General features: G+C 72.4%; 50 protein-coding genes (1 of these 50 cut by a window edge). 35 read left to right on the top strand and 15 right to left on the bottom strand.

The genetic code is table 11. The annotated features are described in order from the left end of the window. A protein-coding gene (locus FHU28_RS09765) for a CAP domain-containing protein (RefSeq protein ID WP_184682988.1) crosses the window boundary here: on the bottom strand, window positions 1-111 show its beginning. The gene continues 996 nt to the left of window position 1, outside the view; 111 of the gene's 1107 nt are visible here — the first part of the coding sequence; it begins with the start codon at window positions 109-111; the stop codon falls past the left edge of the window. Between the two features lie 372 nt (window positions 112-483). Here FHU28_RS09765 and FHU28_RS09770 point away from each other — a divergent pair, with 372 nt between their 5' ends. The 3 genes from FHU28_RS09770 (at window position 484) to FHU28_RS09780 (ending at window position 5207) form a co-directional block, all read left to right on the top strand. Then, entirely contained in the window at window positions 484-678 is a 195-nt protein-coding gene (locus tag FHU28_RS09770; protein ID WP_013284566.1) for a hypothetical protein, read from the top strand. A gap of 315 nt (window positions 679-993) precedes the next feature. Beyond that, window positions 994-4593, top strand: coding sequence for a chromosome segregation protein SMC (gene smc, locus FHU28_RS09775; RefSeq protein ID WP_184682998.1), 3600 nt, complete (start codon window positions 994-996; stop codon window positions 4591-4593). Beyond that, the gene (locus FHU28_RS09780) at window positions 4590-5207 is read left to right on the top strand and encodes an HAD family hydrolase (protein WP_184683000.1); all 618 of its coding nucleotides are present in this window, start codon (window positions 4590-4592) and stop codon (window positions 5205-5207) included. The genes smc and FHU28_RS09780 overlap by 4 nt, the downstream gene beginning before the upstream one ends. Before the next feature lie 6 nt (window positions 5208-5213). Here FHU28_RS09780 and FHU28_RS09785 read toward each other — a convergent pair whose 3' ends face one another. The 5 genes from FHU28_RS09785 to FHU28_RS09805 all read right to left on the bottom strand — a co-directional run bounded on the left by FHU28_RS09785 (window position 5214) and on the right by FHU28_RS09805 (window position 10155). Beyond that, complete coding sequence (locus FHU28_RS09785; protein ID WP_184683003.1) at window positions 5214-5741, bottom strand: DinB family protein; 528 nt, start codon at window positions 5739-5741, stop codon at window positions 5214-5216. Between the two features lie 65 nt (window positions 5742-5806). Beyond that, window positions 5807-6295: a universal stress protein gene (locus FHU28_RS09790; RefSeq protein WP_184683005.1), complete on the bottom strand. Its 489-nt coding sequence runs from the start codon at window positions 6293-6295 to the stop codon at window positions 5807-5809. Between the two features lie 2 nt (window positions 6296-6297). Beyond that, window positions 6298-7893 (bottom strand): MDR family MFS transporter, encoded by a 1596-nt coding sequence (locus FHU28_RS09795; protein ID WP_184683007.1) that lies wholly within the window; start codon window positions 7891-7893, stop codon window positions 6298-6300. Window positions 7894-8003: 110 nt separating this feature from the next. After that, a complete protein-coding gene (locus FHU28_RS09800) occupies window positions 8004-8429 on the bottom strand; it encodes a MarR family winged helix-turn-helix transcriptional regulator (protein ID WP_073830382.1) in 426 nt (141 codons plus the stop codon). Between the two features lie 13 nt (window positions 8430-8442). Beyond that, on the bottom strand, window positions 8443-10155 hold the full coding sequence (locus FHU28_RS09805) for an alkaline phosphatase D family protein (protein WP_184683009.1): 1713 nt from the start codon (window positions 10153-10155) through the stop codon (window positions 8443-8445). Window positions 10156-10301: 146 nt separating this feature from the next. Here FHU28_RS09805 and ftsY point away from each other — a divergent pair, with 146 nt between their 5' ends. The 12 genes from ftsY to FHU28_RS09865 all read left to right on the top strand — a co-directional run bounded on the left by ftsY (window position 10302) and on the right by FHU28_RS09865 (window position 23606). Further along, on the top strand, window positions 10302-11483 hold the full coding sequence (ftsY, locus tag FHU28_RS09810) for a signal recognition particle-docking protein FtsY (protein ID WP_184683011.1): 1182 nt from the start codon (window positions 10302-10304) through the stop codon (window positions 11481-11483). Window positions 11484-11491: 8 nt separating this feature from the next. Further along, window positions 11492-12355, top strand: coding sequence for an aminoglycoside phosphotransferase family protein (locus FHU28_RS09815; RefSeq protein ID WP_174537508.1), 864 nt, complete (start codon window positions 11492-11494; stop codon window positions 12353-12355). A gap of 166 nt (window positions 12356-12521) precedes the next feature. Then, window positions 12522-13877, top strand: a complete 1356-nt coding sequence (locus tag FHU28_RS09820) for an ammonium transporter (protein WP_184683013.1) — start codon at window positions 12522-12524, stop codon at window positions 13875-13877. Window positions 13878-13902: 25 nt separating this feature from the next. Further along, window positions 13903-14241, top strand: coding sequence for a P-II family nitrogen regulator (locus FHU28_RS09825; RefSeq protein ID WP_174537509.1), 339 nt, complete (start codon window positions 13903-13905; stop codon window positions 14239-14241). Window positions 14242-14258: 17 nt separating this feature from the next. Then, window positions 14259-16523, top strand: coding sequence for a [protein-PII] uridylyltransferase (locus FHU28_RS09830; protein WP_184683015.1), 2265 nt, complete (start codon window positions 14259-14261; stop codon window positions 16521-16523). Window positions 16524-16653: 130 nt separating this feature from the next. Next, the gene (locus tag FHU28_RS09835; RefSeq protein WP_184683017.1) at window positions 16654-17556 is read left to right on the top strand and encodes an ABC transporter ATP-binding protein; all 903 of its coding nucleotides are present in this window, start codon (window positions 16654-16656) and stop codon (window positions 17554-17556) included. Then, a complete protein-coding gene (locus tag FHU28_RS09840) occupies window positions 17546-18367 on the top strand; it encodes an ABC transporter permease (RefSeq protein ID WP_184683019.1) in 822 nt (273 codons plus the stop codon). The genes FHU28_RS09835 and FHU28_RS09840 overlap by 11 nt, the downstream gene beginning before the upstream one ends. A 20-nt stretch (window positions 18368-18387) precedes the next feature. Next, window positions 18388-19506 (top strand): sensor histidine kinase, encoded by a 1119-nt coding sequence (locus tag FHU28_RS09845; RefSeq protein WP_184683021.1) that lies wholly within the window; start codon window positions 18388-18390, stop codon window positions 19504-19506. After that, entirely contained in the window at window positions 19503-20159 is a 657-nt protein-coding gene (locus tag FHU28_RS09850) for a response regulator transcription factor (RefSeq protein ID WP_184683023.1), read from the top strand. Before FHU28_RS09845 ends, FHU28_RS09850 begins: the two co-directional genes overlap by 4 nt. 147 nt (window positions 20160-20306) lie before the next feature. Next, complete coding sequence (gene ffh, locus FHU28_RS09855) at window positions 20307-21860, top strand: signal recognition particle protein (RefSeq protein ID WP_184683024.1); 1554 nt, start codon at window positions 20307-20309, stop codon at window positions 21858-21860. A 66-nt stretch (window positions 21861-21926) separates the two neighbouring features. Then, window positions 21927-22508 carry a Uma2 family endonuclease gene (locus FHU28_RS09860; protein WP_184683026.1) on the top strand — a complete coding sequence of 194 codons (582 nt, stop codon included), beginning with the start codon at window positions 21927-21929 and terminating at the stop codon, window positions 22506-22508. An 18-nt stretch (window positions 22509-22526) separates the two neighbouring features. After that, the gene (locus FHU28_RS09865; RefSeq protein WP_184683028.1) at window positions 22527-23606 is read left to right on the top strand and encodes an amidohydrolase family protein; all 1080 of its coding nucleotides are present in this window, start codon (window positions 22527-22529) and stop codon (window positions 23604-23606) included. A 25-nt stretch (window positions 23607-23631) separates the two neighbouring features. Here FHU28_RS09865 and FHU28_RS09870 read toward each other — a convergent pair whose 3' ends face one another. Continuing rightward, on the bottom strand, window positions 23632-24207 hold the full coding sequence (locus FHU28_RS09870; RefSeq protein WP_184683029.1) for a TetR family transcriptional regulator: 576 nt from the start codon (window positions 24205-24207) through the stop codon (window positions 23632-23634). A gap of 92 nt (window positions 24208-24299) precedes the next feature. Here FHU28_RS09870 and proS point away from each other — a divergent pair, with 92 nt between their 5' ends. The 12 genes from proS to FHU28_RS09930 all read left to right on the top strand — a co-directional run bounded on the left by proS (window position 24300) and on the right by FHU28_RS09930 (window position 32661). Next, entirely contained in the window at window positions 24300-25715 is a 1416-nt protein-coding gene (gene proS / locus FHU28_RS09875) for a proline--tRNA ligase (RefSeq protein ID WP_184683031.1), read from the top strand. A 75-nt stretch (window positions 25716-25790) separates the two neighbouring features. Then, window positions 25791-26438, top strand: a complete 648-nt coding sequence (locus tag FHU28_RS09880) for a ribonuclease FAU-1 family protein (protein WP_184689380.1) — start codon at window positions 25791-25793, stop codon at window positions 26436-26438. A 242-nt stretch (window positions 26439-26680) separates the two neighbouring features. Further along, window positions 26681-27139: a 30S ribosomal protein S16 gene (rpsP, locus tag FHU28_RS09885; RefSeq protein WP_073830372.1), complete on the top strand. Its 459-nt coding sequence runs from the start codon at window positions 26681-26683 to the stop codon at window positions 27137-27139. After that, entirely contained in the window at window positions 27114-27374 is a 261-nt protein-coding gene (locus FHU28_RS09890; protein ID WP_172836435.1) for an RNA-binding protein, read from the top strand. The genes rpsP and FHU28_RS09890 overlap by 26 nt, the downstream gene beginning before the upstream one ends. After that, the gene (rimM, locus tag FHU28_RS09895) at window positions 27374-27913 is read left to right on the top strand and encodes a ribosome maturation factor RimM (protein ID WP_184683033.1); all 540 of its coding nucleotides are present in this window, start codon (window positions 27374-27376) and stop codon (window positions 27911-27913) included. Before FHU28_RS09890 ends, rimM begins: the two co-directional genes overlap by 1 nt. 27 nt (window positions 27914-27940) lie before the next feature. Beyond that, window positions 27941-28729, top strand: coding sequence for a tRNA (guanosine(37)-N1)-methyltransferase TrmD (trmD, locus tag FHU28_RS09900; protein ID WP_184683035.1), 789 nt, complete (start codon window positions 27941-27943; stop codon window positions 28727-28729). A gap of 143 nt (window positions 28730-28872) precedes the next feature. Beyond that, window positions 28873-29232 (top strand): 50S ribosomal protein L19, encoded by a 360-nt coding sequence (gene rplS / locus FHU28_RS09905; RefSeq protein ID WP_073830369.1) that lies wholly within the window; start codon window positions 28873-28875, stop codon window positions 29230-29232. Between the two features lie 168 nt (window positions 29233-29400). After that, window positions 29401-30285 carry a signal peptidase I gene (gene lepB, locus FHU28_RS09910; protein ID WP_184683037.1) on the top strand — a complete coding sequence of 295 codons (885 nt, stop codon included), beginning with the start codon at window positions 29401-29403 and terminating at the stop codon, window positions 30283-30285. Then, entirely contained in the window at window positions 30282-30914 is a 633-nt protein-coding gene (lepB, locus tag FHU28_RS09915; protein ID WP_184683039.1) for a signal peptidase I, read from the top strand. The genes lepB (FHU28_RS09910) and lepB (FHU28_RS09915) overlap by 4 nt, the downstream gene beginning before the upstream one ends. A gap of 90 nt (window positions 30915-31004) precedes the next feature. Then, window positions 31005-31472, top strand: a complete 468-nt coding sequence (locus FHU28_RS09920; protein WP_184683041.1) for an NUDIX hydrolase — start codon at window positions 31005-31007, stop codon at window positions 31470-31472. After that, window positions 31466-32341, top strand: a complete 876-nt coding sequence (locus tag FHU28_RS09925) for a ribonuclease HII (protein WP_184683043.1) — start codon at window positions 31466-31468, stop codon at window positions 32339-32341. Before FHU28_RS09920 ends, FHU28_RS09925 begins: the two co-directional genes overlap by 7 nt. Beyond that, entirely contained in the window at window positions 32338-32661 is a 324-nt protein-coding gene (locus tag FHU28_RS09930; protein WP_011905215.1) for a DUF2469 domain-containing protein, read from the top strand. Before FHU28_RS09925 ends, FHU28_RS09930 begins: the two co-directional genes overlap by 4 nt. Before the next feature lie 24 nt (window positions 32662-32685). Here the strand turns inward: FHU28_RS09930 and FHU28_RS09935 are convergent, their stop codons facing one another. After that, window positions 32686-33783 carry a sulfite oxidase gene (locus tag FHU28_RS09935; RefSeq protein WP_311773555.1) on the bottom strand — a complete coding sequence of 366 codons (1098 nt, stop codon included), beginning with the start codon at window positions 33781-33783 and terminating at the stop codon, window positions 32686-32688. Window positions 33784-33788: 5 nt separating this feature from the next. Then, window positions 33789-34448, bottom strand: a complete 660-nt coding sequence (locus FHU28_RS09940) for a methyltransferase domain-containing protein (RefSeq protein ID WP_184683045.1) — start codon at window positions 34446-34448, stop codon at window positions 33789-33791. A gap of 167 nt (window positions 34449-34615) precedes the next feature. Between FHU28_RS09940 and FHU28_RS09945 the strand changes: the two genes are divergently transcribed. Next, window positions 34616-35200, top strand: a complete 585-nt coding sequence (locus tag FHU28_RS09945) for a murein hydrolase activator EnvC family protein (protein ID WP_376700862.1) — start codon at window positions 34616-34618, stop codon at window positions 35198-35200. Between the two features lie 69 nt (window positions 35201-35269). On the opposite strand, the gene FHU28_RS09950 is transcribed toward FHU28_RS09945, so the two are convergent. Together FHU28_RS09950 and FHU28_RS09955 are read right to left on the bottom strand one after the other, a co-directional pair. Continuing rightward, a complete protein-coding gene (locus tag FHU28_RS09950) occupies window positions 35270-36451 on the bottom strand; it encodes an aminotransferase class V-fold PLP-dependent enzyme (protein WP_184683048.1) in 1182 nt (393 codons plus the stop codon). 49 nt (window positions 36452-36500) lie between these two features. Beyond that, window positions 36501-37427, bottom strand: a complete 927-nt coding sequence (locus FHU28_RS09955) for a tyrosine recombinase XerC (protein ID WP_184689389.1) — start codon at window positions 37425-37427, stop codon at window positions 36501-36503. Between the two features lie 425 nt (window positions 37428-37852). On the opposite strand from FHU28_RS09955, the gene FHU28_RS09960 reads away from it, so the two are divergent. Beyond that, a complete protein-coding gene (locus FHU28_RS09960) occupies window positions 37853-38194 on the top strand; it encodes a hypothetical protein (RefSeq protein ID WP_184683050.1) in 342 nt (113 codons plus the stop codon). A 46-nt stretch (window positions 38195-38240) separates the two neighbouring features. On the opposite strand, the gene FHU28_RS09965 is transcribed toward FHU28_RS09960, so the two are convergent. The 4 genes from FHU28_RS09965 to FHU28_RS09980 form a co-directional block, all read right to left on the bottom strand. After that, window positions 38241-38627 (bottom strand): hypothetical protein, encoded by a 387-nt coding sequence (locus tag FHU28_RS09965; RefSeq protein ID WP_184683053.1) that lies wholly within the window; start codon window positions 38625-38627, stop codon window positions 38241-38243. 261 nt (window positions 38628-38888) lie between these two features. After that, entirely contained in the window at window positions 38889-40154 is a 1266-nt protein-coding gene (locus tag FHU28_RS09970; RefSeq protein ID WP_376700863.1) for a DNA-processing protein DprA, read from the bottom strand. Continuing rightward, window positions 40064-41584, bottom strand: a complete 1521-nt coding sequence (locus FHU28_RS09975) for a YifB family Mg chelatase-like AAA ATPase (RefSeq protein ID WP_184683057.1) — start codon at window positions 41582-41584, stop codon at window positions 40064-40066. Before FHU28_RS09975 ends, FHU28_RS09970 begins: the two co-directional genes overlap by 91 nt. Window position 41585: 1 nt before the next feature. Further along, window positions 41586-41945 carry a YraN family protein gene (locus FHU28_RS09980; protein WP_184683060.1) on the bottom strand — a complete coding sequence of 120 codons (360 nt, stop codon included), beginning with the start codon at window positions 41943-41945 and terminating at the stop codon, window positions 41586-41588. Window positions 41946-42329: 384 nt separating this feature from the next. Here FHU28_RS09980 and FHU28_RS09985 point away from each other — a divergent pair, with 384 nt between their 5' ends. The 6 genes from FHU28_RS09985 to tsf all read left to right on the top strand — a co-directional run bounded on the left by FHU28_RS09985 (window position 42330) and on the right by tsf (window position 57604). Continuing rightward, window positions 42330-42689, top strand: coding sequence for a hypothetical protein (locus tag FHU28_RS09985; protein WP_184683062.1), 360 nt, complete (start codon window positions 42330-42332; stop codon window positions 42687-42689). Between the two features lie 133 nt (window positions 42690-42822). Further along, window positions 42823-53637: a LamG-like jellyroll fold domain-containing protein gene (locus FHU28_RS09990; protein WP_184683064.1), complete on the top strand. Its 10815-nt coding sequence runs from the start codon at window positions 42823-42825 to the stop codon at window positions 53635-53637. After that, entirely contained in the window at window positions 53634-54185 is a 552-nt protein-coding gene (locus tag FHU28_RS09995) for a hypothetical protein (protein ID WP_184683067.1), read from the top strand. Before FHU28_RS09990 ends, FHU28_RS09995 begins: the two co-directional genes overlap by 4 nt. 128 nt (window positions 54186-54313) lie before the next feature. Further along, window positions 54314-55393 (top strand): hypothetical protein, encoded by a 1080-nt coding sequence (locus FHU28_RS10000; RefSeq protein ID WP_184683069.1) that lies wholly within the window; start codon window positions 54314-54316, stop codon window positions 55391-55393. 353 nt (window positions 55394-55746) lie between these two features. Then, window positions 55747-56649, top strand: coding sequence for a 30S ribosomal protein S2 (gene rpsB / locus FHU28_RS10005; RefSeq protein WP_184683071.1), 903 nt, complete (start codon window positions 55747-55749; stop codon window positions 56647-56649). 127 nt (window positions 56650-56776) lie between these two features. Beyond that, window positions 56777-57604 (top strand): translation elongation factor Ts, encoded by an 828-nt coding sequence (gene tsf, locus FHU28_RS10010; RefSeq protein WP_184683073.1) that lies wholly within the window; start codon window positions 56777-56779, stop codon window positions 57602-57604. Window positions 57605-57671: the final 67 nt, after the last annotated feature.

Here is a 57671-nt window from a genome sequence, read left to right on the forward strand (position 1 = left end):
CGACGACCGCGGCTCGGGCCGGTCGGTGAGCCACGCCGGACCCTCGTCGGTCGGCTGCTCGGGGCGCCGGGGGGTGCCCTCCGGGTCGATCGGGTCGTTCCAGCGGTACACGCCTGTCCCCTCCACGGGTTGGTTACGGGCCGGGGTGACGCTACGGGCGCGCTCGGAGCTGCGGCAACGTGGCTAAGGAAGAGTTAAGGCCAAGCAGCCGCCGGGGGTGAGGCGTTCACACATTTCCGGCGTACAGTAAAGGTGTCCGGACAGAGCGTGTCCGCGCCTTGTGGCAGCCCCCCGGCGAGTGGCCCGGCCGACGTGGAGATGATCTACGGCCTTGGTCAACTTGACGAAGCAGGGGTTTCGGCTCAATATAGTGGTGTCGCCAGTCGCGCCCAGCCATGCCCCGATGCAGTGGGAATGGTAGCCGCGAACATCATGGGCGCGCGTTGGCCGGCCTTTCCGGCAGCGCACATCAAGGAGTTCAGCATGGCGAAGGCCCTCTACGGCCACGTAAGTGCAGCGCCCGACCGGCGCCTGCTCGACGAGGTCACCCGTCTGCGTGCCAGGGTTCAGGCACTGGAGTTCGAGATCACGCGTCTGCGTGCCGACAACGATCGGCTTGCGGCGGCAGCGGCGGAGGCAGACGACCTCCTCCGTCTGGCCGAGCCCGCGCTGACCTGATCTCCAGTCGCCGGAAAACTGAATCGCACCACACCGAAAAGCGCGCCGACACTCAAGTGCCGGCGCGCAGCCATGTGCGTACCCCTTTTGGTGGTTCCCGCCGTAATTCTCGATCTTGCGAAACCGCCCCGAATTGCGCCCGGTAATTGTGATCATGCATTTCCGTTCGCTCCGCGACGGCCGGGCGGAAAACGGACACCGCGGGCGTCGGGTGGGTCGCGTCGCGGCGGCGTCGCGGTCCCGGGTTAGTCTGCGGGTTCACCAGGTCCGCGCAGCCGGCGACGGTGCGGCGGCCACCGGACGAGGATCGAGAAGGTGCATCTCAAGAGCCTGACGGTGAAGGGCTTCAAGTCCTTCGCCTCCGCCACGACGTTGAAGCTGGAGCCCGGGATCACCTGTGTGGTGGGCCCGAACGGCTCCGGCAAGTCCAACGTCGTCGACGCCATCGCCTGGGTACTCGGCGAGCAGGGCGCCAAGGCGCTGCGCGGCGGCAAGATGGAGGACGTCATCTTCGCCGGCACCGCCGGACGCGCGCCGCTGGGCCGGGCCGAGGTCACCCTCACCATCGACAACACCGACGGCGCGCTGCCGATCGAGTACACCGAGGTCTCCATCACCCGCCGGATGTTCCGCTCCGGCGAGAGCGAGTACGAGATCAACGGCGACTCCTGCCGCCTGCTCGACATCCAGGAACTGCTCTCCGACTCGGGCATCGGCCGCGAGATGCACATCATCGTCGGGCAGGGCCGGCTCGACGGCATGCTGCACGCGAAGCCGGAGGACCGGCGGGCGTTCATCGAGGAGGCGGCCGGCGTCCTCAAGCACCGCAAGCGCAAGGAAAAGGCGCTGCGGAAGCTCGACGCGATGCAGACCAACCTCAACCGCCTGACCGACCTCACCGCTGAGCTGCGCCGCCAGCTCAAGCCGCTGGGCCGGCAGGCCGAGGTGGCCCGCCGCGCCGCCGCCATCCAGGCCAACCTGCGCGACGCCCGGCTGCGGCTGCTCGCCGACGACCTGCACACGCTGCGGACCACACTGGACAAGGAGATCGCCGACGAGACGGCGCTGCGGGAGCGGCGTGAGCTGATCGAGGCCGAGCACGGCGAGGTGCAGGGCCGCCTCGGCGAGCTGGAGGCGGCGCTGGCCGAGGACGCGCCGCTGCTGGCGGCGGCGCAGGACACCTGGTACCGCCTCTCCGCCCTCCAGGAGCGGTTCCGCTCGATCGAGCAACTGGCCCGGGAGCGGCTGCGTCACCTCAGCGCCGCCGGCGACGACGAGCGCCCCGGCCGCGACCCGGAGCAGCTGGAGGCGGAGTCGCGGCGGGTCCGCGAGCAGGAGGAGGAGCTGCGGGCCGCGCTCACCGAGGACCAGATCCGGCTGGCCGAGGCGGTCGAGCACCGGCAGGAGCTGGAACGGCAGCTCGCCGCCGCCGAGCGGGAACTGGTCGCCGCCGCCAAGGCGATCGCCGACCGGCGCGAAGGGCTGGCCCGCCTGACCGGACAGGTGAACTCCGCCCGGGCGCGGACCACCAGCGCCGGTGAGGAGATCGAACGGCTCGCCGCCGCGCACGCCGACGCGATGGGCCGGGCCGAGAAGGCGCAGGCCGACCTGGACGCGGTCGCCGAGCAGTCGACCGAGGCCGACCGGGACAACGCCGACCTGGACGCCCGGCACGACGAGGCGGTGGCCGTACACGAGCGGGCCCAGGCGGCGGTGCGCAGCCTGACCGACGGGGAGCGCACCGCGGAGAAGGACGCCGCCACCTGGAAGGCCCGCGAGGAGGCGCTCGCGATGGGCCTGCGCCGCAAGGACGGCGCCGGTGAGCTGCTGGCCCGCGCCGACCAGGTGCCCGGCCTGCTCGGCAGCCTCGCCGGGCTGCTCACCGTCGCCCCCGGCGACGAGGCGGCGCTCGCCGCCGCGCTGGGTGGGCTCGCCGACGCGGTGGCCGTCACCGGCGTGGACGAGGCGGTCGAGGCGATGCGGCTGCTCAAGATCTCCGACGCCGGCCGGGCCGGGCTGCTGGTCGGCAGCCCTGCCGGGCCGGGCATGGACGGCTCCGCGGACGCCCTGCGCCCGAAGCTGCCCGAGGGCGCGCGCTGGGCGCCCGACCTGGTGGAGTGCTCGGCCGCGATCCGGCCGGCCGTGCACCGGGCGCTGCGCGACGTCGCGCTCGTCGACGACCTGGCCGCCGCGTCCGCGCTCGTCGCCGCGAACCCGGAGCTGCGCGCGGTCACCCCCGACGGCGACGTGGTCGGTGCCTACGCGGCGGCGGGCGGGTCGGCCAAGGCCCCCAGCTTCATCGAGGTGCAGGCCGCCGTCGAGGAGGCGCGGGCGAACCGCGCCACCGCCGAGCGGACCGCCGCCGAGCTGCGGGAACAGCTTGCCGAGGCGCGCGCCGAGGTGGCTGCCGCCAAGGAGGCCGTGCAGCACGCCGCCGCCGCCAAGCGGGAGGCGGAGAGCCACCGCAACGCCGCCGCGCGCCGCCTCGCCGAACTGGGCGCGGCCGCCCGGTCGGCGAAGGCGGAGACCGACCGGCTCGGCGAGTCCCGGGCACGCGCCGAGGCGGCCCGGGAACGGGATCTCGCGGCGCTGGCCGAGCTGGAGGAACGGCTGCGGCTGGCCGAGGTCACCCCGCTCGACGCCGAACCGTCCACCGAGGAACGGGACCAGCTCGCCGCCATGGTGCCGCAGGCACGGCAGAACGAGATGGAGGTCCGGCTCGCGGTGCGTACCGCCGAGGAGCGGGTGGCCTCGATCGCCGGACGGGCCGACTCGCTGGCCCGGCAGGCCACCGCCGAACGCGCGGCGCGGGAGCGCGCCGCCGCCCGGCGCGCGGCCCGCGCCCGCGGCGCCCAGATCGCCCGCGCCGTGGTCGGCGGCGCCCGGGAGGCGCTCACCCGGCTCACCGACTCGATCGCCCGGGCCGAGGAGCACCGCGACGCCGTCGCCCGCGAGCGCGCCGCCCGCGAGGCCGAGTTGTCCGAGGTACGCGGCGCGGCCAAGCGCCTCGCCGCCGAGCTGGAACGGCTCACCAGCCAGGTGCACCGCGACGAGGTGGCCCGCGCGGAGCAGCGGATGCGCATCGAGCAGCTGGAGGCCAAGGCCGCCGAGGACTTCGGCCTGGACGTGGCCACGCTCGTCGCCGAGTACGGCCCCGACCGGCTCGTCCCGCCCACCGACGCGGACGTGGCGCTGGCCGAGAAGGACGGCCGTCCGGTGCCGGACCCGGTGCGCTACGAGCGGCCGGTGCAGGAGAAGCGGGCCGCCAAGGCGGAACGGGAACTGGCCCTGCTGGGCAAGGTGAACCCGCTCGCGCTGGAGGAGTTCGCCGCGCTGGAGGAGCGCTTCAAGTTCCTCTCCGAGCAGCTGGAGGATCTCAAGGCCACCCGGCGCGATCTGCTCACCGTGGTCAAGGACGTGGACGACCGGATCCTGGAGGTCTTCGCCAGCGCGTTCGAAGACACCGCCCGGGAGTTCGAGCAGGTCTTCACGGTGCTGTTCCCCGGCGGCGAGGGCCGGCTGATTCTCACCGACCCGGAGGACATGCTCACCACCGGTGTCGAGGTCGAGGCCCGGCCGCCGGGGAAGAAGATCAAGCGGCTCTCGCTGCTCTCCGGCGGGGAGCGGTCGCTGACCGCCGTGGCGATGCTCGTGGCGATCTTCCGCGCCCGGCCCAGCCCGTTCTACATCATGGACGAGGTGGAGGCGGCGCTCGACGACGTGAACCTGGGCCGCCTGATCACGCTGCTGGCACAGTTGCGGGAGAAGAGCCAGCTGATCGTGATCACGCACCAGAAGCGGACCATGGAGATCGCCGACGCGCTGTACGGGGTGACAATGCGGGCCGGCGTGACCCAGGTGATCAGCCAGCGGCTCAACCGGGCCGACGACGAGGAACAGGTGACGAGCGAGTGAGTCGGGAACGCGCCACGGCGCTCCTGGTGGACTTCGACGGCGTGCTGCGCCGCTGGGATCCGGCGGTGGCCGCCGGCGTCGAGCGGGAGTACGGGCTGACCGAGGGTGTCCTCGGTGAGATCGCGATGTCCTGGGGACTGCTCCAGCCGGTGCTGACCGGCCAGGTCAGCCACGCCCAGTGGATGGTGAGCGTGGCCGACGCGTTGACCCCCGCGGTCGGCGCGGACCGGGCCCGTGCTGCGGTTCAGGAGTGGCAGAGCTACCGCGGCGAGGTGGACCCGCACGTGCTGGCGTTCATCCGCGAGGTGCGGGCGGGCGGCATCCGGGTCGGGCTGGGCACGAACGCCACCGACCTGCTCGACGCCGACCTGGCCGCGCTGGGCCTGACCGAGGAACTGGACGTGATCGTCAACTCCTCTGTCGTCGGAGTGCACAAGCCGGCGAAGGAGTACTTCCAGGCCGCCTGCGAGGCGCTGGGGACGCCCCCGGCCCGGGTGCTGTTCGTCGACGACGAGGACCGCGCGGTGGCCGGCGCCCGGGTGGCCGGGCTGTCCGCCCACCGCTGGAGCGGCCCGGCCGACCTGCGCTACCTGCGGGCGGCGCTGGCGTACTGAGCCGGCTCAGGTGCCGGTGACGCCGTCGATGCGTTCCCGGATCAGATCGGCGTGGCCGTTGTGCCGGGCGTACTCCTCGATCATGTGGACGTACACCCAGCGGAGGCTGATCTCGTTCGTGGCCTCGCCCCGGCGGTGCACGAACGTGTGCTCCAGCGGCAGTTCGGCGACGGCCCGGTCGGCTGCCTCGATCTCGGCCCGCAGGGTGGCGAACGCCTCGGCCGGGTCGGCGTCGGCGATGCCGTTGAGGTCCGCGTCCGGGTCGGTGCTGTAGTCGTAGAGGTCGGGCAACTCCAGGGCGGCGGCGCGGTGGCGGAACCACCACCGCTCCACGTCGGCCATGTGCCGGACCAGGCCGAGCAGGGTCAGCCCGGAGGGCTCCACGCTGGGCGTGCGCAGCTGCTCGGCGGTCAGCCCGGCGCACTTGTGCACCAGGGTGTCGCGGTGCAGGTCGAGCCAGCCCTGCAACATGGTGCGCTCGTCGGCGACGAAAGGCTCGTGGCGGCGGTCGATCTCAGGTGCTCTCCAGGTCATCCGGAGGATGTTAGGCGGGCGCCCCGCCATCTCGCGAGGCGTTAACCGGGGCCCCGCCTGACCGCTCAGGGCACCACGGCGACCGGCCACCGGCCGGTACGGACCAGCCGGGTGGCGACCGAGCCGACCAGCTTGTGCCCGGCCTGCTCGGAGGAGCCGACCACGACCATGTCGGCCCGGTGCTCGTCGGCGGCCCGGCACAGCTCGGTGTAGGCGTCGCCACGCCGGCACAGGAACGTCACCGGCAGGTCCAGTTCCTCGGCTCCACGCCGGCACTCGTCGCGCAGTTCGTCGGCCAGCTCGTCGTGGGTCTGCTGGACCGCGCCGGCCACCACGCCGGAGAGCATCGCGCTGTACGTGGCCGCCGCGCTGACGAACACGGCCACCAGCGCGGCGCCCTGGCGGCGGGCCAGCCCGGCGGCGTAGGCGGCGGCGCGCATCGAGGTGCGGCTGCCGTCCACGCCGACGAGCACCACCCGCGGCCCGTCCGTACCCCGCTCGTAGGGCGACGGCCGGGTCCGCGGGCCGTACCGCTCACGTTCCGGGGCGTTCATCGTCAGCCCCGCCCTGCGGTGTGGACCACGGCTGTCGTCTCCGGCCCGGTCGGGTCGGGGACCGGCTCGGCGTTGGAGCGGCGCAGCGGCACCTCCCGGATGAGGACCACAGCGACCAGGGCGAGCAGCCCGAACGGGGCGGCGGCCAGGAAGATGTCGCCGGCGGCGTGTCCGTACGCGGACTCGACGACGGTCCGGATCGGGCCGGGCAGCGTGTGCACGTCCGGCAGTCCACCGCCGCCGGAGCCGGTGGCGGGAATGCCCAGCCGGCTCAGGCCGTCGGCCATGTAGCCGGTGACCCGGTGACCGAGCACCGCGCCGAGCGCGCTGACGCCGATCGCGCCGCCGAGGCTGCGGAAGAAGGACACCACCGAGCTTGCCGCGCCGAGTTCGTCCGGGCGGACCGTGTTCTGCACGGCGAGCACCAGGTTCTGCATGGACATGCCGACGCCGAGACCGATGAGCGCCATGAAGACGGCGAGGTGCCAGTACGGCGTGTCCGCCCGCATGGTGCCCATCAGCGCGAAGCCGGCGGTGAGCAGCACCGAGCCGATGACCAGCCAGCTCTTCCAGCGGCCGGTGGCGGTGATGATCCGGCCGACCACCGTCGAGGAGACCAGCAGGCCGCCGATCATGGGAAGCGTCATCAGGCCGGACATGGTGGGGCTGGCGCCGCGGCTGATCTGGAAGTACTGCCCGAGGAACACCGAGGCGCCGAACATGCCGACGCCGACCGCGATGCTGGCGATGACGGCGAGCGTGATGGTGCGGTTGCGGAAGAGGTGCGGCGGGATCATCGGGTCGGCGGCACGCTTCTCGACCCGGACGGCGAGCGCGCCGAGCAGCGCGGCGCCGGTCACCATCGCACCGCTGGTCCAGGAGATCCAGTCGTACTTGTCACCGGCCAGGGTGATCCAGACCAGCAGCAGCGACACGGCGGCGGTGATGAGCGTGGCGCCCCACCAGTCGATCTTCACGTCGCGCTTGACCACCGGCAGCCGAAGCGTCCGCTGGAGCACGATCAGGGCGAGCACGGCGAACGGCACGCCGACGTAGAAGCACCAGCGCCAGCCGAGCCAGGAGGTGTCCACGATCACGCCGCCGATCAGCGGGCCGCCGATCGTGCCGACGGCCATCACGGCGCCGAGGTAGCCGCTGTACCGGCCGCGCTCACGCGGGGCGATCATCGTCGCCATGATCACCTGGGCGAGGGCGGTGAGGCCGCCCGCGCCGACGCCCTGCACCACCCGGCAGGCGATCAGCTCGCTGGTGGTCTGCGCCTGCCCGGCGAGCACCGAGCCCAGCACGAAGACCACCAGGGAGATCTGGACCAGCAGCTTCTTGCTGAACAGGTCGGAGAGCTTGCCCCAGATGGGCGTGGTCGCTGTGGTCGCCAGCAGCGTCGAGGTGACCACCCAGGTGTACGCGGACTGGCCGCCGCGCAGGTCCGTGATGATTCGCGGCAGCGCGTTGGAGACGACCGTGGAGGAGAGGATCGCGACGAACATGCCCAGCAGCAGGCCGGAGAGCGCCTCCAGGATCTGCCGGTGGGACATGTCGACGGCGGTCGCCCGGGCGGGCGCAGTCGCCTGAGTCATCGTGGATTGCCTCCGGAACGGGGGAGAAACGTTGCCTAGGGCAACCGTAGGGTGTGGTTGCCTAAAGCAACAACTTGTGGCGGGGCGGCTTTGTTCCGGAGCGGGCCCCGTCAGAACGACTCGTTGAAGCGGTGCATCAGCCGGGCGAGGTCCGCCACATCCTCTTTCGGCCAGCTCTCCAGCGAACGCCTTATTTGTCCGAGTCGGGCCGCGCGAGCCGCGTCGAACCGCCGCGTGCCCTCCTCGGTGAGGCTGAGCTGGGCCGCCCGCCGATCGGTGGGGTCCGGGTCCCGGCGTACCAGGCCCAGCGCCTCCAGCCCGCCGATCTGCCGGCTCAGCGTGCCCTTGCCGATGCCCAGCTTGACGGCCAGGTCGGTGAGCCGGGTCGACCCCGACCGCCGCAGCCAGAGCAGCAGGCCGTACGCGTTGGGCTCCAGGTTCGGATGGACCTCGCGGGCGATCTCCCAGGACAGCGCCCGGCCGCGGCGCAGCAGCGCGGTCAACTCGTGCTCCACGGCGCGCAGCGTCTCGTCCACGCTCAGAGGGTACTCAGTCGCCCTCGCTGAGTTGCTGTTGCGCCACCGGTCGCAGGTCGCCGTCGCTGGTCGTGCCCTCGATCACCACGGCGGCCTTACGGCCCTGGTGGGTGAGCGTGGCCACGGCGTTGCCGAAATAGGGCCCGGCGAGCTTCCGCCAGCGCACCGGCGGGCGGCGTACCCCGGCCGAACGCGCCAGCGCCCGGGTCGCCCCGGCCGGCCCCGGATTCCAGCCCAGCGTCATCAGCGGGCGCATGCCGGCCGGCACCTGGTTGTGGATCGGCGAACAGGTGAGCTGGTGCACCGGCGTGCGGACGTCACGGTCGGCGAACCGGGCCCGCGCCACGTACGAGTGGTGCACGTCGCCGGAGAGCACGCTGATCGACGCCGGTCGCGCGTACGCCGGCCCGGCGCCCACCCGCGCCCCGGTACGCGGCGCGGTGCCGCTGCCCAGCCGCGCGAACAGCTCGCCCAGCGCCTCGAACGAGCGCCGGAACGCCGCCCAGTGCTCCAGGTCCAGGGCCCGGCGGATCTGCTCGGAGATCCGGGCCGCCCAGGGCCGGCTGGAGTCGGCCAGGCGCTCGTTCCACGCCTCGACGTGGTGGATGCCGGGCGGCAGCAGCCACGGCAGCGAGCTGCCCACCACCAGGTGGTCGTACTCGCCGTGCGCCTGGTCGAGGAACCACGACCACTCGCCCGGCGGCAGCATCGCCCGGCTGCCGGGCAGGAGCACCCGGCTGGAGCGGTTGTCCAGCATCACCAGACGGGTGCGGCCGAGGTCCAGCGCGTAGCTCCACTGGTACTGCACGGCCCGCCAGCGCTCGGTGTCGTGCGCCAGGTCGGCTTCCTTGTCGACCCGCTCGCCGAACTCGTGCAGCACGCCCGTGGCGTCCTCGGCGGCCATCACCTTCGCGTACACCGGGTCGGCGGCGATCTCGTCCGGGCTCAGGTTTCCCAGGTGCTGGTAGACCCAGTAGGAGGCGAGGCCGCTGCGGATCCGCTCGGCCCACCACGGCTGCTCGCGCATGTCCGCCCGCCACGACTGCGAGGTGTTCCAGTCGTCGATCACCTCGTGGTCGTCGAAGATCATCACGCTCGGCACGGTGGCGAGCAGCCAGCGGATCTCCGGGTCGCGCCACGATTCCAGATAGAGCTTCGTGTACTCGTCGAAGCTGACCACCTGCGTCGCCGGGGCGTCCTTCGGCCGCTTGCGGCGACGCTTGAGCAGCCGCCGCACGGTCGGCGAGGTCTCGTCCGCGTACACCTGGTCGCCGAGCAGCACCAGCAGGTCGGGCAGCGCGGCCTGCTCGGGCGCGGCCATCACCCGCCGGGCGTACGCGTCCAGCGCGTCCGGCGGCAGCTTGCGCGCGGTGGAGTGCTGGGTGGTCTCCCGGCAGGAGCCGAACAGCAGCCGCACCGGCTGGTCGGCGTCGTCGAGCGCGCGGGTGCGGATCACGCTGGGCGGGAAGGACGAGTCCGGCAGCGGCCACGCCACCTCGTCGTCGATCAGCACCTCGTACGTCGTGGCGCTGTCGGGGGTGAGCCCGGTCACCACGACGATCGCGTAGTGGTGGTCGTACGCGGAGAAGGTGGGCGCGCTGCCGGTGGCGCCGTCGGCGGTGCGGACGGTGACCACGGCGGGCGAGCTTGTCTCCACCCAGACGGTCGCCCGCGTGTCGACGACCCGGCGCAGCAGCGGGCCGATGAGCAGGCGGGAACCGGGCAAGACGCACCTCCGTCAAGATCGTTTCGGCTGTTCCCTACCCGGCCGGCGGTTGCGGTACGCCTTCCGGTGCGAGCGTACCCGCAGGTTGTTCGCGTGCCGAGGCGGTGAGTGGGACGTCGTCGCCGGCATCTGACAGGATTTCGGGCATGACGGAATACCTTCTCGTCGCTCTCGCCCTGCTCGGCGTGCTGATCATCGGCGGCCTGAGCCTCGTGGTGCCCCGGCTGCGCCGGCGCCCGGAGCCTCCGCTGCCGCGCACGGAGGTCGACACCCGGGCCGAGGAGGATCTGGCCGGCCCGCCGGTGGAGGCCCCGGAGGCGGATCTCACCACCGGCGTGGTGGTCGAGGTTCCACCGGTGGAGGCCCCCCCGGTCGAGGTGCCGGAGCCGACCGCCGGGCGGCTGGTCCGGCTGCGTTCCCGGCTGTCCCGCTCGCAGAACGCCCTCGGCAAGGGCCTGCTCGGCCTGCTCAGCCGCGACCGGCTGGACGAGGACACCTGGGAGGAGATCGAGGACAGCCTGATCACCGCGGACGTCGGCATCGACTCCACCCGGGAGATCGTCGACCGGCTGCGGGAGCGGACCCGGGTGCTCGGCACCCGCACCGGTGAGGAGCTGCGCGCGCTGCTCGCCGCCGAGCTGGTGAACGCGCTCGACCCGAGCCTGGACCGCTCGCTGCGGACCGCGCCGAAGGAGGGCGTCCCGGCGATCGTTCTGGTGGTCGGCGTCAACGGCGCCGGCAAGACCACCACCTGCGGCAAGATCGCCCGGGTGCTGGTCGCGGACGGCCGCAGCGTGCTGCTCGGCGCGGCCGACACGTTCCGGGCCGCCGCCGCCGACCAGCTGGAGACCTGGGGCGGCCGGGTGGGCGCCGAGACGGTCCGCGGGCCCGAGGCCGCCGACCCGGCCAGCGTCGCGTTCGACGCGGTCAAGCGGGGTATCGACACCGGCGTGGACACCGTGCTCATCGACACCGCCGGCCGGCTGCAGAACAAGATCGGCCTGATGGACGAGCTGGGCAAGGTCAAGCGCGTCGTGGAGAAGCACGGCCCGATCGACGAGACGCTGCTGATCCTCGACGCCACCACCGGCCAGAACGGGCTGGAGCAGGCGCGGGTCTTCACCGAGGTGGTCAACGTGACCGGGGTCGTGCTGACCAAGCTCGACGGGACGGCCAAGGGCGGCATCGTGATCGCCGTGCAGCGCAAGCTCGGCATCCCGGTCAAGCTGGTCGGCCTCGGCGAGGGCAAGGACGACCTGGCCCCGTTCGACCCGGCGCAGTTCGTCGACGCGCTGCTCGGCACCGAGCCGCTCGCCCGGGACGCGTAGCCTCTCCCGTGACGACTGACGATCGCGCCTACGCGGGGTGGCGCGACCCCAGCCACCCGTCGCCACGCCTCGGGAGACCGTACGTGACTTCGCAGGAGATTCCGCTGCACGGCGGGAACGTGAGCACAGTGGTCCGTGTGGGAGACACGGTCCGGCGCAACGCCGGCCCGTGGACGCCCTCCGTGCACGCGCTGCTGCGTCACCTGGAGTACGTCGGCTTCACCGGCGCGCCCCGCGCGCTCGGCATGGACGAGCGCAACCGGGAGGTCCTGTCGTACCTGGAGGGGGAGTGCGGGGAGTACCCGCTGGCCCCGCACTGGGTCACCGACGAGGCACTGGTCACGGTGGCCACCATGCTGCGGATGTTCCACGACGCCCAGTACGGCTTCACCCCGCCGCCCGGCGCGGTCTGGCGCTCGTTCGGGCCGCCCCCGCCGGACACCGAGGTGATCTGCCACCACGACGCCGCGCCGCACAACGTGATCTGGCGGCCGGACGGCACGCTCGGGCTGATCGACTTCGACCTCGCCTCGCCCGGCGCCCGCATCTACGACGTGGCGTACGCGGCCTGGACCTGGGTGCCGATCTTCTCCGACCGTGACTCGGTGACGCTCGGCTGGAAGCGCCCCGACCGGCCGCGCCGGCTGCGCCTGTTCGCCGACGCGTACGGGCTGATCCCGCGCGACCGGCACCGGCTCATCCGGACCATCCGCAAGCGCATCGTCGACCACGTCGAGGGCATCCGGCGGATGGCCGCCGCCGGTGAGCCGGCGTTCGTCCGGATCGTCCACAAGGGCCACCTGCGTCGCCCTATGCGTGACCTGCGGCTGCTCGACTACGAGCGGCACCAGCTGGAGTACGCGCTGCGCTGACCAAGATCGGCGTTCTTCACACGCCGGAAACAACCCGTCACGCGTCGGAAATCGCGCGGTGTCGCTGAAGGAAACAGCCGGCGACAAAGCTTCCGCGCAACCGGCTGACGGGCGATGCTGCCAGGACTCAGTCGGAGGGAGGAATACGACAACGAGAGGAGGCAGCGTGGAGATCGACACCGGGAACACTGCCTGGTTGCTTGTCTCGACTGCCCTCGTGCTGCTCATGACCCCCGGTCTCGCGCTGTTCTACGGCGGCCTGAACCGGTCCAAGGGCGTTCTGAACATGATGATGATGAGCTTCTCGTCCATCGGGCTCGTCAGCATCCTGTGGCTTTTCTACGGCTTCACCGTCGCCTTCGGCGAGGGCGGCAAGTTCTGGGGTGACCTGGGCCAGTACCTGGGCACCAAGACCTTCGTCGGCGAGAACGACCTGTGGGGCGAGACGGGTATCCCGATCTACGTCTTCATCGCCTTCCAGATGATGTTCGCGGTCATCACCGTGGCGCTGATCAGCGGTGCGCTCTCCGACCGGGTGAAGTTCGCCGGCTGGCTGCTGTTCGCGTTCGGCTGGGCCACCCTGGTCTACTTCCCGGTCGCCCACATGGTCTGGGGCGGCGGGCTGATCGGCGGCGACATCGGCGCGCTGGACTTCGCCGGTGGTACCGCTGTGCACATCAACGCCGGCGCCGCGGCGCTCGCGCTGGTGCTCGTGCTCGGCAAGCGGGTCGGCTGGCCGCGCGAGAGCATGAAGCCGCACAACGTCCCGATGGTCGCCCTCGGCGCCGCGCTGCTGTGGTTCGGCTGGTTCGGCTTCAACGCCGGCTCCGAGCTGACCGCCGACGGGGTCACCGCGCTGGCGTTCATCAACACCCAGGTCGCCACCGCCGCGGCGCTGCTCGGCTGGATCGTGGTGGAGTGGGTGCGCGACGGCAAGCCGACCCTGGTCGGCGCCTCGTCCGGCGCCATCGCCGGTCTGGTCGCCATCACCCCGGCCTGTGCGTTCATCACCCCGGCCGCAGCGGTGCTGCTGGGCGTGGTGGCCGGTGCGGTCTGCGCCCTCGCGGTCGGCCTGAAGTACCGGCTCGGCTACGACGACTCCCTCGACGTGGTCGGCGTGCACTTCGTCGGCGGCTGGATCGGCTGCCTCTGGATCGGCCTGTTCGGCACCGCCTCGGTGAGCTCGCTGGTGGAGACCGACGGCCTGTTCGTCGGCGGCGACGCCACGCTGCTCGGCAAGCAGGCGATCAGCGCGCTGATCGTCAGCGTCTACTCCTTCGTCGTCGCCTTCGCCCTGGGCTTCGTGATCGACAAGACGATCGGCCTCCGGGTCTCCGCCGAGGCCGAGGTCGACGGCATCGACATCGCCGAGCACGCGGAGAGCGGCTACGACCTGTCGCCCACCACGGGCAGCAGCGGTGGCGCGTTCGCGATGGCCGGGATCGGCGCCGGCAAGTCCGGCTCGGAGCCCGCCGTCGAGCCGGACGAGTCCGCGCCGGTCAGCGAGAAGGTCGCCGGTTAACGTTCCTGGGATGGAGGGGTTGGACATGAAGCTGGTGACCGCGGTCATCAAGCCGTACCAGCTGGACGCGGTGAAGGAGGCTCTGCACGCCCTCGGCGTGGCCGGGCTGACGGTCAGCGAGGTCCAGGGCTACGGCCGGCAGAAGGGGCACACCGAGGTCTACCGGGGTGCCGAGTACACGGTCGAGTTCCTGCCCAAGATCCGGGTCGAGGTGCTCACCGACGAGATCGACGTCGACAAGATCGTGGACGCGATCGTCGGCGCCGCCCGGACCGGCAAGATCGGCGACGGCAAGGTCTGGGTGACCGGCGTCGAAGAGGTCGTCCGGGTGCGTACCGGCGAGCGCGGGCTCGACGCCCTCTGACGGCCGAACCCGCTGACATGACCTCGTTGACCACGGCCGCCGCCCCCACCGGGGACGGCGTGCCCGTGGTCAACGAGGTCGTCGGCGTACCTGGAGGCATCGGTGAGCCGGCCCGGATCGCGCGGGCCGAGGCGCTCGAGGCCTGGCTTCGCCGGACCTTCCCGGCCCGGGACGGGGTCGCGCTGGTGGCGGTGGGCGGGCTGGGCCGCCGGCAGTGCGCCCCCTACGGCGACCTCGACCTGGTGCTGCTGCACGCCGGGGTACCCGGCATCGACGAGCTGGCCGCGTCGCTCTGGTATCCGATCTGGGACGCCGGGCTGCGGCTGGACCACTCGGTGCGTACCGTCGCCGAGGCGCTGTCGGTGGCCCAGGACGACGTCAAGGTCGCCCTCGGCCTGCTCGACGCCCGGCACGTGGCCGGCGACCCGGCCCTGACCGACCAGCTCGCCCGGACCGCCACCGACCACTGGCGGCGGACCGCGATCCGCCAGCTCCCCGGCCTGCGCGAGATCACCGCCGCCCGGTGGGAGGCGCACGGCGAGCTGGCGTTCCTGCTCGAAGGTGACCTCAAGGAGGCGGCCGGCGGGCTGCGGGACGTGGGCATCCTGCGGGCCATCGCCACCGCCGGGGTCACCGACGCGCTCCGCCCGGCCGTGTACGCCGCGCACCGGCGGCTGCTGGACACCCGCGACGCGCTGCACCAGCAGGTGGGCCGTCGGGTCGACCGCCTGGTAGCGCAGGAACGCGACGGCGTGGCGCGGCTGCTCGGCGCCGAGGACGGCGACGCGCTCCTGCGGCTGGTGGCCGGCGACGCCCGCACCGTCAGCCACGCCCTGGACGACGCCTGGCGCGCCGCCGACCGGCTCCGTTCCGGCCGGCACCGCGCCGCCCCGGGCCGCCCGCTGCGCCGCCCGGTCGCCCGGGACGTGGTGGAGCAGGACGGCGAACTGGTGCTCGCCCGCACCGCCATCGGGGCCCGCCCCGACCCGAGCCTGTCACTGCGGGTGGCCGCCGCTGCCGCCACCACCCGGCTGCCCATCGCGCGCGCCACCTGCGAGTGGCTGGCCGCGTACTGCCCACCGCTGCCCGCGCCGTGGCCACCGGCGGCCCGGGCCGCGCTGATCACCCTGCTCGGGGCCGGTCCCGGCCTGGTGCCCGCCTGGGAGACCTGCGACCGGTACGGGCTGATCGACCGCTGGCTGCCCGAGTGGACCCGGATGCGCAGCCTGCCCCAGCACAACCCGGTGCACCGGTTCACGCTCGACCGGCACCTCGTGCAGACCGCGTACGAGGCGAGCCGGCACACCCGCGACGTGGAACGCCCCGACCTGCTGCTGCTCGGCGCGTTCCTGCACGACATCGGCAAAGGGCTGGACGGGGACCACTCGACTGTCGGCGCGCCGCTGGCCGAGGCGGTGGCCACCCGGATCGGGCTGTCGCCGGCCGAGGCGGACCTGATCGGCACGTTGGTCCGGCTGCATCTGCTGCTGCCCGACGTGGCGACCCGCCGGGACCTGTCCGACCCGAAGACCGTCGCCGGTGTCGCCGAGCGGGTCGGCGACACCGCCACGCTGGAACTGCTGCACGCCCTGGTCCGCGCCGACGCCGCCGCCACCGGCCCGGCCGCCTGGTCCGCCTGGAAGGGCCGGCTGATCGCCGAGCTGGTGGCCCGGGTGCGGACCACGCTGGACACCGGCGAGGTGCCCGCTCCGCCGGCCCCCGACCCGGCGCTGGTCGCCGGGCCGCTGCCGGTCGTACACCTGGGGGAGGACCGGGTGTCGGTGGCCGCCGCCGACCGGCGGGGGCTGCTCGCCACTGTGGCCGGTTGCCTGGCCCTGCACCGCCTGGAGGTGATCTCCGCGGACGCCGCCACCGTCGACGGCCGCGCCCTGGTGCAGTGCCGGGTGCAGCCGCGCTACGGGCTGGCCCCGAACCCGATCGCGCTCAGCGCCGACCTGCGCCGCGCGGTCAGCGGCGACGTCTCGGTGATCCAGCGGCTGCGTGGCCGGGCGCTCGCCGCCCGGAGCCAGGGCGCCGCGCCCCGGGTCGTCTGGCACCGGGAGGCGGCCACCGACGCGGTGCTGCTGGAACTGCGCGCCGCCGACGCGGCCGGGCTGCTGTACCGGGTCACCTGCGCGCTCGACGACGCGGGCGCCCAGGTGCGGGCGGCCCGGATCTCCACGCTCGGCGGTGACGTGGTGGACGCGTTCTACCTGGTCGGCGGCTGGCCGCCGGACGAGGAACGGGCCCGGATCGAGGCCGCCGTGCTCGCCGCCGTGTAAGGAAGGGCCCCTTCTTAACGCCTCCGGTAGAGCAGGGGCCCCTTGTTAACAGGGCTACGTCCGCTGACGTACGCCGGGAGCCGCCGACGGGCCGACGCGCCGCGCGGTCGTCGGCGCGACGCTCGACGGCATGAACCTGCCAGTGCAGACCCAAGGGCTCAGCAAACGGTACGGCGGCCTGACCGCCGTACGCGATCTCGACCTGACCGTCCGGGCCGGCGAGGTGTACGGCTTCCTCGGCCCCAACGGCGCGGGCAAGACCACGACGCTGCGCATGCTGCTCGGCCTGGTCCGGCCCAGCGCGGGGACGGTGCGGCTGCTCGGCCGCACCCCCGGCGCCGGTCGGCTCACCGGCGTGGGCGCGCTGATCGAGGGGCCGGCCTTCTACCCGTACCTGTCGGGCCGGGACAACCTGCGTGTGCTGGCCCGCTACGCCGGGGTCGGCGCGGACCGGATCGCGACGGTCCTCGACCTGGTCGACCTGACCAGCCGCGCGGGTGACCGGTACACCGGCTACTCGTTGGGCATGAAGCAGCGGCTCGGGGTGGCCGCCGCGCTGCTGAAGGACCCGCGCCTGCTGATCCTGGACGAGCCGACGAACGGCCTCGACCCGGCCGGCATTGCCGACATGCGGGCCCTGATCCGGCGCCTCGGCGCGGCAGGCTGCACGGTCCTGGTCTCCAGTCACCTGCTCGGCGAGGTCGAGCAGATCTGCGACCGGATCGGCGTGATCGTCGGCGGCCGGATGGTGGCCGAGGGCAGCGTCGCCGAGCTGTGCGGCTCGGCCGGCCTGCGGGTGCTCGCGGACCCGCTCGACCAGGCGGTGACCCGGGCCCGGGAGCTGGTCGGCGCCGACCGGGTCCGCGTCGTCAACGGCGGGCTGGACCTGTCGGTGGAGCCGGACCGGGCGGCCTGGCTGAACGCCGAGCTGGTCGGCGCCGGGCTGGCGGTACGCGAGCTGCGGCACCGGGACCGGGATCTGGAACAGGTCTTCTTCGAGCTGGTGGAGAGGGGTACGGCCGATGTCGCGTAGCTTCTCCGCCGAACTGGTCAAGCTGGTCCGGCGCCCGGCCACCTGGCTGCTGCTGGGCATCACGCTGGCGCTGTCGTTGATCTTCACCTACGTCTTCCCGTACGCCGGGGTGGCCGGCGGCACGGACGGCCCGAACACGGACCGGACCCTGCCTGCCATGCTCCCCGACCACCTGGTCGGCAACTCGCTGGGCGGCCTGCCGGTGTTCCTCGGCGCGATCCTGCTGATCCTCGGCGTGCTCACGGTCGGCGGCGAGTACGCCTGGGGGACCTGGAAGACGGTGCTCACCCAGGGACCCACCCGGCTCCAGGTGTACGCGGGCAAGCTGCTCGTCCTCGCGGTCGCCGCGCTCGCCGTGGTGCTGGCGGTGTTCGCGGTCGGTGCGGTGGCGTCGGTGCTCGTCGCGTCCGCCGAGGCGCAGCCGGTGCGCTGGCCGTCGGCCGGCGACCTGCTCACCGGCGTCGGCGCGGGGTGGCTCATCGCCACGATGTGGGCCATGCTCGGTGCCGTGCTCGCGGTCGCGTTGCGCGCGGTGGCGCTGCCGGTCGGGTTGGGGCTGGTGTGGATGCTCGCCGTGCAGAACCTGCTCGCCGCGATCGCCGCCCCGCTGGTCGACTGGGTGGCGACCGCACAGGAAGGGTTGCCCGGCCCGAACGCCGGGTCGCTGGCCGCCGCGCTCGGTGCGCCCGGGGACACGCCCGGTGTCGCCGCAGTCGTCGGAGGCGGACGGGCGGCCCTGGTGGTGGCCGTTTACCTGGTGGTCTTCGCGTCGGCCGGCGCGGCGCTGCTGCGTCGGCGGGACATCGGCTGAGCCGGGACGGGGGAGGGGACATGGACCGGGAACGGCGGTGGCCCGACGCCTTGCTCACCGTGGCCCTGCTGGCGATCGGTCTGGTCGGCACCGCGCCGGCCGGCGTGAACCAGGGGGTGGACGCGGGCCCCGGCGCCTACCCGCTGGTGGTGGTCGCCGCGCTCGCGGTGGCGGTGCGCCGGCGCCGGCCGCTGGTCACGCTCGCCGTGGTCACCGTGGCGACCACGGCGTACCTGGTGCTCGGCTACCCGTACGGCCCGATCCTGCTCTCGTTCTTCGTCGCGGTCTACACGGTGGCCGCGTACCGGCCGGTGCGCGACGCGGCGGTGGCCGGCGCGGGCGCGCTGGCGGCGCTGCTGGCCTACGTCCTGTTCGGCGCGCGCTCGCCCGGCCTGGTCGGGCTGATGCCGGTGGCCGCGTGGGTGGTGGTGCCGTTCGCGGCCGGGGTCACCGCGCGGCTGAGCCGGGAGGCCGTCGCCCGGAACCGGACCGACGAGGCCCGCCGGCTGGCCGACGCGGAACGGCTGCGGGTGGCCCGCGAGGTGCACGACGTGGTGGGCCACGGGCTCGCCGCGATCCACCTCCAGGCCGAGATCGCCCTGCACCTGCTGGACCGCAGGCCCGAACAGGCCGAGGCGGCGCTCACCGCGATCAGCCGGACCAGCAAGGAGGCACTGGACGAGCTGCGGGTCACGCTGACCGTGGTCCGGCGCGAGGAGGTCGCCGACGAACGCGCGCCGGCGCCGGGGCTGGACCAGCTCCCGCACCTGCGCGAGCGGCTGGCCGGCGCCGGGGTCCCGGTCACCGTCGAGGTGACCGGCGCGCCGCTCGCCCTGCCGGTGGCGGTGGACCTGGCCGCGTACCGGGTGGTGCAGGAGGCGCTGACGAACGTCCTACGGCACGCCGGCCCGGCCACCGCCGCGGTCCGCGTCGGGTACGCCCCGGGCGAGGTGACGGTGGAGGTGACAGACACCGGCCGGGGCCGGAGCCGGGACGCCGCGCCGGAGCCGTCCGGCGGGTCCGGTCTTGCCGGGATGCGTGAGCGGGTCACCGCGCTCGGCGGTACGTTCAGCGCCGGGCCGGCTGCGCCCGGTGGCTTCCGGGTGCACGCCACGCTGCCGCTGCGGGAGGCCGCATGATCCGCGTACTGCTCGCCGACGACCAGGACCTGGTCCGGATCGGCCTGCGCGCCCTGGTGGACAGTGAGGACGACCTGTCGGTGGTCGGTGAGGCCGCCGACGGGCTCGCCGCGGTGGAGACGGCCCGCCGGGAACGCCCCGACGTGGTGCTCATGGACGTGCGGATGCCCGGCGTCGACGGCATCGAGGCCACCCGCCGGATCATCGGCGACCCGGCGCTGGCCGGCACCCGGGTGGTGGTGCTGACCACGTTTGAGCTGGACGAGTACGTCTTCGACGCGCTCCGGCACGGCGCCAGCGGCTTCCTCACCAAGGACACCCGTCCGGCCGACCTGCTGCGGGCGATCCGCCTGGTCGCCGAGGGGGAGGCGCTGCTGTCCCCGTCGGTGACCCGCCGGGTGGTCCGGGAGTTCGCGACCCGGCCGGCCCGGGTGCCGCGCCCGCATCCCCGGCTCGGGTCGCTCACTGACCGGGAACGCGAGGTGGTCGCGCTGGTGGGCGAGGGCTTGAGCAACGCCGAGATCGCCGGGCGGCTGGTGGTCAGCCCGGCGACGGCGCGTACCCACGTGAGCCGGGCCATGGTCAAGCTCGGCGCGCGGGACCGGGCCCAGCTGGTGGTCTTCGCGTACCAGTCGGGCCTGGTCGTGTCCTGACCCCGGCCGGGCCCGCCCTCGGACGGGAGCGGGCGCGTGGGCGGCCGGGCCGGAGCGGGGGTGCGGGCGGCGGGCTACCCTAACGGTGGGCTGGACCACCGGCCCGACCAGCATGTGCCCGCCGAAAACGACAAACGGGATGTTCGCGTGTTTGACACCTTGAGTGACCGCCTGTCCGGCATCTTCACCAAGCTCCGCGGCAAGGGCCGGCTCACCGACGCCGACGTCGACGCCACCGCGCGCGAGATCCGGATGGCGTTGCTGGAGGCCGACGTCGCCCTGCCGGTGGTCAAGGGCTTCATCGCGAACGTCAAGGAGCGGGCGCGCGGCGCCGAGGTCTCCCAGGCGCTGAACCCGGCCCAGCAGATCATCAAGATCGTCAACGAGGAGCTGATCAACATCCTCGGCGGCGAGGGGCGGCGGCTCCAGTTCGCCAAGCAACCGCCGACCGTGATCATGCTGGCCGGTCTCCAGGGCTCCGGCAAGACGACGCTCGCCGGCAAGCTGGCCCGCTGGCTCAAGAGCCAGGGCCACCAGCCGCTGCTCGTCGCCGCCGACCTCCAGCGCCCGAACGCCGTCGGGCAGCTCCAGGTGCTCGGTGGCCGGGCCGGCGTCGAGGTGTACGCCCCGGCGCCCGGCAACGGCGTCGGCGACCCGGTGCAGGTGGCCCGCGAATCGATCGAGCACGCCCGCCGCGCCGCCCGGGACATCGTGATCGTCGACACCGCAGGCCGGCTCGGTGTCGACGCCGAGATGATGCAGCAGGCCGCGAACATCCGCGACGCGGTCCAGCCCGACGAGGTCATCTTCGTCATCGACGCGATGGTCGGCCAGGACGCGGTCCGCACCGCCGAGGCGTTCCGCGACGGCGTGGGCATCACCGGCGTGGTCCTGTCCAAGCTCGACGGCGACGCGCGCGGCGGTGCCGCGCTCTCCGTCCGCGAGGTCACCGGCCAGCCGATCCTGTTCGCCTCCACCGGCGAGAAGCTGGAGGACTTCGACGTCTTCCACCCCGACCGGATGGCCAGCCGGATCCTCGGCATGGGCGACGTCCTCACTCTGATCGAGCAGGCCGAGGCGGCCTTCGACTCCGATCAGAAGGACAAGATGACCGCCAAGCTGATGGGCGGGGAGACCTTCACGCTGGAGGACTTCCTCGATCAGCTCATCGCGGTCCGGCGGATGGGCCCGATCGCCAACGTGCTGGCCATGATGCCGGGCATGGGGCAGATGAAGGACCAGCTCGCCGAGCTGGACGACAAGCACTTCGACCGGGTGACCGCGATCATCAGGTCGATGACCCCGGCCGAGCGCACCAACCCGAAGATCATCAACGGCTCCCGCCGGGCCCGGATCGCCAGCGGCTCCGGCGTCACCGTCATGGACGTCAACCAGCTGCTCAACCGCTTCACCGACGCGCAGAAGATGATGAAGCAGATGGGCGGCATGATGGGCCTGCCCGGCGGTGGCCGGCGCAAGGCGACCAAGTCGCCGAAGAACAAGCGCAAGGGCACCAAGGGCGGCGGGCGGCCGCGTACCGGCGCCGGTATGCCGGGTGGCTTCCCGGGCGGGATGCCGCAGCTCCCGCCGGGCCTGGACCCGGGTGACCTGGCCGGTGGGCAGGGCCTTCCGCCGGGCTTCAAGCTTCCGAAGATCGACTTCAACAAGCTGGGCAAGGGCGGCGACAAGGGCCCCCGCTAGCGTGTCGGTGACGGTGGGCGATGTGATCATCACCTAGGGTCGGTTCGCCCTCTGGAAGGAGATGTCATGACCGCGGCGCCGATCCTGCCCGAGCGGCACGAATGGACGGTCGACGACCTGGGCGACCTGCCCAAGGACCTTCCGTACGAACTGATCAACGGAAGGTTGATCGTGCCGTCGCCCACCGCCCTGCACCAGGAGATCTGCGTCGAGCTGCTGCTCGCGATGCGCATCAACTGCCCGCCGGAGTTCCTGGTGAGCATCGACCTGTCCATGCGGGTCGACCGCCGCAACGAGCCGCGCCCGGACGTGGTGGTGATCCGGCGCAAGCACGCCGGCCGGTCTCCGGTCCCGGTCGAGGACGCGTTGCTCGCGGTCGAGGTCGTCTCGCCGACGTCGCACTTCCGCGACCTGTACGACAAGGCGAAGGTCTACGCCCGCTCCGGGGTCCGCTCCTACTGGGTGGTGGACCCGCAGCACGAGCGGATCGCGCTGACCGAGTACACGCTCGACGGCGCCGCCCGCGAGTACGAGCAACTGGCACACACCGAGGATCTGTTCGTCACCGAGCGGCCCTGGAAGGTCTCTGTCGATCTGCCGGCCCTGACCGCGCGCCGCAACGACCTGCTCGCCGTCGAGGAGGACTGATCGGGTAGGACTGTGCACATGGCTCTGCACGTGCGCGGTGTGTTCCTTCCCGACGACGAGGTCCGGGACGTCTGGCTGGTCGGTGACCGGGTCACCTTCGAACCGGTGCCCGGCGCCGAGACGGTGGCCGACGGCGGCTTCGTGCTGCCCGGCCTGACCGACGCGCACTGCCACATCGGCATCGCCCGCGGCGGCAGCCCGATCACCTCCCTCGACCAGGCGCGGGACCTGGCCCGGATCGACCGGGACGCCGGTGTGCTGGCGATCCGGGACGCCGGCTCGCCGTACCCGTACCCCGAACTGGAGGACGAGCCGGACCTGCCGCGACTGGCCCGCGCGGGCCGGCACGTCGCGCCGCCCAAGCGCTACCTGCGCGATGTCGGCGTGGAGGTTGGCGCGGCGGAGGTGGCCGAGACGGTGGCCGCGCAGGCCGCGGCCGGCAACGGCTGGGTCAAGCTGGTCGGCGACTGGATCGATCGCGGGGTGGGCGACCTGGCACCGGCCTGGGACGCGGACACCATGACCGCGGCGGTCGCCGGCGCGCACGCCGCCGGGGTACGCGCGGCGGTGCACACGTTCTCCGAGTCGGCGGTGGAGATCATGGTGCGGGCCGGGGTGGACTCGGTGGAGCACGGCACCGGGCTGAGCCTCGACCTGATCGACCTGATGGCCCGGCAGGGCACCGCGCTGGTTCCCACGATGATCAACATCCGGACGTTCGGCCACATCGCGGAGCAGGCCCGGCCCAAGTTTCCCGGGTACGCCGACCACATGCTCGCGTTGCGCGACCGCTTCCCCGAGGTGGTGCGCGCCGCGCACGAGGCGGGCGTGCCGATCTACGTCGGGACCGACGCCGGTGGCGGCATCGACCACGGGCTCGCGGCCGAGGAGATGCTCCTGCTGCACGAGCAGGCCGGCATGTCCGCGCCGGACGTGCTCGCCGCCGCCTCCTGGCGGGCCCGGGAGTGGCTCGGCTTCCCCGGGCTGGTCGAGGGCGGCCTCGCCGACCTGGTGGTCTACCCCGAGGACCCGCGCCGCGACCTGCGGGTGGTCCGGACGCCGAGCCGCATCGTCCTGCGCGGCCGGGTCGTCCGCTGACCGGCCGCCGCCCTCGCGGGCGGTCCTAGCGGGCCGTCGCCGCCATCAGGAACAGGCGTACGGCCAGGTCGGCCAGCCGGTCGGCGGTCTCGTCGACCGGGCCGCCGGGCAGCACGATGTGGCTCACCACCAGGCGTACGACGCTGTCCGCCGCGAACGCGAGGGCCGTCGGATCGGCGTCGGGCAGGCGTTTCCCCGTCCACTCCAGCAGCGCCGCCGCGGCCTCGGCGAGCACCAGCTCCGAGCGTGTGGTCAGGTACGGCAGCAACTCCTCCGAGCCGCCCCGGGTGCTGGTCAGCACGGCCCGTACCAGCGGGTTCTCGGCGGCCGAGGCGAGCGTGCGGTGGATCGCCGCGTACGCGGCCGCCCGCACGTCGGTGTCGTGCTCGCCGAGCGCGGCCCGGACCTCGCCAACGAAGCGGTCCACCTCGTGCCGGGCGAGCGCCTCGCCCAGGCCCGCCTTGGTGCCGAACTCGTTGTAGACCGTCTGCCGGCTGACGCCGGCGGCGGCGGCCACCGCGCCCATCCGGACGCGGTCCCACCCGAGGGCCACGGTCTGCGCCCGGGCGGCCTCCACGATCGCGTCCCGTGTCTCACCCATCGCCGTCGAAGTCTACGGCCGCGCCGCACGACACGGCGCGGCCCGGCTCCCCGGCGCAACCCCGCCCCGCACGGCGCATAGGATGTGCGGTCATGGCACGCGTGCTCACTCCCCGTGCGGAGGACTTTCCCCGCTGGTACCAGGACCTGATCGCCAAGGCGAAGCTGGCCGACAACGGCCCGGTCCGGGGGACCATGGTGATCCGACCGGCCGGCTACGCCATCTGGGAGCGGATGCAGGCCGAGATGGACGGCCGCATCAAGGCGGCCGGCGCGGAGAACGCGTACTTCCCGCTGTTCATCCCGGAGAGCTACCTCAAGCGGGAGGCCGAGCACGTCGAGGGCTTCTCGCCGGAGCTGGCAGTCGTCACGCACGGTGGCGGCAAGCAGCTCGCCGAGCCGGTGGTGGTGCGCCCCACGAGCGAGACGGTCATCGGCGAGTTCATGGCCAAGTGGATCGACTCGTACCGCGACCTGCCGCTGCTGCTCAACCAGTGGGCCAACGTGGTCCGCTGGGAGCTGCGCCCGCGGATCTTCCTGCGCACCAGCGAGTTCCTCTGGCAGGAGGGGCACACCGCGCACGCGACGCGTGAGGACGCCCGCGCCTACGCGCGGCGGATCCTGCACGAGGCGTACGAGGACCTGATGGTCAACGTGCTCGGTATCCCGGTGGTCGTCGGCCTGAAGACCGCCCGGGAGCGCTTCGCCGGCGCCACCGCCACGTACACGTGCGAGGGCATGATGGGCGACGGCAAGGCGCTCCAGCTCGGCACCAGCCACGAGCTGGGCCAGAACTTCGCCAAGGCGTTCGACATCAACTACTCCTCGGCCGAGGGCGGCCGGGAGCACGCGTGGACCACCTCCTGGGGCACGTCCACCCGGATGCTCGGTGGCCTGATCATGTGCCACGGCGACGACAACGGGCTGCGGGTGCCGCCGAAGCTGGCGCCGATCCAGGCGTACGTGATGATCGTCAAGGACGGCGAGGGCCCTGGCGGCCCTGCCGAGGCGGCACAAAAGCTTTGTGACGCGCTGCGCGACGCCGGGGTGCGGGTGGCGCTGGACGACCGGACCGACACCGCGTTCGGCCGCCGCGCCGTCGACGCCGAGCTGCGCGGTTACCCGGTCCGCGTCGAGGTCGGCCCGCGTGACCTGGCCGCCGGCAACGCGGTGGTGGTCCGGCGTACTGACGGTTCGAAGGCCCCGACGCCGGTGGCCGACGTGGTCGGCGCGGTCCTGGCCGCGCTGGAGGCCGACCAGCGGGCGCTGCACGACCAGGCGCTGGAGTTCCGCCGGTCCCGCACCGTCGAGGTGTCGACGCTCGCCGAGGCGATCGAGGCGTCCGCCACCGGCTGGGCGCGGGTGCCGTGGTCGGCGGTCGGCGTCGAGGGCGAGGCCGAGGCGAACGGCCAGGGCGTGACGGTCCGCTGCCTGGTACGCGCCGACGGCTCGGTGCCGGACTCGGAGGACGAGCCCGACCTAGTGGCGATCCTCGCCCGCGCCTACTGAGGTGTAAGGAAGGGCCCCCTCTTAACGCATTCCGCATAGGCGGGGGCCCTTGTTAACACGACGGTGGGGGTGAGCGTGCGGTTCGAGCCGGGGCGGATGATCATGCACCGGAACGTGCGGCACGGCCGGATCGGCTGGGTCCGGTCGGCCCGCGTGGTCTCCGACGACGAGCGCGGCCTGCTGCTCTGGGTGGCGCGGACAGCGCCCGTCGCGCACGAGGTGACAGCGGCCGGCCTGGGCATGCGGGCCGTGCCGTTCGCCGAGTGGGTGACGTCGTCCTACCGGCTCGCGCAAGGGCTGTGGAACGGGCCGCCGGTGCTGAAGTTCCTGCCCACCGGCGCGGCCCACTCGGTCTGGTGGTTCCGCGACGCGGCGGGCCGCTTCCAGAACTGGTACGTCAACCTGGAGGAGCCCGGCGTCCGCTGGGACGACGGCGCGGTGGCCGGCGTCGACATGGTCGACCAGGACCTCGACGTCGTGGTCCACCCGGACCTGAGCTGGGAGTGGAAGGACGAGGACGAGTTCGCCGAGCGGCTGGCGTTCCCGGAGCACTACTGGGTGACCGACGAGAAGGCGGTTCGCGCCGAGGGCGAGCGGGTGATCCGGATCGCCGAGGCGGGCGAGTTCCCGTTCGACGGCACCTGGTGCGACTTCACCCCGCCCGCCGAATGGGACGTACCGGACGAACTTCCATCTGGGTGGGACCGCCCGCCGGTGCGTTGAGCGAGTGTCGTCCGTCACGGCCCGGCCCGCCCCGGGCGTGGTGTCCGGGTCCGGTGTGAGAGTTCCGGGCCGGATCTGGCAGAATGGTCGGCTGGTATCCGGCACGCGTCCGGCGCCCTCTAACCCGGGCGCGTCGCCAGTTCACCGAGCAGTCTCCGGCCCAAACCCCACTGTGCCGGTCGGCGCTCACCCGCCACACCGCCCGTACGGGCCGGTGAGATCGCAACAGGAGCGAAACAACTGTGGCCGTAAAGATCCGGCTCCTGCGGATGGGCAAGATCCGCAACCCGCAGTACCGCATCGTCGTCGCCGACTCGCGCACCAAGCGTGACGGTCGCGCGATCGAGTTCGTCGGTGTGTACCAGCCGAAGGAAGACCCTTCGGTGATCGAGGTCAAGTCGGAGCGGGTCCAGTACTGGCTGTCGGTCGGCGCTCAGCCGAGCGAGGCCGTGCAGCGCCTGCTGGAGCTGACCGGTGACTGGCAGAAGTTCAAGGGCCTGCCGGCCCCGCCGCCGCTGAAGGTCGCCCCCGAGCGGGCCGACCGCAAGGCGGCGTACGAGGCCGAGGCGAAGGCCGCCGCCGGCGTGGCGGACACCCCGGCCAAGCCGGCCAAGAAGGCCGCCGCCAAGGCGGAGGAGCCGAAGGCTGCCGAGCCGAAGGCCGAGGAGCAGACCGGTGCCGAGTCCGGCGAGCAGGCCTGACATGGCGCTGCGTCCCGCCCTGGAGCACCTGGTCAAGGGGATCGTCGACCACCCGGACGACGTCCGGGTGCGATTGGTCGACTCGCGTCGGGGCAAGCGCCTCGAAGTCCGCGTGCACCCCGAGGACCTCGGCACGGTGATCGGGCGGTCCGGCCGGACCGCCAAGGCGCTGCGCCAGGTGATCGGCTCCATCGGCGGGCGTGGGGTACGCGTCGACATCGTCGACTCGTACTGATGCTTCTCGTCGTCGGCCGCATCGGCAAGCCGCACGGCATCCGCGGTGAGGTCACCGTGGAAGTGCGCACCGATGAGCCCGAAGCACGGTTCGCCCCCGGTTCGGTGTTGACCACCGAGCCGGGGGTGGTCCCGTCGGAGCCCGGCGCCTGGCGGGTGCCGCCGACGCTCACCGTCGAGTCGGCCCGCTGGCACCAGGGGCGCCTGCTCGTCGTCTTCGAGGGCGTGCTGGGCCGGGACGTCGCCGAGGCGCTGCGCAACACGCTGCTCGGCGTGGACAGCGCCGACGTCGCCCCGCCGGAGGACCCGGAGGAGTTCCACGACCACCAGCTGGTCGGGCTCACCGTGGTCACCCGGGACGGGGAGCACGTGGGCGAGGTCACCCGCATCGACCACGCGCCCGCGTCCGACATGCTGGTGCTGCGGCGTCCCGAGGGGCGTACCGCGCTGGTCCCGTTCGTCAAGGCGATAGTGCCCGAGGTGGATCTGGCCGGCGGTCGCGTCGTCGTCGACCTGCCCGGCGGCCTGCTCGACCTCTAGCTCTCGACCTCCGGCTGGAGCCACCGCATGCGCGTCGACATCGTGTCGATCTTCCCCGAGTACTTCGCCCCGCTGGATCTGTCGCTGATCGGCAAGGCCCGCGCGAACGGCACGCTGCGGCTGGCCGTACACGATCTGCGGACCTGGACCCACGACGTGCACCGCACCGTCGACGACACGCCCTACGGCGGCGGCCCTGGCATGGTCATGCGGCCGGAGCCGTGGGGGGAGGCGCTGGACGCGCTGGCCCCGGGCGAGCTGAGCCCGGACGGGCACACGCTGCCCCGGCTGATCGTCCCGTCCCCGGCCGGCGTGCCGTTCACCCAGGCCATGGCGCACGAGCTGGCCGCCGAGTCGCACCTGCTCTTCGCCTGCGGCCGGTACGAGGGCATCGACCAGCGTGTTCTGGACCACGCCGCGACCCGGATGCCGGTGACCGAGGTCTCCCTCGGCGACTACGTGCTCTTCGGCGGCGAGGTGGCCGTGCTGGTGATCCTGGAGGCGGTCACCCGGCTGCTGCCCGGCGTGCTGGGCAACGCCGGCTCGCTGGACGAGGAGTCGCACGCGCACGGGCTGCTGGAAGCCCCGCTCTACACCAAGCCGGCGACCTGGCGCGGGCTCGACGTGCCGGAGGTGCTGCGCTCCGGCGACCACGGCCGGATCGCCCGCTGGCGCCGGGACGAGGCGCTGCTGCGCACGGCGGCCCGCCGGCCCGACATGATCGGCGCGCTGCCTCCGGAGACGCTCGACAAGCGGGACGGGGCGGCGCTGGACCGGGGTGGATTTTCCCCGCCACCGGGGCATGTGGCAAAGTAGAGGGGTTGCCGCATCCGCCCACGCCGTGAGCGGCTGCGAGGACCCTCGACCGGGGCCGGCGAAGCCGGTCACCACCCGGGGGTCAGAATCACCCGTTCGCGCATCGACTGACGATGCGCAGTGAGCCTCACGAGGACGCAGCGATGAACATCCTGGACGCCCTTGACGCCCAGTCGAAGCGTACCGACCTGCCCGACTTCCGTGCCGGTGACACCGTCAAGGTGCACGCGCGAGTCGTCGAGGGCGCCCGGTCCCGGGTCCAGATCTTCCAGGGCGTCGTCATCCGCCGCCAGGGTGACGGTCTGCGCGAGACCTTCTCGGTCCGCAAGGTCAGCTTCGGCGTCGGCGTGGAGCGGACCTACCCGCTCAACGGCCCCGGCATCGACCGGATCGAGATCGTGACCCGCGGTGACGTGCGCCGGGCCAAGCTCTACTACCTGCGCGAGCTGCGGGGCAAGAAGGCCAAGATCAAGGAGCTGCGGGAGAAGCAGCCGGCGAACTGACTTTCGTTCGCCACGCCGCCCGAGCTGCGCGGATGTCGTATCGACCAGACCGCATTACCCTGGTCGGTACGGGCGCAGCCGGACGGCGCGAAGCGGTCCACTGCCGCCCGTGGGGTCTCCGAGGAGACTCCCGGGCGGTAGTGTCGTTTCCGCGGACCGGAGAGTGGCATGGTGCAAATGGTTGACGAGGACGGCGCCGCCGATCCCTGGCGCCGGCGAGCCCGGCGCGGGCGTCGCCAGATGCCGCTCTGGCAGGAGCTGCCGCTGCTGCTCATCGTGGCGTTCTGCCTCGCGGTGCTGATCCGTTCGTTCCTGCTCCAGGCGTTCTTCATCCCCTCCGGGTCGATGGAGAACACGCTGCTCGTCGGCGACCGGGTGCTCGTCAACAAGGTCGTCTACGACGTCCGGGACCCGGTCCGCGGCGAGGTGGTGGTGTTCCGCGGCACCGACCGCTGGGTCGCCCAGGAGGCGCCCGCGCCGCCGACCAACTTCGCCGGCCAGGTCAGCCGCACGCTCGGTGACCTGGTGGGCGTCAGCCGCCCCGGTGAGAAGGACTTCATCAAGCGGGTCATCGGCGTGCCGGGCGACAAGATCTGGTGCTGCGACGACGGCCGGGTGGTGGTCAACGGGACCCCGCTGGACGAGCAGGCGTACGTCTCCGAGGACTCGCCCGCCGAGCTGCCGCCCAACCCGAAGGAGTGCCGGTCCCGGCAGTTCACCGAGGTGGTGGTGCCGCCGGGGCAGATCTTCGTGATGGGTGACCACCGGCTGGTCTCGCAGGACGCCCGATGTCAGGGGCCGGTGCCGATCGAGAACGTGATCGGCCGGGCCTTCATGATCGTCTGGCCGTCGCAGCGTTGGACCACCCTGCCCGTACCGGAGACGTTCACGAACGTGCCGCGCGCGGACGCCGCCGCGGCCGCCGGTCCGGTCCTGGTGGACCCCGACCCGGTGGGCGGGGTCGTCCTGATTGTGCCGGTCGCGGCGACGCTCGCCGTTCTCGCGGGTTCGGGGCGACTGCGCCGCACCCGGGGACGTAGGCTCCTCCCGTGATCGACGAGCAGACCGAGAAGCCACGCAACTCCTTCTGGAAGGAGCTGCCCATCCTCCTGGGTGTGGCGATCCTGGTCGCAGTGCTGGTTCGCGCCTTCGTGCTGCAGACCTTCTTCATCCCGTCGCCGTCCATGGAGAACACCCTCAAGATCGACGATCGGGTGCTGGTCAACAAGCTGGTCTACGACTTCCGCTCGCCGCACCGGGGCGAGGTGATCGTCTTCAAGGCGCCCACCGAGTGGAGCGGAAACCCCGACGGCGAGGACTTCATCAAGCGGGTGATCGGCGTCGGCGGCGATCACGTGGTCTGCTGCGACCGTACCGGTGGGCAGGACCGGCTGGTCATCAACGGCAAGCCGGTCGACGAGCCGTTCATCTTCCCCGGCAACAAGCCCGCCGACCAGGACTTCGACATCACAGTGCCGAAGGGCCGGCTGTGGGTCATGGGCGACCACCGGGAGGCCTCCGGCGACTCGCTGGAGCACTGGCAGCAGTCCGGCGAGGACATCAGCGTCGCCACCATCCCGGAGGGCGAGGTCGTCGGGCGGGCCTTCACCATCTTCTGGCCGGTCAGCCGCGCCACCTGGCTCAGCGTCCCGAAGCAGTTCGAGGGGATCCCCAATCCCTGACCCGACGGCTTCCGCGCGCACCCACGCCCACCCCCGGCCGCCGGCGGGAGGGCGTGGTCGTTCGTCGCAGCCGTCTGGCAGGCTGGTGCGGTGACCGTCTACACTCCTCGTCGCGCGGCCCGGGTGCTGCTGGTCGACGCGTCCGACCGGGTGCTGCTCTTCGAGGGTAGCGATCCGGCCCGGCCGGGTCACCGCTACTGGTTCACCCCCGGCGGTGGGCTGGACGCGGGGGAGTCCTCGGCCGACGGCGCGGCCCGTGAGCTGGCCGAGGAGACCGGCCTGCGGCTGGCCCCGGCAGAGCTGGGCGCGCCGGTCTGGTCGGAGACTGTCGAGTTCCCGTTCGACGGCGTCTGGTACCGCCAGGAGCAGCAGTTCTACCTGGTCCGGGTGGCGGGCTGGGAGGTCGACACCACCGGCTTCAACGACGTCGAGCGCGTGAGCGTGCACGGGCACCGCTGGTGGACGGTGACCGACCTGGCCGCCTCCGCCGAGCGCTACTACCCGCCGGACCTGCCCGGCCGGCTCGGCGCCGTGCTGGCGGGAGCCGGCGCATGCTGACCCCGCCGCGCACTGTGGTGCGCCGCGACGGCGGCCTCTACGCCCTGGAGCGGGCCCTGCAACGGCGGGGCTTCCGGTACGTGGCGGGCGCCGACGAGGCGGGCCGCGGAGCCTGCGCCGGGCCGCTGGTCGCCGCCGCCGCTGTGCTGCCCGAGGGGCGCCGCGGCGAGATCGACGAGCTGGCCGACTCCAAGCTGCTCACCCCGGCCGCCCGGGAGCGCGTCTACGACGAGGTGGTGGCGCGGGCGCTCGCGTACGCCGTGGTGGTCATCCCGGCCGAGGAGGTGGACGCCCGCGGGCTGCACGTGTGCAACCTCGCCGCGATGCGCCGGGCGCTCGCCTCGCTGACCACCCGCCCGGAGTACGTGCTGACCGACGGCTTCGGCGTCGACGGGCTCGACGTGCCGGGGCTGGCGGTCTGGAAGGGTGACCGGGTGGCCGCGTGCGTGGCGGCGGCGAGCGTGCTCGCCAAGGTCACCCGGGACCGGATCATGGTGGAGCTGGACGAGCGGTTCCCCGGCTACGGCTTCGCCGAGCACAAGGGCTACATCACCGCCGAGCACAGCGCCGCGCTGCGCGCGCTCGGGCCCTGCCGGGAGCACCGCTTCTCGTACGTGAACGTGGCCGCCGTCTCCGGACGGGACGGACGGCCTCCCCGCGCCCGCCGCCCGGCGGGCGCGGACGCGGCGCCACCCGAGCCCGCGGCCGGGCTGCCGGGACTCGGGCCCAGTGCGTTCGCCGGGCGCCCGGACGAGCCGGTGGGGCGCACCGGCGCGCCAGGGGGTACCGTCGGCGTGGCGTTGGGCGAGCAGCCGCGACCTCCGGCGTCGGTGGGGGAAGATGTGGTTATGGAAGGCGGAGTGCGATGAGCGCGGAAGATCTCGAGAAGTACGAGACCGAGATGGAGCTGCAGCTCTACCGGGAGTACCGCGACATTGTCCGCCAGTTCTCCTACGTGGTGGAGACCGAGCGCCGTTTCTATCTGGCGAACCAGGTCGACCTGCACGTCCGCAACTCGGACGGTGAGGTCTACTTCGAGGTCGAGATGCACGACGCCTGGGTGTGGGACATGTACCGCCCTGCCCGTTTCGTCAAGAACGTCCGAGTAATGACGTTCAAGGACGTCAATGTGGAAGAGCTCGAAAAGCCCGACATCTCGCTTCCCGCAGATTCCGGATTCGGGAGCTGAGCCCGGGCGGCCCGCCGCCCCGGATCACCGCTCCGGCACGACCACTTCGACCCGCTGCACCAGGTTGTTCGCGAACCCGCCCCGGTTCCACGGCTGCTCCACCGGCTGGGTCCGCCCCGAGGCATCGGTCGCCCGGGCGCCCAGCACGTACCGCCCCGGGGTCGCCGTCCAGCTCACCGACCACCGGCGCCACGCCCACTCGCCCCCGGCCGGCTCGTCCAGGACCGCCGGCGTCCACGTCCCGCCACCGTCCATCGTCACCTCGACGGACGTCACCGGCGCGTGCCCGGACCAGGCCCGGCCGTCCACCGTGCACCGCCCTGGCCGGACCACCCGGGTGCGGGACATGAAGTCCGGGAACCCGGGCGGGCGCACCAGGGCGCGCGGCTCGATCCGGGTCACCGGCACGCCGGGATCGTCCGCGTCGCGCCGCAACCGGTACGCCACCGCGTTCTGGTAGCCGTCGAACGGCTCGGTCGTCACCGCGATGTCGCGCAGCCACTTCACGTGCGCCATGCCGTACCAGCCGGGCACGATCAGGCGCAGCGGCGCGCCGTGCTGCGGCAGCAGGGGAGCACCGTTCATCTCGTACGCCAGCAGCACCTCCTCGCGCAGCGCGTCGGCCACCGGCAGCGCCCGCTGGTAGTCCTGCTCGACGCCGCGCTCCACGCCGTGGTCCGCGCCGGTGAACACCACGTCCACCGCGTCGCCGGACAGACCCGCCTCGCGCAGCAGCGGCGCCAGCGGCGTACCGGTCCACTCGGCGTTGCCCACCGCCTCGACCAGCCAGGGCTGGCTGACCGGCCGGGGATGCAGCAGCGCGCGGCCGTTGCCGGCGCACTCCAGCGTGACCCGGTGGGTCACCCGGGGCCGGTCGCGCAGCGCCGCCAGGTCCAGCCGCAGTGGACGCTCGACCGCGCCGGACACGCTCAGCGCGTATGCGGCCGGGTCGACGTCCGGGATGTCGTAGTGGATGAGCAGGTAGTGCAGGCCCGCCGGGGTCACGTCGTAGCGCAGCGCCTCCAGCGGAATGCCATGGTTGCGGGCGGCGAGCTGAAGCTCCTCGGCGCTGATCGCCTCGTCCGGCCCGGCCACCCGGGAGGGCCGGCTGGCATCGTCCACAGTGGTCAGTGCTGTTCCGTCCGCTCCAGCACGTCGTAGCCCACGAACTCGAACATCCGCTCGCCTCGCGTCAGCGGGCGGGGAGTGCCGGTGAAGCGGTGCGCGCCGACGCCCACACCGTCGGCCGGGCTGCCCACCGCGACCGGCTCGAAGCCCTCCTCGGCGAACCACTCGCAGATGACGGGCACCAGATCCGGCTCGCGCCGGTGCCGCGTCCACAGCACCGTGCCGCCGGTGGCGCAGAGCGAGGCGCAGTGGCGCACAGTGGCCCGGATGTCGTCGTCGGTGATGTTGCCGAAGATGCCGCAGACCAGCACCAGATCGGCCGGGGTCAGGTCGGCGTAGCTGTCGGTCAGCGCGGCGTCGCCGGTCACCACCTCGACGCCGGTGAGCCCCGCGTCGGCGGCGGCGCGGCGGGCCAGGTCGGCGTTGCGCGGGTCCAGCTCGACCAGGCGGGCGGTCACGTCGCCGCCGCGGGGGTGGGCGGCCAGCACCGGGATGAGGTCGCGGCCCTGGCCGGCGCAGAGACTGAGCGCGCGCAGCGGACCGGGCGGCGCGGCATCGAGTGCCTCGGCGACGCGCTGCCGTACCTCGGCGAGCCGCCGGGCCAGTGCGGATTCGGGCTGGTCGTAGTCGCGGTGCCAGGCGTACCAGTCCTTCGTCACCCGGCCAGCATAGGCGTCCCGGCCGTAGCAGATCCGCCCCGATTTCGGTGCTCGTCCACAGTAGGGGCGTCGTCCACAGGACTGCCGCGTGGTGCGCGCGGGGCAGCGCGCGGCAGGTCAGGGTACGCGGTGTGCGTACCTCGATCGGTCGGGCCGGCAAGTGCCTGCTGCTGGTGCTCGTGCTCGCCTTCTGGTTGCCGGGCGGCTCCGCGGCGGCCCTTGACGGGCCGGTGGCGGCGGGCCGTTCGGCGGCGGCCCTTGACGGGCCGGGCGTCTCGGCGACGGGGTACCAGGGCGTGCCCGGCGGGCCGGCGACCGCCGGACGGTTCCGCTGGCCGTTGCCCGGTCCACCCCGCGTGGCACGCCGGTTCGACCCGCCGCCGCAGCCGTGGATGTCCGGGCACCGGGGCGTGGACCTGGCCGCCGCGCCGGGCGCGCAGGTCCGCTCGGCCGGCGCCGGGACCGTCCTGTTCGCCGGCTCGGTCGCCGGCCGGCCGGTGCTCACCGTCGGCCACCACGACGGGCTGCGCACCACCTACGAGCCGGTCCGGTCCCGGGTCACCGCCGGCACCCGGGTGGACGCCGGTACCCCGATCGGTGACCTGCTCGCCGGGCATCCCGGCTGCGCCGACGCGGCCTGCCTGCACTGGGGGCTGCGACGCGGCGCGGAGTACCTGGACCCGCTTGCGCTGCTCGGGCTCGGCCGCGTCCGGCTGCTGCCGCTCGACCCGAACGCCGACGGCCCTCCGTGAGTGGCGCCGCTGCCGGCTCGGGTCCGGGCGACGTCGCCTGGACCGGCCCGTCCCCGCCGGACGCGCCACTCAGCGCTGAGCGAGCAGCGTGGGCAGCCGCACGGCCAGCCGGTCGTACTCGTCGGGGGTGTTGTAGACCTGGCCGCACAACCGCAGGTAGCCGCGCCCGTTCCAGCCGGCCACCGACACCTCGGCGGAGAGCCGGTCGGCGATCCGGGCCCGTAGCTCCCGGGCCGCGTCCAGGGTCGTCGCGACGCCCGGCGGCAGCGGCACGAGACGCATGGCGACCGCCGGCCCGCCGGGCTTCGGCAACCGCTCGGGCGCCACACCCAGCGCGTCCCCGACGACCCGTTGCCCGTACGCGGCCAGCGCCGCGTTGTGCGCCCGTACCCGGTCCACCCCGAGGCTGCGCAGCGTGAACAGGCCCACCGGGGCGGCCAGCCAGCCGGTGTAGTCGAGCGTCGCCTGCCATTCCACCCGGGTCGGGAAGCCGCTGTCCTGCTCCCACGAGACGACGAGCGGCTGGATCTTCTCCCGCCACTGCGGCGCCACCACGAGCGCGGCGGTGCCGCGCGGCGCGTACGCCCACTTGTGCAGGTTGCCCACCCAGAAGTCGGCGCCGATCGACGCGACGGTGGCCGGCAGCATGCCCGGCGCGTGCGCGGCGTCCACCAGCACCGGCACGCCCTGCTCCCGGGCCACGGCGACGAGCGCCGCGGTCGGGAACAGCCGGGCGGTCGGCGAGGTCAGCTGGTCGACGATGAGCAGCCGGGTCCGCCCGGGGCGCAACCCGGTGCGGACGATCTCGACCACCTCCTCGTCGGTGGCGGTCAACGGCACCGACAGGGTGCGGGGCACCGCCCCCGTGCGGGCGCACTCCCGCGCGATCGAGAGGGCCACTGCCCCGTACCCGTGGTCGGTGGTCAGGACCTCGTCGCCGGGGCGCAGTGCCAGCGACTGCAACACGACCGCCGCGCCGGCGGTGACGTTGCCGACCAGCGCGGTGCCGTCCGGGTCCGCGCCGAGGAACGCGGCCAGGTGCCGCCGGGCGTGGGCGATCCGGTCGACCAGGCCCTGGGTGAAGAACCGCAGCGGGTTGGCCTCCATCTCGTCGCGCAGGCGCTGCTGGGCGCGCTGCACGGCGATCGGCACGGCGCCGAACGAGCCGTGGTTGAGGTGGCTGACGGAGGGATCGAGGGAGAAGAGCAGCCGAGCGCCGGGAATCGGCTCGGGCGGCTGCGGCACCGTCATCCGTCGATCCTAGCCCGGGATGGATCATCACCCGGCGGGATTCCGCCGGTCAGGCGCGGGGATGCGCCTGCCGGTACGCCGCGCGCAGCCGCTCCACCGACACGTGCGTGTAGATCTGCGTGCTCGCCAGCGACGAGTGCCCGAGCAGCTCCTGGACCGCCCGCAGGTCCGCGCCCCCTTCGAGCAGGTGGGTGGCGGCCGAGTGGCGCAGCCCGTGCGGCGTCACCCGGGGCACTCCGGCGGCCTCGGTCCAGTCGGCCACGATCCGCCGTGCGGTGGTCGGGTTGAGCCGCCCGCCCCGCGCCCCGAGCAGCAGCGCCCGGCCCGAGCCGGGCGTTGCCAGAGCCGGCCTTCCCAGGCTCAGCCATGTGTCGAGCGCCCGCTGCGCCGGCACCCCGTAGGGCACCGACCGCTCCCGGCCGCCCTTGCCGAGCACGCGCACCACCCGGCGGCCCTGGTCGACGTCGGTCACGTCCAGGCCGCACGCCTCGCTGATCCGCACGCCGGTGCCGTAGAGCAGTTCGAGCAGCAGCCGGTCACGCAGCAGCACGGCCTCGGGCGTGTCCGCGCCGGGTGCTCCTCCGGGTTGCGGGGCGTCGGCGGGGCGGGCGGCCTCCATCAGGGCGGCGGCCTGGTCGGCCCGCAGCACGGTGGGCAGTTCCCGCCGGGCCCGGGGGCTCGCCAGCGGCGCGGCGATGTCGTCGGCGAGCAGACCGGTGCGGTGCGCCCAGGCGCTGAACGTCCGGGCCGCGGCGGCCCGGCGGGCCATCGTCGTCCGGGCCGCGCCCATGGTCCGCTGCTTCGCCAGCCAGCTGCGCAGCACGGCGAGGTCCAGCTCCGGCAGTTCGGCGCAACCCATCCGGACGGCGTGGTCGAGCAGCGACACGAGATCCGTGACGTACGCCCGGACGGTGTGGACGGACCGGTTGCGCACTCGCGACAGGTGGTCGGCGAAGTCGTCCACCGCCTCGCGCATCGACGACGGCAGGTCCTCGTGTGCGGCCCTGGTGCCACGCTGCCGCCGGCTCACCGCGGTGCCCCGACCTGGCGCACGCGGTCGTGCCGGAGGCGGACAGCGATCACCGGTCCAGCGTACGGCCGGAGCGCCGCCGCGCGCTGAGCCGCCGTCCCGCCTTCACCGCGCCGGCCGGACCGTCGTCCCCGTCGCGTCCGCGGTATGCCCTGCGCCGGTGCGCCCGTGCCTTCGGCATGACGTTCGCGCCGCGCCGAGCGGGGGTGGCTAAAGCGGGCCTGGACAGAGGAAACTCATGCTGCGGCCAGGCACAGGGCGGCAACCGGACGGCAGCGCGGCTGAGCCGGCGCCCCACGGGTGGCCGATCCGGCCGCGATCGGACAGCCGCGTCCCGCGACGGTGACGCCCGGTACGAAAAGGGGCCGACAGTGGGAGTGGACGCGGTCCTCTACCGACAGATATCGGCGGGCGGCAGTCGTCGCCGCCCCGCGTACGTCTCGATCGAGGTCGTCGCGGACCCGCAGGACGTGTTGCTCGGCCTGCTGGCGCGGGTCCGCGGAGGTGGCCGGACGCCGCTGCTGGATCGCGTCGACCCGCTCGGCGAGCTGAGCGTGGACACCGATCGGATGTCGCAACTGCTCGCCGATCTGCGGTGCCTGGCCGAGGTGGCCCGGGCGCCGGCGGAGGCCGACCACATCCGCCGGCTGGCCCGGCTGGCCCGCCGCTGCGCGGAGCGCCGCGACACCGAGATCCGGTTCGAGGGCGACTGACACCGCAACGATCGCGCGTTCCCTTCCGTGGCGGCGCCGCGCCGGCTCAGGCGCTAACAGGCTGCCGCGTGGCCCGGATCCGTCGCGTGCCCCACACGATCAGCAGGACTCCGGCCACGAACAGCGCCGGACCGGCGACGAAGCCGATGTCCCGGACCATCAGGTTGATGTCGTGCTGCTTCTCCGCCTCGGCCTTCTGCGCCTGGTAGGAGCCGTCGCCCGCGCCGAACATGCACCGGTCCCGGGGCGTCATCACGTCCTCGCCGCACATCGTCGGGCCGCTCGGGTCGTAATCACCGATGTCGCGGTGGGACAGGAACGCGAAGAACAGCACGAAGAGGCTGACGACGACCAGCATGCCGCCGAGCGCCCGACGCCCGGATCCGGGTGGGCCCGCCGCCGGGTTGCGGCGCGAGGTCTCCTGCGCGCTCATCGGCCACCTCCGTGCGCCAGCGGGATGGCCGACGCCGGCACGGCGAGCCGCACCTCGGCGCGTGCTACTGGCCATTGTGGACGTGTTCGCCGGTTCGCTGCCCCAGTCATCCTTCTCCCCGTGACGGCGCCCGGCGTCCGGCCCGCGGCGCGATCGTTCCCGCAACGGCTTCCGCCGCACGCGAAGTGGTGATCCTAGAAGACCGAGGCCGGTCCCACGGCCCCGTTGCAGGGCGGTTCCGAGAGGGCGCGCGCCGGCCGGTCACGTCGGGCTGGCCGGTGGCGGGGCGAGCGCGTAGCCACCGTCGCGGCGCACCACCATCGCCAGTTCCTCCAGCAGGGACAGCTTGCGCATGGCGGTACGCAGGTCCACGCCGGCCCGGGCGGCGACGCTCTCCAGGTCGAGCGCCCGGCGGCGGGGCAACGCCTCCAGCACCTGGGTGGCCTCCTCGTCGAGCCGGTCCCGTGGGCGCTCGGGCGCGCGGGCCGGCGGGGTCAGGTCGTACCCGATCCGTCCCACCTCCTCCAGCACGTGCGCGAGGTTGGTGACCAGCCGGGCGTCCGGCCGCTCGCGCAGCACCTCGTGCCCGCCGACCGACATCGCGGAGGTGACCGGCCCCGGAACGACCATGGCGTGGCGCCGGAGGCCGAGCGCCCGGTTGAGCGTCTGGGTGGCGCCGCTGCGCGCCGCCGCCTCCACCAGCACCGTGCCGCGTGTCGCCGCCGCTATCACCCGGTTGCGGATGAGGAACCGTGGCCGCAGCGGCTCCGCGCCCGGCATCCACTCGCTCACCAGGAGGCCGGTCTCGGCGATCCGGTCGAACAGCGCGGCGTTGCCCATCGGGTACGGGCGGTCCACCCCGCACGCCAGCACGGCGACGGTGCGCCCGCCCGCTGTCAACGCGCCGCGATGTGCGGCGGAGTCGATGCCGAACGCCCCGCCCGACACCACTGTCCACTCCCGGTCGGCCAGGCCGTAGCCCAGTTCGGTGGCGACGTGCGAGCCGTAGGGGGTGGCCGCGCGGGCGCCGACCACCGCCACCGAGTGCGCCAGCGTCTCGCCGAGCGGCCACGCCCCGCGTACCCAGAAGCAGAGCGGCGGGTCGGTCTCCACGTCGACCCGGCGGGTGGCGCCGGACAGCGCCAGCCGCCGGAGGTCACGGACCTGGGCCGGCCATTCGTCGTCGTCCGGGGTGACCAGCCGGGCGCCCAGCCGCTCGCCCCGGGTCAACGCCTCCGCCGCGACCGCGCGGGCGTCACCGGCCGCGGCCCGCGCCGCCACGGCCGAGCGCAGGGTCCGCTCCGGCGCGCCGCCGGACAGCAGCAGGTCGAGCGCGCCGACCGGGCCGATCTGCTCGACCAGGGCGTACACGGATCGGGTGCCGGGCTCGGCGAGCCAGGTGAGCGCGACCCGCGCCAGCTTGGTCTCGTCGGTGCTCACGCGGCCTCTCCCGTCCGCAGCTGGATGGCCTCCGCGACGTCGTCGTGGCCGGGCCGGTCCCGCCCGTCCAGGTCCGCGATGGTCCAGGCGAGCCGCAGTACGCGGTCGTAGCCGCGCGCGGACAGCGAACCGGTGTCGAGCCGGTGCCGCAGGTCCGCGGTGACCCGGGCCGGCAGGTGCCACGGCGGCCGGCGCAGGTGCGGGCCGGGGACGTCGGCGTTGACCCGGTGCCCGGTGGCCGCCCAGCGCTCGGCGGCGGCCTGGCGCGCGGCGGCGACCCGGGCGGCGACGGTGGCCGAGGATTCGTGCGCGGCGTCGGTCCGCAACAGTTCCGCCGCGCGTACCGCCTGCAGTCGGACCTGCACGTCCACCCGGTCGAGCAGCGGCCCCGACAACCGGCCCAGGTAGCGCCGCCGGGCCAGCGGCGTGCACTCGCAGTCGACGTCGCCGGACGGCTTCGCGCAGGGGCACGGGTTGGCGGCCAGCACCAGTTGGGTGCGGGCCGGGTACTCGGTGGCGCCGCGAGTGCGTGCCACACGTACCCGGCCGCTCTCCAGCGGCTGCCGCAACGCCTCCAGGGCGCCCTTGCCGAACTCGGGCGCCTCGTCGAGGAACAGCACCCCGCGGTGGGCCAGCGACACCGCGCCGGGCCGGGCCAGCCCGGAGCCGCCACCGACGAGGGCGGGCACCGTGGCGGTGTGGTGGGGCGCCTGGAACGGGGGACGGCGCAGCAGCCCGCCGCCGGGCGGCAGCAGGCCGGCGATCGAGTGCAGCGCTGTCACTTCCAGGGCGGCCTCGTCGTCCAGTTCGGGCAGCACCGACGGCAGCCGTTCGGCGAGCATGGTCTTGCCGGCGCCGGGCGGGCCGAGCAGCGCGAGGTGGTGACCTCCGGCGGCGGCGATCTCCAGCGCGCGCCGCCCGAGCGGCTGGCCGGCCACGTCGGCGAGGTCCGGCCCGGGTGGGGTCCCGGCCGGGGCCGGAGCGGGCGGGGTGAGCAGTGGCGCGCCGGTGCGGACGTGGGCGACGAGCCGGTGCAGCGTGTCGACCGCGTACACCCGTACGCCGGGGATGACTGCCGCCTCGGCGGCGTTGCCGGCGGGCACGACGACGCGGGTGTGCCCGGCTCGGGCGGCGGCGGCGACCATGGGCAGCGTGCCGCGTACCGGGCGCACCGCGCCGTCGAGGCCGAGTTCGCCGAGCACGACTGTGGCGTCGAGGGCCACCGGTGGAAGCTCACCCGAGCCGGCGAGCACGGCGACGGCGATGGCCAGGTCGAACGCCGAGCCGTACTTGGGCAGGGTGGCCGGAAGCAGGTTGAGGGTGATCCGCCGGTTGGGCCACTTCTGGCCGGAGTTGACGATCGCTGCGCGGACCCGGTCGCGCGCCTCGTGCAGCGCGGTGTCGGGCAGACCGGAGATGATCACGGCGGGCAGGCCGGGGGCGAGGTCGGCCTCGACCTCGACGAGGTGCCCGGCAACTCCGGCCAGGCCGACGCTCAGCACTTTCGCGTATCCCATGTCAGAACGCGCCACGGAGGTGCTCGACGCGGGCGGGGCCGGCGAGCGGGAGCCGGACGGACAGCACGTCGAAGCGGACCTCGTCCGCGGTGGTGCCGGTCTCGGCCAGCCACCGGGCGGCCAGGCCGCGCAGGCGCCGGGCCTTGGCCCGGACGACGGCCTCGGCGGGGGAGCCGAACTGCTCGGTGCGGCGGGTCTTGACCTCGCAGATGGCGAGGACCGGGCCCTCCCAGGCGATGATGTCGATCTCGCCCTCGGGGCAGCGCCAGTTGCGGGCGACCGGGCGCAGGCCCGTCTCGATCAGGTGCCGCAGCGCGCAGCGCTCGCCGTACGCGCCGACGGCTCGGTTCCGGTTCGTCATGCCGGCCAGGATGCGTGCGGCGGGTCCGGCGGAGGGGATGCGCGGGTTCGGCCTGTGGACGAGGACCGCTCTGTGGACGGGCTCACGATCATGCGCCCGACGTGCTACGGCTACGACTGCGACCCGCTGCCGCCAGGTTGTCGGCGACCCTGTTCCCGAGCGACCGGGCCCCGGCCCGGGGGCCGAGAGCCGTATCTTGCTCCCGCCGGGTGTCGCAGCCGGCGCGGCGGAGGGAGTCTCGCGGTGTTCACAGTGGACAGACGGTGGCGGTTGGTCGCGGTTGTGACGGCGGGCCTGTTGGCCGTCGCGGCGCTTGCGTGGCTGCTCTGGCCCGAACCCGCCCCGCCGCCCCGGGAACGGCAGTACCGGGCGTTCACGGCCTGCATGCTGACCGACGACCGAGGTCTGGCAGGGCCCGAGGCGGCGGCCAGCTGGCAGGGGATGCAACGGGCGTCATCGGCCACCTCGATCAAAATCCAGCACCTGGCGGTGGTCGGAAAGCAGACGCCGGAGAACGCCGAGGGCTTCTTCAACACGCTCGGCGTCCAGCGCTGCCGGATGGTGGTCGCGGTGGGTGCAGCGCCGGTCGCAGCCCTGGTCGCGGGGCACAAGCGCTTCCCCGACGTGCAGTACCTCGTGGTCGGCGTGTCACCGGACCCGGCCGTTCCGGCGGTGTCCGGCGTATCGGCCGAGGATCTGGCGGCGGGCGTGGAGCGCCAGGTGTACTCCGCCGCCGATCGATGATCTTCTAGATTGACCATTGCTTTTTCAGAAAACGTCCAGGAAGCTTCCGCTGGGTTCGATTACCACGGGGGAGGCTGCCATGGGCGGTCAATACGATCCTGCCCTGCGCCCGACGGCGGCCAGGCAGATCTCTGTGCGAAGCGGCGTGCGCCGGGTCGCGACAGTGCTGATCCTGGCGCTGGCGCTGCTCACCGCAGCACCACGTGAGCCGCTGCCGCCGGCCGCCGGAAACGGATGGCCGACCAGTTGGCTCACCGACATGCTGTCGCTGCGTCCGTCGTGGGGCGCCGAGCCGCCCACCCCGAAGCAGAAAGCGGGCCGGGCGCCCGGCGGGCACTACGTCGCCGCGGCGCGCGACCGCGCCCGGCCCAGCGGCGAGCGGGCCAAGGGGGAGCTGCCCCGCTTCCAGCCCCACCGGCCGGCCGGACAGGTGCGCCAGACCGGTCCCGGACGGCAGGGTTATCAGCCCCGCACCAGCAAGCGGTTGCCTGCGGCGTCGACCACCACGTCAGACGTCTTCCAGAACGCCGACGGGTCGGTCACCCGGCGCGTCTACCAGCGGCCGGTCAACTGGCGCGACGCCGACGGCACCTGGCGCTCCATCGACCCGGCGATCGTCCGGCGGCCCGACGGGCGCTTCAGCGTCAAGGCGCATCCTCTCGGTGTCACCTTCGCCGCCTCCGGTGAGCCCGGGCAACCCCTGGTCGACCTGACGCTCGACGACGATCGCAGCCTCGGCTTCGACCTGGCCGGCGCCGTTGCGCCCACCGCCCGGGTGAACGGCAACGAACTCACCTACGAACGCGCGTTGCCGGACGTGGACGTCACGATGGCCGTGACCGGAACCGACGTCAAGGAAACGCTGGTCCTGCACTCGGCGAAGGCGCCGACCGAGTACGTCTACCCGTTGCGCCTGCGTGGGTTGACCGCCGGTATCGACGACGACGGCGACGCGGTGTTCCTCCGGGCGGACGGCACCGAGGCGGCCCGGATGCCGGTCGGCTACCTGGAGGACGCGAGCGTGGACGCGTCCGGCACGGGTGCGATCTCGCACTCGGTGCGCTACACCCTCGTCCCGCACGGCACCGGGCAGGCGCTGAAGGTCACGATCGACGGCGCGTGGCTGCGCGACCCGAAGCGGAAGTTCCCGGTGCTGCTCGACCCGTCCACCGGCACGATCAAGACGGCGACCGGTGACACGTACGTGCAGTCCGACGTCACGGAGACCCAGCGCTCCGGTGAGGATAATGTGGCCGCCGGCACCTTCGACGGCACCGCCACCGGCAAGGCGCGGGCCCTGCTGCCGTTCTCGACCTTCGGCAGCACCTACGCGGGCAAGAGGCTCAGCGCGGCCGACCTGAACATCTTCATGAGCTACCAGGGCGTCGGCACCGGCTGTGTCGCCCGCCGGTTCGACGTCTACCGGGTGACGCAGAACTGGGCCGCCTCCACCGTCAAGTTCGGCACGTTCCCCACCCTGTCCGCCTCGATCGGCAACGCCTCACCCTCGAACACGGCTGCCTGCGGGAACACCGCCAAGACCCGGAACGTGGGCACGTGGGTCTCGGTGCCGCTGAACGCCACCGAGGTCAACGAGTGGGTGACCGGCGCCGGCACCTACGGGCTGGCGATCAAGGCCAGCGAGACCGACTCCACGGCCTGGAAGCGGTTCACCTCGGCGAACTCGCCGTTGAACTGCGCGCACTCCACGTACGGCACGATCTCCTGTACGCCGTTCATCGACGTCACCTACACCGACAACGTCGCGCCGCAGATCGACGTGCGGTACCCGGCGGACAACTACACGGTCTCCACGCTGACCCCGGAGCTGGCCGCGAGCGGCCGTGACTCGGATGCCTGGCCGAACAAGGGGCTGCGCTACACGTTCGTGGTCAAGGATTCCGCCGGCACGCAGGTGGCTGCCTCCGGGTGGGTGACGAGCGGGGTGTGGAAGGTACCCGCCGGCGCGCTGTCCTGGGGCAAGACCTACACCTACACGGTCCAGGTCAGCGACTGGTCCTCCACGGCGCCTGCCACACCGGTGGCGTACGCGTTCACCACTGCCGTTCCGCAGCCGATGATCAGCGCGGACCTCGGTCAGAACGGCGGCAAGGGGTTCGAGCCGAGCACCGGCAACTACACCACCTCGGACAGCGACGCCGAGGTCGCCACCGCCGGTCCGGCGCTGTCGATCACCCGGGACTACAACAGCCGGGACGTACGGGCCGACAGCGCGTTCGGTCAGGGCTGGTCGTCGCTGCTGGACATGCAGGTGCGGGAGCAACCCGACGCCTCCGGCGCGGTGCAGACCGTCGCGGTCCGCTATCCCTCCGGTGAGGAGGTCGCGTTCGGGCGCAACGCGAACGGCGTCTTCGTCCCCCCGTCCGGCCGATTCTCGGTGTTCAAGCCGATCACCGGCGGCTACTCGCTGACCGACAAGGACGCCACCGCGTACGAGTTCACCCGCTCGGTCGGTGGTGGCGTCTACCGGCTGACCCGGATCGCCGACTCCTCCGGGCGCGCGGAGACCCTGCGGTACGACGCGAACGGGCTGGTCGACCTGCTCACCTCCGTCTCGTCCGGCCGGACGCTGGCGGTCAGCTGGTCGACCCCGGCCGACGCGGGGTATCCGCACGTCACGCAGGTGACCTCCGACCCGGTGACCGCCGGTGACACGGCCTCCCGTCTGACCTGGCGGTACAGCTACGACAAGGATCTGCTGAGGACGGTGTGCCCGCCGGGCACGACAACCGACTGCACCCGGTACGACTACACCACCTCCTCGCAGTACGAGGCGACCACGCTCAACGCCGGGCCGTACTCGTACTGGAGGCTGAACGAGCCGGCCGGCGCGACCAGCGCGATGAGCACGGTGCTGTCGAACGACGGCGCGGACAACGCCGCGTACACGAACGTCACTCTCGGCTCGCCGGGCCCGCTCGCGGGTTCGTCGGCGACGGCGGCCGGGTTCAACGGCACCACCTCCAGCGTGCAGTTGCGGCAGAAGGCGATCAACGAGGCGTCGTACCAGTCGGTCAGCCTCTGGTTCAAGACCAGCACGGCCGGTGGGGTGCTGCTCGGCTACTCCGACGATCTGGTCACGCCGGGCGCCACGACGACGAAGGCGTACGTCCCAGCGCTGTACATCGGTACCGACGGCAAGCTGCGCGGCGAGTACCTGGTGAGCCCGGCGTCGGCGATGGCCTCGGCGGCGGTGGTCACGGACGACCGCTGGCACCACGTGGTGCTCGCCGGCAACGGCGGCAGCCAGACGCTCTACCTCGACGGCTCGGTTGCCGGCACGCTGACCGGCGCCATCAACATGGCTTTCAGCGGCGTGCCGAACGTCTACGTCGGCGCCGGGTTCCTCGGCGGCGCGTGGCCCGCGCAGCCGAACACCACAGGTACGGCCTCGTTCTTCAACGGTTCCGTCGCCGAGGTGGCGATGTTCAACACCGCCGTGACCGCGAGCACCGTGACCGCGATGTGGAACAGCGGCCGCACGGCTGCCCCCTCGCTGTCGAAGATCACCAGCGAGGCCGGCCGGGTCCAGGCGCAGGTCACGTACGACCCGGTGTCCGGCCGGGTCAGCCAGGTCACTGACGAGAACGGCGGCACCTGGAAGATCGGTGTGCCGCAGGGCATCTCGTCCAGCCAGGGCTACGTCTCCGCAGTCCTCGGCACCCGCGCGCGCGACTACTTCCGCCTCGGTGACATCGACGCCCCGGCCCAGGCGGTGAACGAGGTCGTCGGCGGCTCGATGCAGTACCACAACGTCACGTTCGACACCTCGCAGCCGAACACCACGAGCCCGTTCCCGGACCGGTTCGGCGCGAGGTTCAACGGCACCTCGTCGTACCTCAGCGGCACCGGGAACACCGCTGTCGGCACCACGGACTACCCCGCCTCGGTGGAGATGTGGTTCCGGATCCCGGCCGGCACCACAAAGAGCGGCGTGCTGTACAGCATCGGGAGCACGCCCTCGGGGGAGTACAACGTTCCTGCGTTGTACGTCGGGTCGGACGGCGTGCTGCGCGGCGGCCTGGAGCAGTACCGGACCGGGATCACGATGACCTCGGGCAGCACCAAGGTCAACGACGGCAAGTGGCACCACGTCGTGCTGGGCAAGCACTGGCCCTATGCCCAGGCGCTCTACCTGGACAACAAGCTCGTGGCGAGCAAGACCGAGACGGCACAGGGGGTCGGCGGGCCGGCGTACATCGGCGTCGGCAACACCTCCGGGCTGGCCGGGTCGTCGGGAGCGACGAGCTACTTCACCGGTGAGATCGCCGAGTTCGCGTTCTACGACAAGCTGCTCACCGCCGCCCAGGTGAACGCGCACTACGAGGCGTCGAAGGCGGTCGGTTCGCCGACGGCGGACACCACCGGCCCGACCCTCACTCCGGTCTCCAAGGTGACCGTGACGGACCCGGGCAACAAGGTCTCCACCCGCTACTTCGACCTGGTCAACGGCAACCGGCTGATCGCCGAGACCGACGTGCTCGGCAACACCACGAGCTACGGCTACGACGTGGGCGGCTTCGCCTCCGTGGAGTACGACCCGCTGGGTCAACTCACCGAGTCCGGCAAGGACGTGCGGGGCAACACGATCCGCTCGACCACCTGCGCGCGACCGCACAACGACGAGCTCAGCGAGTGCGACACCACCTACTACAGCTTCTGGCCCGACGCGACCACCACCCAGCTCACGCCGGACGCGCGCAACGACCAGATCACCGACATCCGGGATCCGCGCTCGCGCAACGACAAGGACGAGCGCTACCGCACGAAGTTCACCTACGACACCGCCGGCAACCGCACCTCGATGGTGTCGCCACCGGTGGCCGACTTCCCGGCCGGTCGTACCGTGTCGATGACGTACACGACGGCTACCACGCCCGCCGTTGGCGGAGGCGTCACCCCGCCCGGACTGCCGCTCACCACCACCTCGGCCGCCGGGTCGGTCCAGCGGACCGACTACAACGCTGCCGGCGACGTCGTCAAGATCACCGATGCGGCAGGGCTGGTCACCGAGTTCGCGTACGACGGTCTCGGGCGTGCGATCAGCCGCAAGGTGATCTCGGACGCCTACCCGGCCGGGCTGGTCACCACGTTCCGCTACGACGCCGACGGGCAGGTGACGGAGTCCACCGAGCCGGCGGTGACCAACCGGGTGACCGGCGCGGTGCACACGCTGCGCACCGTCGACACGTTCGACGCCGACGGCAACGTGCTGACCCGCACCCAGCAGGACCTCACCGGCGGCGACGCCAGCCGGACCGTGACGAACAGCTACGACGAGCGCGGCCGGCTGGTCAAGGTGGTCGACCCGGTCGGCGTCGTCACGCTCCAGGAGTACGACGCCTACGGCAACCAGACCACCGAGACGACCTGTGACAGCAACCCCGCGCCGTCGTCTCCCTGCCCGAGCGGTGACGTGCTGCGCCGGCTGCGCACCACGTACGACGGCGAGGGGCAGGTCCTCACCGCCACGCTGACCGGCAAGGACGGCACCACCACGCAGATCCTGTCCCGCGCCTACTACGCCAACGGCGACCTGGCGTCCGAGACGGACGCGATGAACTGGACCACGAAGTACGACTACTACAGCGACGGCAAGCTGAAGAAGGTCAGCCGGACCGACGGCACCACCACGCAGGTGCTGGAGGAGAACACCTACGACGAGGCCGGCAACCTCGCCGTCAAGAAGGAGAACAACGGCGCCACCACCACCAGCTACCTCTACGACCCGGCCAGCCGGGTGATCTCGTCGAGGGTCAGCCCGGACGGTGTCGACCGGATCAGCACGTACGCCTACGACGGCGACGACCGCGTCACCGCGACGCGTACCATGTCGGGCGCGAAGCGCACGGTGCTGAGCACCACCCGCACCGGCTACGACCCGATGGGCCGGCCCACGTCGAGCAGCGTGGGCCGCAGCGCCGACAGCGGACCGGCGGGCTGGTGGAAGCTCGACGAGACCAGCTACGAGGACAATGCCGGCTTCCTCGCTCTACGCCCGTTCATCAGCTACGACTCCTCCCCGTCGCACAACGACATGGAGTTCCGCGCATCCGACGTGACCACGAGCGGCGGCGTGGCGACGTTCACCACCGCCGGATACATGCGGACCCCGAACAAGGTGCTGGACACCACGGCCTCGTACTCGGTGTCGGCCTGGGTCCGGGCCGGGAACCTGACCGCCACCCAGACCGCGCTCGGGCAGGGCGGCACCAAGAACGCCGCGTTCTCCCTCCAGTACAACAGCAGCCTCGCGAAGTGGGCGTTCAGCGCTCCGGCCACCGACGTCGCCTCGCCGTCGACCACCTATTCGGCGACCTCGGCGACCGCTGTCGCCGCGAACACCTGGGTGCACATGGTGGCGGTGTTCGACGCCGCGACCAAGCGGATGTCGCTGTACGTCAACAACGTCGCCGGCACCTCGGTCACCAACCCCACCCCGTTCGCCTCGGCCACCGGAATGACCATCGGTGGCAACTCGTGGAGCACCGGCGGCAGCACGTTCGTCGGTTCGGTCGACAACGTGCAGGCCTACCAGCGGGCGTTGTCGACCGCCGAGGTGTCCACCCTCTACAACGGCGGCAACGGCCGGACCGCGGCGGCGCTGTGGACCAACGAGATGACCACCGTCAACACGGTGGACAAGCGTGGTCTCACCACCGCGGTCAAGGATCCGCTCAACAACGTCACCAACTACGACTACGACGAGGCGGACCAGGCCGTCCAGACTGTCGCGCCCGCCGTCACCACCGAGTCGTACGGCGCCGAGACGGTCAACTCCCGCCCGGTCAGCCGAATCGGCTACAACACCTTCGGCGAGCAGGTCGAGGTGCAGGACCCGCTCGGCAACGTCACCCAGAGCCGGGTCGACGCGCTGGGCCGCCCGCACCAGATGATCCTGCCCGACTACACGCCGCCCGGCGGCGGTGCCCCGATCGTGGGCGCCCGCACCGTGACGACCTACGACAAGCTGGGCCAGGTCATCGCCAGCACCGATCCGCTCGACAAGACCACCGCCTTCGAGTACGACATGTTCGGCAACGTCACGAAGGTGACCGGGCCGACCGGCCGGTCCGCGACCGCGCTCTACGACAAGGTCGGTGACCTGCTCGAATCGGTCGACGCGACGGGCGCGAAGACCACCGCCACCTACGACATGCTCGGTCGCACGCTGACCAGCAGCGAGGTGGTCCGCCAACCCACCCCGGCCACCAACACCAGCGTCAACGACTACGGCACCGGCGCGTACGGCACCGGTCCCTGGCTGCAGAAGACCACCACCCCCGAGGGCGTGGTCACCTCGTACGGCTACAACTCCGCGGGTGAGACGATCAGCGTCAAGGACGGCGCGAACAACGTCACGCTGCTGGAGTACGACGGTCTCGGGCAGGTCGTCAAGACCACCAACCCGGACTCGACGAAGCAGGTCGTCACGTACGACGGCGCGGGCCGGCAGACCCGGGTGCAGCAGCTCGATCCGGCGAACGCGGTGCTCACCACCCAATCGGCGGGCTACGACGACAACGGCAACCTCACCTCGGCCACCGACGCCCGCACCACCACGACCACGTTCACGTACGACGCGATGGGGCGGATGACCGGCGAGACCCAGCCGACCACACCCACCACGTCGATCCAGACCTCGTTCGGCTACGACGCGGCCGGCAACCGCACCAGGTTCACAAACGGCCGGGCACTGGCGTTCTGGACCACGTACAACTCGTGGGGCAAGCCGGAGTCCCAGATCGAGCCGGCCACCCCGGCGTTCCCGGACGCGGCCGACCGCACCTTCAGCCTGGTCTACGACGCGGCCGGCCGGGTGACCGACCAGCTTGCGCCGGGCGGCGTGCGGGTGCACAACGACTACGACGACCTCGGCCGGCTGACCGGTCAGACCGGCAGCGGCGCCGAGGCGGCCACCGCGAGCCGCAGCTTCGACTACGACGACGCGGGCCGGATCACGTCGCTGTCGGTTCCCGCCGGCACCAACACCATCACGTACGACGACCGCGGCCTCCCGCTGTCCATCACCGGCCCGCAGGACAACGTCTCGTACGCGTACAACCGCGACGGCAACGTCACCTCGCGGAGCGACGCGGCCGGCGCCACCACGTTCGGCTACGACGGGGCGGGCCGGCTGCGGACCGCCGCCAACACCACGACGGGCGTCAACCTGACGGTCGGCTACAACGTCATGTCGCAGATCGCCACCATGACCTACGGGTCCGGCAACGTGCGGACGCTGGGCTACGACTACCTGCAACGGCTGAAGACCGACACGCTCAAGAACGCCGCGGGCACCACGACGCTGGCCTCCATCACGTACGGCTACGACAACAACGGCAACGAGACGTCGAAGGTGACCACCGGCTTCGCCGGGTCGGGTTCGAACACCTACACCTACGACCTGGCCGACCGGCTGACGTCCTGGAACAACGGCAGCACCACCATCGGGTACGCCTACGACGGCGCCGGCAACCGGACCCAAGCTGGCTCCCGGACCTTCACGTACGACGCCCGCAACCAACTGGCGACGGCCAGCGACGGCGTGACGTACGCCTACACCGCGCGGGGCACCCTCCGGCAGACGTCATCGGGGGGCGGCGTCCTCACCACAGTCGCGGACGCGTACGGACAGGTGCTGTCGCAGCAGTCCCCGACCGGAACCAGCACCTACTCCTACGACGCGCTCGGCCGGGCGATCCAGCCCGGTTTCCGCTACAGCGGGCTCGGCAACGACCTGGCCCAGGACTCCGGCACCACGTACACCCGCGGAACGAACGGCGAGTTGCTGGCCACCGGCGCCGGCAACGGCGCGAACTCGGTCTACACGTGGACCGACCAGCACGACGACGTGGTGGGGCAGTTCACCGCCACGGGCACGGCGCTGAGTGGCTCCCGGACCTACGACCCCCTGGGCAATGTCGTCGCCGGCGCCGGGTTGCTCGGCAACCTCGGCTACCAGTCCGAGTGGACCGACTCGGCCACGGGCCGGGTCAACATGCTGGCCCGCTGGTACAACCCGGCGACCGGGCAGTTCGACACCCGGGACACCGCCGCCAACGACCCCATGCCGGACTCCATCGCCGCGAACCGCTTCCAGTACGGCGACGGGAACCCGCTCACCACCACCGACCCGACCGGTCACTGGGGCCTGCCGAGTTGGAAGTCCGTCGTCAACGTGGTGACCCGCCCGGTCGCGGCCGCGCAACAGGTCGTCAACTACACCTACAAGGCAGCAGTCAACACGTACCGCGCGACCGTCAACACCTACCACTACGTCGCCTCGGGCAAAGCGTGGAAGGACGTCAAGAAGGGCGCCAAGAAGGTCCAGAAAAAGATCAAGAAGGCCGGCCGGGTGGCCTGGGACTCGACCAAACGCTGGGCGAAGAAGAAGGTCCAGAAGGTCGCCGACGCCTATAACGCCACGAAGAACTGTTTGAAGAAGGGCACCTCCAAGTGTGTGCGGGAGGCCGCCAAGAAGACGGTCAAACGCGCCGTGGCGAGCGTGAAATCCACAGTGGCGGCGATCAAGAAGGATCCCTGGAAGTTCGTCGCCACGGCAGCGGTGGCGATCGCCGCCACTGTCGCGGTCGGCGCGCTCTGCGCCACCGGGGTCGGCTGTCTCATCCTGGCCGGCGCGGTCGCCGGGGCCATGTCCTCCGGCGCCGGCTACATGGTCGACGTCTCCCGGGGTGACGAGGAGTTCTCCTGGAGCGGGCTCGCCGGCACCATGATCGAGGGTGGCCTGGACGGCGCGCTGTCGGCCGGCATCAGCAAGTTCACCGGCGGCGCGAGCAAGATGCTCGCCGGCGGGGCCAGCCGGGCCCCGGGTCTCGGCGGGAAGTTGCCGTCGCTGGGTCGCGGCAATGACCTGCACGGCGCGGGCGGACCGAACCCGGCCGCCCGGCCGCGCTCAGGCGCGAACTCCTCGTCCAGCAGGTCGGGCGAGGGGTGTCCCACCCCGCACAGCTTCGATCCGTCGACCCGGGTGCTGATGGCCGACGGGTCCAGCAAGGCGATCAAGGACGTCGCCCTGGGGGACAAGGTCGCGGCGACCGATCCCGAGGTCGGGCGGACGGCGGCGAAGCCGGTCACCGCCCTGCACCAGAACCGGGACCGTGACCTCACCGACGTCACCGTCAAGGACGGCACCGGCAAGACGACGGTGCTGAAGACCACGCAGCACCACCCGTTCTGGGACGCGACCGACAGCGCCTGGGTGGACGCCGCAAAGCTCGCCGTGGGCCACCGGCTGCTCGTCCACGACGACAAGCGGCTGGAGGGTGACGGCACGGGCGCCGGCATGGGTGGTGGCGGACCTGGACGCGAGGTCACCGTCGTCGCTGTCGACAACTTCGCCGGCGACGAGGAGATGCGTGACCTGACGGTCGCCGACATCCACACCTACTATGTGTTCGCCGACGAGACGCCGGTTCTCGTGCACAACTGCAACCGTGACTTCTACGACCACGGCGGCAGCGTCAAGTACGGGAAGCTCGACGGCCTCAACCGGCCCACGGGGGTCCACGCCTCGATCAACAAGGGGATGCTCGACACCGGTCAGCCGCCCAAGGGGTTGTCGATCACCGGCTTCCCGAAGGGCAAGGGCACTCTTCTCAACCTGGGTCGGGGCCACCTGCTCGCCGACCGGCTCGGGGGCAAGCGAAACAAGCACAACCTGGTGCCGTTGACGCAGGACCCGGTCAACTCGCCGATCATGCGCGACGGCATCGAGCAGGCCATCTACGACGCGGTCAACGGCGGCCAGACGGTCCAGTACAATGTTGTCCCGAAGTACGACGGTGATTCGCTCATTCCGCGGGCTCTGGAAATCAGCGCCTATGGAAGCGGTGGTTTACGAATCGATCCGTTTGAAATCAAGAATCCGGCCGGAATGTTTGGCGTTGGGGATGAGGACTGGTGACCGAGTTCCAGGAGTTGCTGGCGGCCGTCCCGCCGCCGGCAGGTCGCTCGTCCCGCTTCGACCAATGGGATGAACTCGACCGTCGGCTGGGTTTCGCCGTGCCGCAGGACTACAGGTTGGTCATCGACGCCTACGGCCCGGGCTGCTTCGATGGCTATCTGCACGTGCTGCAGCCCAAATCCCCGTTCGAGCCCATCCGTTTGGGCTCATTCGGTGCGCAGTACCGGGAGCGGATACGAGCTCAGATCGAAACGGGGAGAGTGATTCCGCACGCTCCTGACCGGCTTCAACCGGTTGCTCGCACCGAAGACGGTGACGTCGTCTCATGGGTGGTGGCGTCAGCCGGAGAATCGGACTCCTGGAGTTTGGCGATCAACAACTCAAGTCGCTCGGAATGGTTGAGCTTCGAGGGTGGTATCGCATCGTTTCTTCACGCAGTGTTTGTCGGCGGGCTGCGGCTGCCCTTCTTTCCCGAAGGATTTCCGTCGAGCAGTCCGGTCTTCGAGACGTATCCCTCGGTGGAGGAAGTCCGGTCTCTGGTCCAGTAGTCGACACCACCGCGTCGCTGATGCTCGCCCGCCGCCGCTGTGCCCCGGCGGCAGCCTGCGGGCGTCCCGCTGAGCTGGGCTGACGGCCGAGGTGACCCGAATGGCGCGGCTGGAGCCGGTCGCATACCGTGCCCGTCGTGGACGGACGACGGAGCTATCCCGAGGATGAGCAGGGGTCGCGATGGGGCGACCGCGGATACGAGTCGGACTGGCGCGCCGCGGGTGAGCCCCGCTACCGCGACGACGACTACCGCACGCCGGAGCAGCGCGCCGGTGAGAGCCGGTACGCCGAGCCGGGCCGGTACTCCGCCGCCGACCCGCTGGTGGACGACACGAGCAGCTGGCGGTCGCAGCGCCCGGACGACCCGGAGGTCTCCGGTGAGCTGCCCGGGACGCGCGCCGGCCGGCGCGCGGCGCGCGAGTCGGCGACCCCGCTCGGTGGGGACGACCCACTCGCTGCGGTGTCCCGCAGCGGTGTGGACGCGCTCGGTACCGCCGCGCACGGCAACCCGCTGAGCACGGTGCCGGCGAGCCCGCTCGGCGCCCCGGCCTCCGACGACGCGTCCCGTACCGGCGGCGACCCGTACGGCCTGGCCGCTCACAACGCCGACCCGCGCGGCGGCGGTAACGCGCTGGCCCTCGGCGCCGCTGCCGGCCAGGCTCGTCCGGGACCGCTCGGCGGTTACCCGATCGTGGACACCGGCCGTTCGGGCGAGCCGCCGGCGACCGGTGGGGCGGACCCGTCGGCCGCGGCGCGGCTCAATCCCGGCGAGGCGACTCCGCTGCGGATCGGTGAGCGCCCGGCTGGTCCGGCCGAGCCGGCGGCGACCCCGAACCCGCTGGAGATGCCGACCGGCCCGATGCCGGCACTCATGCCCCGACCGGACGGTCCGCCGCCCGGTGACGGCGTGTACCGGACCCGGCGTCCGGCGCTCGCGGTGCTGCTGGCGGTGATGGTGCTGGTGCTGGAGGTGCCGGCGGTGCGGGTGTTGCTGCACGGCCTGTTCGGCGACCCGGTGTCGACGTCGCACGTGGTGGTGGGCATGTTCCTGGTGGTCGGGCTGCCGATCTTCGGCACCGGCCTGTACGGGCTGCGTACCGGCGGGCTGGCGCTCGCTGACGGCAGCCGGGGCTGGTTGCGCCCGCCGACTGCCTACCTGACCGTCGGGCTGGTCCTCTTCCTCGCCGCCGCCCTCGCGGCGGGCTGAGCGAGGGAAAGCCCACCGACCCGAGTACGCCGGAGTGGCGGTGTCACCGACAGGTTGACGCCGCCACTTCGCCGTACTGGCGTCGATCAAGGCCGCGCTGGAGTCGATCAAGGAGTCGACCAAGCCGGCCTCCTGCACCCGTGGGCCGTGCGGCGGACAGGGCGCGTACACTGGTCGACTGGCGACCGCCTCGCGCGGTCGACCTCGCGCGCCCTCTCCACGGTCTCCTCCGTGGGGCGACGGTCTCCCTGGTCCCGGTTCTTCATCCGGGCCCACCCAGGCCGGCGATCGGGCGCCAGGCGTCCGGTCGCCGACCGGACGGACAACCAGGGACAAAGTAGGAGTAACCCACCATGGCCGTCGTGACCATGCGTCAGCTGCTGGAAAGCGGTGTGCACTTCGGGCACCAGACCCGGCGCTGGAACCCGAAGATGAAGCGCTTCATCTTCACCGAGCGCAACGGTATCTACATCATCGACCTGCGCCAGACGCTCGACTACATCGAGAAGGCGTACGAGTTCGTGCGCACCACCGTCGCGGGTGGCGGCAGCATCCTGTTCGTCGGCACCAAGAAGCAGGCCCAGGAGGCCATCGCCGAGCAGGCGACCCGGGTCGGCCAGCCGTACGTCAACCACCGCTGGCTCGGTGGCATGCTGACCAACTTCCAGACCGTGTACAAGCGGCTGCAGCGGATGAAGGAGCTGGAGGCCCTGGGTGACCTGAGCGGCACCGCCGCCGGTTACACCAAGAAGGAGACGCTCCAGCTCTCCCGCGAGAAGATCAAGCTCACCAAGACCCTCGGTGGTCTGCGGGACATGCAGAAGCTCCCGGCCGCGGTCTGGATCGTCGACACCAAGAAGGAGCACATCGCCGTCGACGAGGCCCGCAAGCTGGGCATCCCGGTGATCGCCGTGCTCGACACCAACTGCGACCCGGACGAGGTCGACTTCCCGATCCCGGGCAACGACGACGCCATCCGCTCGGCCGAGCTGCTGACCAGGGTCGTCGCCGCTGCCGTCGCCGACGGTCTGATCGCCCGCTCCGGCCGTAACCGGGGCGCGGACGAGAAGCCCGAGGCCGGCCAGGTCGCCGCCGACGAGCCGCTGGCCGAGTGGGAGCGCGAGCTGCTCGAGGAGCCGAAGAAGGCCGACGAGCAGCCCGCCGCCGCGCAGCCGGCGCCCGCCGCCGAGCAGCCCGCCGCCGAGCAGCCGGCACCCGCCGCTGCCGAGCAGCCGGCGACCGCCGCCGCGGAGTGATCTCGCCGTCGCGTCCCCACCGTCCGGATCCCCGGCGGTGGGGCGCGACGGGTACGCCGGGTCAGCACCGGCCCGGAACCGGGTAACCAGCACCCCAGACCACCTCACTGACACCGAAGAGAGAGTCATGTCCAACTTCACCGCCGCGGACGTCAAGAAGCTCCGCGACCTCACCGGCGCCGGCATGATGGACTCCAAGAAGGCGCTGACGGAGGCCGAGGGCGACTTCGACAAGGCCGTCGAGATCCTGCGCGTCAAGGGCGCCAAGGACGTCGGCAAGCGGGCCGGCCGCACCGCCGCCAACGGGCTCGTCGCCCACTCCGGCCAGGCGCTGCTCGAGCTCAACTGCGAGACGGACTTCGTCGCCAAGAACGACGCCTTCATCGCGCTGGCCCAGCAGCTCGTCGAGCACGGCGTGACCAGCGGCGCCACCAACGCCGAGGAGCTGCTCGCCAGCAGCATCGACGGCAAGAGCGTGGCCGACCTGATCCAGGAGCAGTCCGCCAAGATCGGCGAGAAGCTGGTGCTCAACCGCTTCGCCAAGCTCGACGGCACCACCGCTGTCTACATGCACCGCAAGAGCCAGGACCTGCCCCCGGCGGTCGGCGTGCTCGTGGAGTTCACCGGTAAGACCGACGAGGCGGCGGACGCCGACGCGCGCGCCGTGGCCATGCAGATCGCCGCGATGCGGCCGAAGTACCTCACCCGCGACGAGGTGCCGGCCGAGACCGTCGAGTCGGAGCGGCGCATCGCCGAGCAGACCGCCCGCGAGGAGAACAAGCCCGAGGCGGCGCTGCCGAAGATCGTCGAGGGCCGGGTCAACGCCTTCTTCAAGGACTTCGTCCTGCTGGAGCAGGCGTCGGTCGCCGACAACAAGAAGACCGTCAAGCAGGTGCTGGCCGACGCCGGCATCGAGGTGACCCGCTTCCTGCGGTTCGAGGTCGGCCAGGCCTGAGCCGCCGCGCCGGGCCTTCCGGGCCCGGGCACAGGGGAGAACGTCGACGAGGAGGCCGCCGGTGTAC

Source organism: Micromonospora echinospora (assembly GCF_014203425.1).
Classification (GTDB): Bacteria; Actinomycetota; Actinomycetes; order Mycobacteriales; family Micromonosporaceae; genus Micromonospora; species Micromonospora echinospora_A.

Coding starts and splice junctions, on each gene's coding strand:
- FHU28_RS09980 (WP_184683060.1), bottom strand. CDS start 41,945: ATGACGAACCGGAACCGAGCCGTCGGCGCGTACGGCGAGCGCTGCGCG.
- FHU28_RS09770 (WP_013284566.1), top strand. CDS start 484: ATGGCGAAGGCCCTCTACGGCCACGTAAGTGCAGCGCCCGACCGGCGC.
- ftsY (WP_184683011.1), top strand. CDS start 10,302: ATGACGGAATACCTTCTCGTCGCTCTCGCCCTGCTCGGCGTGCTGATC.
- FHU28_RS09850 (WP_184683023.1), top strand. CDS start 19,503: ATGATCCGCGTACTGCTCGCCGACGACCAGGACCTGGTCCGGATCGGC.
- FHU28_RS09825 (WP_174537509.1), top strand. CDS start 13,903: ATGAAGCTGGTGACCGCGGTCATCAAGCCGTACCAGCTGGACGCGGTG.
- FHU28_RS09955 (WP_184689389.1), bottom strand. CDS start 37,427: ATGCGCGAGGCGGTGGACGACTTCGCCGACCACCTGTCGCGAGTGCGC.
- lepB (WP_184683037.1), top strand. CDS start 29,401: ATGGTGCAAATGGTTGACGAGGACGGCGCCGCCGATCCCTGGCGCCGG.
- proS (WP_184683031.1), top strand. CDS start 24,300: ATGGCACGCGTGCTCACTCCCCGTGCGGAGGACTTTCCCCGCTGGTAC.
- FHU28_RS09795 (WP_184683007.1), bottom strand. CDS start 7,893: ATGACTCAGGCGACTGCGCCCGCCCGGGCGACCGCCGTCGACATGTCC.
- rimM (WP_184683033.1), top strand. CDS start 27,374: ATGCTTCTCGTCGTCGGCCGCATCGGCAAGCCGCACGGCATCCGCGGT.
- FHU28_RS09860 (WP_184683026.1), top strand. CDS start 21,927: ATGACCGCGGCGCCGATCCTGCCCGAGCGGCACGAATGGACGGTCGAC.
- FHU28_RS09950 (WP_184683048.1), bottom strand. CDS start 36,451: ATGACGGTGCCGCAGCCGCCCGAGCCGATTCCCGGCGCTCGGCTGCTC.
- FHU28_RS09985 (WP_184683062.1), top strand. CDS start 42,330: ATGCTGACCGACGACCGAGGTCTGGCAGGGCCCGAGGCGGCGGCCAGC.
- FHU28_RS09835 (WP_184683017.1), top strand. CDS start 16,654: ATGAACCTGCCAGTGCAGACCCAAGGGCTCAGCAAACGGTACGGCGGC.
- FHU28_RS09830 (WP_184683015.1), top strand. CDS start 14,259: ATGACCTCGTTGACCACGGCCGCCGCCCCCACCGGGGACGGCGTGCCC.
- FHU28_RS09785 (WP_184683003.1), bottom strand. CDS start 5,741: ATGACCTGGAGAGCACCTGAGATCGACCGCCGCCACGAGCCTTTCGTC.
- rpsB (WP_184683071.1), top strand. CDS start 55,747: ATGGCCGTCGTGACCATGCGTCAGCTGCTGGAAAGCGGTGTGCACTTC.
- FHU28_RS09865 (WP_184683028.1), top strand. CDS start 22,527: ATGGCTCTGCACGTGCGCGGTGTGTTCCTTCCCGACGACGAGGTCCGG.
- FHU28_RS09840 (WP_184683019.1), top strand. CDS start 17,546: ATGTCGCGTAGCTTCTCCGCCGAACTGGTCAAGCTGGTCCGGCGCCCG.
- trmD (WP_184683035.1), top strand. CDS start 27,941: ATGCGCGTCGACATCGTGTCGATCTTCCCCGAGTACTTCGCCCCGCTG.
- FHU28_RS09925 (WP_184683043.1), top strand. CDS start 31,466: ATGCTGACCCCGCCGCGCACTGTGGTGCGCCGCGACGGCGGCCTCTAC.
- FHU28_RS09930 (WP_011905215.1), top strand. CDS start 32,338: ATGAGCGCGGAAGATCTCGAGAAGTACGAGACCGAGATGGAGCTGCAG.
- FHU28_RS09965 (WP_184683053.1), bottom strand. CDS start 38,627: ATGAGCGCGCAGGAGACCTCGCGCCGCAACCCGGCGGCGGGCCCACCC.
- rplS (WP_073830369.1), top strand. CDS start 28,873: ATGAACATCCTGGACGCCCTTGACGCCCAGTCGAAGCGTACCGACCTG.
- FHU28_RS09870 (WP_184683029.1), bottom strand. CDS start 24,207: ATGGGTGAGACACGGGACGCGATCGTGGAGGCCGCCCGGGCGCAGACC.
- FHU28_RS09845 (WP_184683021.1), top strand. CDS start 18,388: ATGGACCGGGAACGGCGGTGGCCCGACGCCTTGCTCACCGTGGCCCTG.
- FHU28_RS09975 (WP_184683057.1), bottom strand. CDS start 41,584: ATGGGATACGCGAAAGTGCTGAGCGTCGGCCTGGCCGGAGTTGCCGGG.
- FHU28_RS09790 (WP_184683005.1), bottom strand. CDS start 6,295: ATGAACGCCCCGGAACGTGAGCGGTACGGCCCGCGGACCCGGCCGTCG.
- tsf (WP_184683073.1), top strand. CDS start 56,777: ATGTCCAACTTCACCGCCGCGGACGTCAAGAAGCTCCGCGACCTCACC.